The sequence below is a fragment of the Clostridium sp. genome (genome assembly GCF_026168755.1).
In the GTDB taxonomy this organism is placed as follows: Bacteria; Bacillota; Clostridia; order Clostridiales; family Clostridiaceae; genus Clostridium.
In genome coordinates, this window is record NZ_JAPFDR010000023.1 from 1 (window position 1) to 42,990 (window position 42,990).

Below are 42,990 nucleotides of genomic sequence, written 5' to 3' on the forward strand. Positions count from 1 at the left end.
ATCTGCTATCATAGATAGCAGAAACATAGCAATATAATTCAATTAGTTTAAGAATTGTTTCTTTTTTCATACTTTAATTCTAACTAATTTTTATTGCAATGTTTCTTTTTTTATTAAAATTTTAAATATTGATTCGCATTAAAATATATGAAAATAAAATATATATTTACAACAATAATGTTCGTGGTATAATACCAATAAGTGAATTTGTAAAAATCTCGTATAAAATCGGTAATTGGTCCGAAAGTTTCTACCTACTGACCGTAAAACAGTAGACTACGAGGAGTTGAAATTATATTTTTTTATGTATAAGTAGTGTCAACACCTCAATTTATATGAGGTGTTTATTTTTTTATAAAGGTTTTTGTGGAGGAGAGAAAAGATAATGGATATTTTAAAAGAACGTATATTACAAGAAGGTAGAGCATTAAGTGAAACTGTATTAAAGGTTGATTCATTTTTAAATCATGGTGTAGACGCAAGATTAATGTATGATATAGGAACTTATTTTAAGGAATATTATAAAAATCATGGAATTACTAAAATATTTACTATTGAAAGTTCAGGAATAGCACCTACAGTAATGACAGCAATGCAGATGGAGCTTCCTATGGTTACATTAAAAAAGCAAAGCTCTAAAATTCTAAGTGGAGATGTATATCAAACAACAGTACATTCATTTACAAAAGGTTCTGATTATGAATTGACATTATCAAAACAATATATTTCTCCAGAAGATAATATATTAGTAATAGATGATTTTTTAGCAAATGGTGAAGCAGCTTTAGGTGCTATAAGGTTAATTGAAGAAGCTGGAGCAAAGGTTGGAGGAGTAGGAATAGTAATAGAAAAATCATTTCAACCAGGACGAGCTATTTTAGATGAAAAAGGATATGATGTTTGCTCTTTAGCTAGGATTGGAAAGTTAGGAAAAGGAATTATAGAGTTTATTTAATTAAGAAATTATAAATAGTATTAAATTTTATATAGTGATAATAAAAACGCATCAAATTATAAAATGATGCGTTTTTTTATAAATATAATTTTAAAATATCTTAATAAAAGTTAAACGATTTCTATAAACGATTACAAAATGTGCTTTAAAAACACAAAAACAGGAGCATTAGCAGACTACCCCTGTCTCAAACCTATTTTTGCCTGGTAGGTTTATGAATTAATTGTACCATAAAAATACAAATAATTAAATAAAATATTCTTAATATTTTATAAAAGTATATTTTTATTAATTATTACAATAAAAATAATTTATTTTAAAAATATTATGGCTAATAATTGACAAATTGATTTTACTGGAATATAATAATTTCTATAAAAGAAAATATCTCTATTAAAGGGGAGTAGTAAAAAATATAGCATCAACAATCGCGGCTTTTGCCTGGTGTTATATACCAGTTTGGTTACGAGACTTTTAATATAATCCTTAAGTTATCTATACTTAAGTTGAGGATTATATTAAGGGTCTCTTTTTTATTTATTAATAAAAGTGACTAAAGTAATTATAAAAATTTTTTATTAGAAAGAGGAGGATTTTATGGAAAATTATTTTTGTAAAACTACAGAAGAGTCGTTAAAAGAATTTAATGTATCGAAAGAAGGATTAAGTAGTAGACAAGCAGAAGAAAATTTATCTTCTTATGGGTTTAATGAGTTAAATCAAAAAAAGAAGAAAAGTGTTGTACAAGTGTTCTTTAGTCAGTTCAAGGATTTGTTAATATTTATTTTAATTGCAGCTGGAATAATATCTATGCTAAGTGACAATGTAGAAAGCACTATTGTAATATTTGCTGTAATAATTTTAAATGCAATATTAGGAACAGTTCAACATTTTAAGGCAGAACAATCTTTGGATTCGTTAAAAGCATTATCAGCACCATCTGCAAAAGTAATAAGAGATGGAAAAAAGATAGAGGTACCATCAAAAGATGTTGTTCCAGGGGATATTTTAGTTTTAGAAGCAGGAGATTTAATTACTGCTGATGGTAGAGTAATAGAAAGTTATTCATTACAAGTAAATGAAAGCTCACTTACAGGAGAGTCATTAAGTGTAGATAAAGTTACTGATAAGATAGAAAGTCAGGAAGTAGCTTTAGGTGATCAAAAAAATATGGTCTTTTCTGGATCTCTAGTAACTTATGGTAGAGCATTAGTTGTTGTTACAAGTACAGGTATGAAAACAGAAATAGGTAAAATAGCTACTCTTATGGAGGAGACTCAAGAAAAGAAAACTCCACTTCAAGTTAGTTTAGATGACTTTAGTAAAAAGCTTGCTATTATAATATTAGTTATATGTGTAATTGTATTTGGATTATCTTTATATAGAAAAATGCCAGTTCTTGAGTCATTAATGTTTGCAGTTGCTTTAGCGGTTGCAGCTATTCCAGAAGCTTTAAGTTCTATAGTTACTATTGTTTTAGCATTAGGAACTCAAAAGATGGCTAAGGAAAATGCAATTATAAAAAAACTTAGAGCTGTTGAAGGATTAGGCTCAGTTTCTATAATATGTTCAGATAAAACAGGTACTTTAACCCAAAATAAAATGACAGTAAGAAAAGTATATGTTGATGGAAATTTAATTAATGGCTCTGAGATTTCATTAGATAATAAGGTTGAAGAATATTTAATTAAAAATTCTATTTTATGTAATGATTCAACTTCTAAGGATGGAAAAGAAATTGGAGATCCAACAGAAGTAGCATTAGTAAACTTAGGACATGAAATTTTAATAAATGAAATAGAGTTAAGAAGCAAATATGAGAGATTAGCAGAAATTCCATTTGACTCAGATAGAAAACTTATGAGTACACTTCATAAAATTGATAATAAGAATGTCATGTTTACTAAAGGTGCTTTGGACGTTATATTAGATAGAGTTAAATTTATAATGACTTCAGATGGAGTAAGAGAGTTAACAGAAAATGATAAAAATGAAATATTAAATGTAAATAGAAGGTTATCAGAGTCTGGTTTAAGAGTATTATCGTTTGCATATAAAGAGTTAGATGAGGTTAAAGAATTAAATTTAAATGATGAATATAATTATACTTTTATAGGATTAATTTCAATGATTGATCCACCAAGAGAAGAAAGTAAACAAGCTGTTGCAGATTGTATAATGGCAGGTATAAAGCCAATAATGATTACTGGAGACCATAAAATAACAGCATCAGCTATAGCTAAAGAAATAGGTATCTTAAGAGATGGAGATAGAGCAATCGAAGGATTAGAAATAGATAAAATGTCAGATGAGGAGTTAAAAGAAAATATTGAACATATATCTGTTTATGCAAGAGTATCTCCAGAGCATAAAATCAGAATTGTAAGAGCATGGCAAGAAAAGGGACAAATAGTTGCTATGACTGGTGATGGTGTAAATGATGCTCCGGCGTTAAAACAAGCAGACATAGGTATAGCTATGGGTATAACAGGTACTGAAGTATCTAAAGATGCGGCTTCAGTAATTTTAACAGATGATAATTTTGCTACTATAGTAAAATCTGTTTCTAATGGTAGAAGTATTTATAACAATATAAAAAATTCTATAAAGTTTTTATTATCAGGTAATACGTCAGGGATAATTGCAGTTTTATATTCTTCAATTATGGCATTACCAATGCCTTTTGCAGCTGTACATTTATTGTTTATAAATCTTTTAACAGATAGTTTACCAGCTATAGCAATAGGTATGGAACAATCAAATAGAGACTTATTAAAAGATAAACCAAGAGGTAAGGATGAATCTATTTTAAGTAAAGATTTCTTATTAGGATTAGGAGTAGAAGGTTTATTAATTGCTATATTTACAATAATTGCTTTTTATTTAGGAAATCCTATGCAAACACCTTTAACAGCATCAACTATGGCATTTGCAACACTTTGTTTAGCTAGATTATTCCATGGATTCAATTGCAGAGGTAAAGGATCAATATTTAAATTAGGGGTATTCTCTAATAAATATGTTTGGTATGCATTTGGAATAGGATTAGTATTATTGAATGCAGTATTATTTATTCCTGGACTTCAAGTGTTATTTGAGGTAGAGAACTTAATGGTGAGCCAATATATTACAATATATGTATTAGCATTTATACCAACATTAATAATTCAATTTACTAAGGTTATAGGAGAAATAATAAAAAATAAAAAATCAAAAAGTGAAGTTTTAAATACTAGATTAAAAAATATAGCATAGCTTAAAAAAAGTTATAATAGTTAAGTACTCAGATTAGGTTACTAATTTGGGTACTTTTATATTATATAAAAATAAAAGAATTATTTGGGAAAATAATGTTGACTATTTTAATAAGATAAGCATATAATAACAATATAACATATGAACAATTATTCATATATTAAATTATAAAAATAAATATTATTTTAAATACAAATACTATATATGATAGGAGCGAATATACTTATGAAAACTAAAGTTAATAATATTGAAAGTTGCAGTTGTAATGTTATACATGGAGAAGTAGTCAGCGAAGTAAAGGAAAAATTACCAGAAGATGAGACCTTGTATGATTTAGCAGAGTTATTTAAAGTTTTTGGAGATAGTACAAGAATAAAAATACTTTGTGCATTATTTGAATCGGAAATGTGTGTTTGTGATTTATCAGCTTTATTAAATGTTAGTCAATCAGCAATATCTCATCAATTAAGAGTCTTAAAGTCTTCTAGACTTGTTAAATTTAGAAGAGCAGGAAAAATAATTTATTATTCTTTAGATGATGAGCATATTAAGCATATATTTGATGAAGGTTTAAAACATATCACTGAGTAGATATGATTAAGGAATAAGGGGGACAATATTGTATGGAAATTAAGTTAGTTTTGAGTGGATTAAATTGTGCTAATTGTGCCAATAAAATAGAAGCGAAAGTTAATAAAATAAATGGAGTAGAAAATGCCTCATTAAATTTTTCAACAACAGTATTAACAGTAGAGATTAATGGAGATGAAGAAAAAAATAATATAGTAAATGAAATTAAATCAATAATTAAAAAGTTAGAACCTCATGTTAAGGTAATTGAAAAATCAGATAATAAAGATATAAAAGTTAATAAAGCAGGATGTAGTAGTAGGGGTTGTACTGATAGACATGACCATGAAAGTAATAATGAGGAACATCATGGTCATAGTCATACTCATGAATTCAAAGAAAATAATGGTTTTTTAGGGTATGTTAAAGATAACTTATTACTAATAATAGGAGCTATAGTTTATATTATTGCATTAGCTTATAAAAGCAATGAAAACTTATTATCATTTATTTTATTTGGGGTAAGTTATTTGATAATAGGTGGAGAGGTAATATTAAATGCTATTAAGAATATCATAAGGGGGGAAATTTTTGATGAAAACTTCTTAATGAGTATTGCTACAATAGGAGCATTCTTTATTGGAGAATACCCGGAAGCTGTTGCAGTTATGTTGTTTTATCAAATAGGGGAAGTATTCCAAGGATATGCTGTAAATAAATCAAGAAAATCAATATCTTCTCTTATGAATATAAGAGCTGATTACGCAAATGTTTTAAGGAGCGGAAAGGAAATCAAGGTATCACCAGAAGAAGTAGCAATAGATGAAACTATTATTGTTAAACCAGGGGAAAGAGTACCTTTAGATGGTACTGTTTTGGAGGGAAGAAGTTTTGTAGATACTTCTGCATTGACAGGAGAATCAGTACCTCGTGAAGTTACAAGTGGGAATGAAATATTATCAGGTTCAATAAATAATAATGGTGTTTTAAAAGTTAAAGTAGATAAGGAGTATGGAGAATCAACAGTTGCTAGAATATTAGAGTTAGTTGAAAATGCATCTAATAAGAAAGCTCCAACAGAAAAATTTATAACTAAATTTGCAAAAGTGTATACACCTATAGTAGTTGCAATTGCTGTATTAGTGGCTATAATACCACCTATTATAATTAAAGATGCTACTTTTTCAGAGTGGATTTATAAAGCACTTTCTATATTAGTTGTATCTTGTCCTTGTGCTTTAGTTGTTTCAATTCCATTAGGCTTTTTCTCAGGAATAGGAGCTGCTTCTAAAAAAGGTATTTTAGTTAAGGGTGGAAATTATTTAGAGGCACTTAAGGATAGTGAGATAGTAGTATTTGATAAGACTGGAACTTTAACAAAGGGTATATTTGAAGTGACAGAAGTAAATTCTATAAATATGAGTGAAGAAGAATTATTAGAGATTACTGCTATGGGAGAGTCACTTTCAAATCATCCAATTGCAGTATCAATAGCAAAAGCTTATGGAAAGAAAGTCAACAAAGATGAAATAAAAGATTATAAAGAAATTTCAGGTCATGGAATAGAGGTATCTATAAAAGGAAATAATGTTTTACTTGGTAATAGCAAATTAATGAAGAGTAACAATATAGATTATAATGATATAGACTCTATAGGTACAATAGTTCATGTTGCTATTAATGGTGAGTATAAAGGGAATATAGTTATTTCAGATGAAATAAAAGAAAATGTTAAAGAGTCATTATCTGAATTAAAAGAGGTTGGAATAAAGAGAACTATAATGCTTACAGGTGATAATAAAAGTGTAGCTGAAAAAGTAGCAAAGGATATAGGAATAGATGAAGTATATTCAGAGCTTTTACCTGGAGATAAGGTAAGTAAGGTAGAAGAAATATTAAATAAAAGAACCTCAAAAGGTAAGGTATTATTTGTTGGGGATGGAATAAATGATGCGCCAGTTTTAGCAAGAGCTGATATAGGGGTTGCAATGGGAGGAATAGGTTCAGATGCAGCCATAGAAGCAGCTGATGTTGTTTTAATGAAAGATAAAATTGAAGAAATATCAGAATCTATAAGGGTATCTAGAAAAACTAATATAATTTTATGGCAAAATATTATATTCTCATTAGGGATTAAATTTATAGTAATGTTATTAGTTATAGTAGGTTTAACGAATATGTGGGCTGCAGTTTTTGCAGATGTGGGAGTAACATTAATAGCAGTTTTAAATTCAATGAGAATAATTCGATAAATATTGACAAGGAATATCTAATTGACTTATAATAAAGTAAGTCGAGAACATTTTAGGCGTAAGGGCATAGCATACAAGATCACTTTGATTCTTGTATATAAGTCAGATAGTCCATAATATCTGACTTTGCTTCTATACGAGACTTATGTATAACTGATCTGCTAAGTTATACATAAGTCTCTATTTTTTAAATAAGTACGAAAGTTTACCAATCTTTTAAAAAGTTTTCATATGTAAAAATTAATAAAATTAAATAAAATAGTAAAAACTAATTTTGAAAATTATAATAAAAAAATTTACTTATATATTAAAATATAGAAAAAAAATAAAAACTATGTTATTATATTATCAAAGTTTGATTGGGATAGGAATATTATTGAAGTTTATTAAGGAGATTCATATACTATGGACAAAAAGAAAAATGTTTCTATGGCAGTAATTAAAAGATTACCAAAATACCATAGATATTTGAAAGAGTTAATGAGAAATGAAGTAGATAGAATTTCATCTAAAGAATTAGGTGAAAAAATTGGATTTACAGCATCTCAAATAAGACAAGATTTAAATAATTTTGGAGACTTTGGACAACAGGGGTACGGATATAATGTAAAAGAGCTATATAAACAAATAAGTTTAATTTTAGGATTAGATAAAGAATATACAGGAGTAATAATTGGGGCAGGTAATTTAGGTCAGGCAATTGCAAACTATAATAGATTTTCCGAATCTGGTTTATCTATTGAGTGTATTTTTGATGCTAATCCAAAGCTTATAGGAATGAGAATTAGAGATATTGAAATTAAAGATATAGATACATTAGCTCAATACTTACAAGAAAAGACTGTAGATATTGGAATTATATGCGTTCCAAGAATTAATGCACAAAAAGTTACTGATATGCTAGTTAGGGGTGGAGTGAAAGGGATTTGGAACTTTGCACCTGTAGATTTAGTTGTACCTGATGAAGTGAAGGTAGAAAATGTTCATTTATCAGAAAGTTTATTAACTTTAGTATATCTGATGAAAGAGAATTAAAATAGTTGTTGCTTAAGAGCAACAACTATTTTTTTTGTACAAGAAGCTATAAAGATCTTGAAATGGTAAGAAAAGTTGTATCAATTAAAATTAAAAAATTAACATTAGTAAGTATATGTAGTCATAGATGTTAATAATTATACAATGCAAAGTAGGAAGAATGTAGAAAACGTATTCGTAGAAATAGATTGAATAAATGTAATTTATATACTAATTAAGAAAATATTAATTGCAAATGATAAATTTAGATATTATAATTATAAGTGAGTTAAGATTATTCAGAATCTTCTAACCAAAGAAAAAGAAAAAAGAGAGTTTTTTTTAAGATTCTTTGTTAATTATCTAACAATAAAGGGGTATTTATGGTATAGATTGGGTATGATAGGAGGAGATTTTATGGAAATTAAAAATGTTATTTTAAAGGAAGAGTTAAAGAATATAACTCTTGAGAAGGATGGAAATTTAGCTGTTATAACAATAAACAGACCCAAAGCATTAAACGCTCTAAATTCAGATACTTTGAAGGATTTAGATTTAGCTATTACAAATATTGAGAAAGATAGTAATGTTTATTGTGTAATACTTACAGGATCAGGGGAAAAATCTTTTGTTGCTGGGGCAGATATATCTGAAATGAAGTATTTAGATTCTAAAGGTGGAGAGGAATTTGGTATTTTAGGTAATAGAGTATTTAGAAGATTAGAGAATTTAGACAAGCCTGTTATAGCTGCAATTTCAGGATTTGCTTTAGGTGGAGGTTGTGAACTTGCTATGGCATGTGATATAAGAATAGCTTCAGAAAAAGCAAAGTTTGCTCAACCAGAAGCTGGACTTGGAATTACACCAGGATTTGGAGGGACTCAAAGATTACCTAGAATAGTTGGTTTAGGAAAGGCTAAAGAATTAATTTATACTTGTGCAATGATTAATGCTGAAGAAGCTTTAAGAATTGGGTTAGTTAATAAAGTTGTTCCAGTAGAAAGTTTAATGGAAGAAGCTAAAAAAATGGCATCTACTATTTGTGCCAATGCGCCAATAGCAGTTAAGCTTTGTAAGGATGCCATTAATAGGGGTATGCAAGTAGATATAGATAAAGCTATTGAAATTGAAGCAGAAGATTTCGGTAAATGCTTTGATTCTGAAGATCAAGTGGAAGGAATGACTGCATTCTTAGAAAGAAGAGCAAAGAACTTCCAAAATAAGTAGTTATTTAATTAAATTTAAATATATAAGCAAGTGTATTGTACACATAAATGAGGGTATTGCAGGGAGGTAAAAAAGCAATGAATTTTGGATTAACTAGAGAACAAGAGTTAGTAAGACAAATGGTAAGAGAATTTGCAGTTAATGAAGTAAAACCAATAGCTGCTGAAATTGATGAAACAGAAAGATTTCCAATGGAAAATGTAAAGAAAATGGCTGAACTAGGAATGATGGGTATACCATTTCCTAAAGAGTTAGGTGGAGCTGGTGGAGATGTATTATCATATATCATCTCAGTAGAAGAATTATCAAAAGTTTGTGGAACAACAGGGGTTATTGTTTCAGCTCATACTTCGCTTTGTGCTTCATTAATATATGAAAACGGAACTCCAGCACAAAAAGAAAAATATTTAGTACCACTTGCTAAAGGCGAAAAGATCGGTGCTTTTGGTTTAACTGAACCGGGTGCAGGTACAGATGCTGCAGGACAACAAACTACAGCTGTATTAGATGGAGATAATTATATTTTAAATGGTTCTAAGATATTCATCACAAATGGTGGTGTTGCTGAGACTTTCATAGTATTTGCTATGACTGATAAGTCACAAGGAACTAGAGGAATATCAGCTTTCATAGTTGAAAAAGGCTTCCCTGGATTCTCAATTGGTAAAAAAGAAGATAAGTTAGGAATTAGAGCATCTTCTACAACTGAGCTTATATTTGAAAACTGTATAGTTCCAAAAGAAAACTTAATTGGTAAAGAAGGTAAGGGATTTGGTATAGCAATGAAAACTCTTGATGGAGGAAGAATTGGTATAGCTGCTCAAGCTTTAGGAATTGCAGAAGGAGCTTATGAGGAAACTATTAAATATATGAAAGAAAGAAAACAATTTGGTAGATCTTTATCAGCATTCCAAGGATTACAATGGATGATTGCTGAGATGGAAACAAAAATTGAAGCTGCTAAGTTATTAGTTTATAAAGCTGCATGGCTTAAACAAAATAAGCTTCCGTATTCAGTAGATGCTGCCAAAGCAAAATTATTTGCTGCTGAAGTTGCTATGGATGTAACAACTAAGGCTGTTCAACTTCATGGTGGATACGGATATACTAAGGAATATCCGGTTGAAAGAATGATGAGAGATGCTAAAATAACTGAAATCTATGAAGGAACTTCAGAAGTTCAAAAGATGGTTATTGCAGGCGCTGCATTAAGATAAGGGGAGGCTTTAATAATGAAAATAGTAGTTTGTTTAAAACAAGTACCAGATACAACTGTTGTAAAAATTGATCCAAAAACAGGAACTCTTATAAGAGATGGTGTTCCTTCAATAATAAATCCAGAAGATAAGCATGCTTTAGAAGCTGCATTACAATTAAAAGACAATTATGGGGCACACGTGACTGTAATTAGCATGGGACCTCCTCAAGCAAAGAATGCATTAAGAGAAGCTTTGTGTATGGGAGCAGATGAAGCTATTCTTTTAACTGATAGAGCATTTGGAGGAGCTGATACATTAGCAACTTCAAAAACAATTGCAGCAGCAATTAAAGAATTAGAATACGATATAATTTTTGCTGGAAGACAAGCTATAGATGGAGATACTGCACAAGTTGGACCAGAAATAGCAGAACACTTAAATGTTCCTCAAGTAACATATGTACAAGATGTTAAAATTGATGAGGATGGATTAATAGTTAATAGAGCATTAGAAGATGGATATGAATTAATAAGAGCTCAAACTCCAGTTCTTTTAACAGCAATTGAAGAATTAAATCATCCAAGATATATGAACGTTCAATATATATTTGATACAGTAGATAAAGAAGTAAAAATGATGACTGCAGCAGATATTGATGTACCAGTTGAAGAACTAGGATTAAAGGGTTCACCAACAAAGGTTAAAAAATCAATGACTAAAGAAGCTAAGGGCGCAGGAGAAATTGTTAAGGAATCAGCTCCAGAAGCAGTAGCATATGTTTTAGGAAAGTTAAAAGAAAAGCACTATATCTAAGATAATAGGAGGGTAATTGGAGATGAATATAGCAGAATATAATGGCGTTTGGGTATTCGCTGAACAAAGAAATGGTGAATTACAAAAGGTTTCTTTAGAAATATTAGGAGAAGGTAGAAGGTTAGCAGATGAATTAGGAGTTAATCTTACTGCTGTATTATTAGGAAATAATGTAGCTTGTTTAGCTGATATTTTAGGTGAACATGGTGCTGATGAAATACTAGTAGCTGAACATGAAGAATTAGAAAATTATACAACAGATGGATATACAAAAGTTCTTTGTGATTTAGCAAATGAAAGAAAGCCAGGAATATTATTTATTGGAGCTACTTTCATAGGTAGAGATTTAGGTCCAAGAGTTGCAGCTAGACTTTCAACAGGATTAACTGCAGATTGTACATCTTTAGAAGTAGATGTTACTAATGGAGATTTACTTGCAACAAGACCTGCATTTGGTGGTAACTTAATGGCAACAATTGCTTGTCCGAATCATAGACCACAAATGGCTACAGTAAGACCAGGAGTATTTTCAAAATTAACTGAAAAGAAAGAGAATTATAATATAGAAAAGGTTGAGGTTAATTTAGAAGCATCAGATATTAGAACTACAGTTTTAGAAATAGTTAAAGCTAACAAAGATATAGTTGATATCAGCGAAGCTAAAGTTATAGTTGCTGGTGGTAGAGGAGTTGGAAGTAAAGAAAACTTTGAACTTTTAAAAGAGTTAGCAACTGTTTTAGGAGGAGTTGTTGGTGCATCAAGAGGTGCAGTAGATAAAGGATGGGTAGAAAGAGATTATCAAGTTGGACAAACTGGTAAGACTGTAAGACCAACAATATATATTGCTTGTGGTATTTCAGGGGCAATTCAACATGTTGCTGGTATGCAAGAAGCAGATATGATAATAGCTATTAATAAAGATGAAACTGCTCCAATTATGAAGGTTGCTGATTACGCCATAGTTGGTGATTTAAATAAGGTTATACCAGAAATGGTAAACAAGTTAAAAGAATCTGTAGAAACTGAAGAACCGTTAGTTTGCAGAGTTTAATATAGTATGGGTAAAAGGTATAAAATTATATAAATAAAAATGGGATATTTGAGAATTAATAAGGTGAAAAATTAATAAGTACTTAATTTGAAGTAAAATATGTTTAAAATTTTAATTTCTAACTTCCAAATTTTAATTTCTATGTTAATAACTAATAATGAGTTACTTTTAATTTTTCACTTAATAAAGGAGAGAGATTATTATGGAAAAGATTTTTGTTTTAGGTGCGGGAACTATGGGTGCTGGAATAGTTCAAGCTTTTGCTCAAAAGGGTTATGAAGTTATCGTTAGAGATATAAAGGATGAGTTTGTTGAAAGAGGACTTGCTGGAATCAATAAGAGCTTATCTAAATTAGTTTCTAAGGGAAAGATGACAGAGGAAGCTAAGGAAGAGATATTATCTAGGATTTCAGGAACTACTGACATGAATTTAGCTGCAGACTGTGACTTAGTTGTTGAAGCTGCAATTGAAAATATGAAAATTAAAAAAGAAATATTTGCTGAGTTAGATAAGATTTGTAAGCCAGAAACTATTTTAGCTTCAAATACTTCTTCTTTATCAATAACAGAAGTTGCTTCAGCAACTAGTAGACCAGAAAAGGTTATAGGAATGCATTTCTTTAACCCAGCCCCAGTAATGAAGCTTGTTGAAATTATTAGGGGTATGGCTACATCACAAGAAACTTTTGATGCTGTTAAGGAATTATCTTTAGCAATTGGTAAGGAGCCAGTAGAAGTAGCAGAAGCACCAGGATTTGTAGTTAATAGAATACTTATCCCAATGATTAACGAAGCTTCATTTATTCTTCAAGAGGGAATTGCATCAGTTGAAGACATAGATACAGCTATGAAATTTGGTGCAAATCACCCAATGGGACCTTTAGCATTAGGAGATTTAATTGGATTAGATGTTTGTTTAGCTATCATGGATGTTTTATATAATGAAACAGGAGATACTAAATATAGAGCTAGTAGCACTTTAAGAAAATATGTTAGAGCTGGATGGTTAGGTAGAAAAACTGGAAGGGGATTCTACAATTATAATGCTTAATTGATTTTATAAAATATTTGCTTGTATATTTAAAAAGAATAAAAATGAGATTTGATTTAATAATAAAAGGTAATTGCTGATGGGTAGTTACCTTTTATTGTTTTATGATATAATTGTAATAAAATTTTATGATACAAATGTGTATCAGGGAGGAATTTATGTATGGAAGAAAATAATAAGAGAGTGTTTAATTTTTATGGAGAGATAGAAATTCCACAATCATTAATGGCTTTTGTGAGTAGAAATGAGCGAGCTTTATTTGCTGTAAAGACTGTTAGAGATGCGGCATTATTTACAAATAAAAAAGTATTAATATGTGATAAACAAGGTATTACTGGAAAAAAGACTGAGTATTATGCAATACCTTATAACAAGATAGTAACTTATGCAATAGAGACAGCAGGGCATTTTGATATTGATTCTGAAATTAAGTTATTTTTAACAGGAGGAATAGAAATAGAAATGCAATTCTTAAGAGGTAAAAATATGGATCAACTTCTTGGAAAGGTATTTAATGTTATAAATGAATATGTAACTTTATAAAAATTTTAATTTAAGATAGAAAGAGAGAATAGTTAAATGTTATTAGAAAACACAATGAAATATTACGATAAAAAGTATGATTTGAACTGTGCTGAATGTATTCTTGTAGCGGCTAATGAAGAGTATAACTTAAATATTTCTAAACAAACTTTAATGACTATGGCATCATTTGGTGGTGGAATGGCTATAGGAAGCACATGCGGTGCAGCAACAGGTGCAATAGCAACTTTAGGTATTATGTTTACTGATGATAGAGGGCATAATAGTCCTCATGTAAGAGAAATGACAGGTAAATTTTTAAGTGAATTTAATAGAAGAATGGAAACGTTAGATTGTATACCGCTAAAGGAAAAATATTATGATGCTGAGAGAAGATGTGAAAAGATGATGATTGTATCAGCTGAGGTTCTAGAGGAAATAATAAATGAATATAAGCAATTATACTCAATAAATAGATAAGTTTAGCAGTCTAAGTTTTATTATTGAAAAATCATATTACTTAATATAGTATAATAAATATAGACTATTTATTAATAATAATTTTCTATGGAATATAAAATTATAAACTTAGAAAAAATAAAAAAATAGTAATTATAATTTTATGGGTTATCATAAATAATGAGGTGTAAATATGAATTATACAAATATAATAGAGAAAGAGAATTCAGTAATATTAGATAATGTTAAAGATTTTAATATAAAACAAATATTAGAATGTGGTCAATGCTTTAGATGGGAAAGAATTAGTGATACAAATTACATAATTGTTGCATATAGAAGAGTTATAGAAGTTATTCAAGATGGAAGCAAAGTAATAATTCTTAATACTAATATGAAAGATTTTGATGAAATATGGAAGGATTACTTTGATTTAAATGTCAATTATGAAGAGGTAAAAGAAGAATTATCAAAAGATGAGCTTTTAAAGAAGAGTGTTGAATTTGGTTATGGTATAAGAATATTAAATCAAGATCCTTTTGAGATGTTAATAAGCTTTATAATATCTGCAAGAAATAGTATTCCTTCAATAATGAAAACTATTAAAAAGATATCTGAAAGATGGGGAGATAAAATTGAGTATAAAGGAAATGTATATTATGCTTTTCCAACTCCAGAGCAATTAAAGGAAGCAACTTTAGAAGAAATAAAGGAAACAGGAGCATCTTTTAGAAGTAAATACATAATAGATACTATATTAAAAGTTAATGATGCAATTGAAGCTAAAAATAATGGAACTTTAAATGAAGAATTACAACAATTTGATTTGGAGTATATAAAGTCATTACCAGTTGATGAATGTCATAAAGCTCTTCAAAACTTTATGGGTGTAGGAGCTAAAGTTGCTGATTGCATAATGTTATTTTCAATGAGCAAGCATTCAGCTTTTCCAGTTGATGTATGGATAAAGAGAGCAATGATTCATTTTTACTTAGCACCAGATGTATCATTAAATAAGATAAGAGTTTTTGGTAGAGATAAATTTGGAGAGCTTGCAGGCCTTGCACAACAATACTTATTTTATTATGCAAGAGAAAATAATATAAAAGTTGAGTAATTAAAATTATAAAAAATATTGGGAAACTAATTTTAGTTTAGGGGGAAATAGAATTTGATAGATAAAAAATAGGAATATATTTAATAATAAGTGGGAAATATAAGGGAAATGATTAGAATTTAATATATTGAGGGAGATTATTATGAATATAAAAAATAAATTAATATCTATTATATCAAGTATATTAGCTTTAAATTTACTTTTCACTGGATGTAGCAGTTCGTTAGATAAAGATGTGTCTAGCAAGGACATAGTAACTTATGAAGAAAGTTTAAATACTGAAGCAGGTAAAAATCCTGAGCAATTAGATGTAAAAAGTATAATGAGTGAGCTTACATCTGATGAATATTTATCTAGAGTTGTTGGAACTGATGAAAATACTAAATCAGCAGAATTTATAAAGAATTACTTTGAAGCTGCAGGTTTAGAGCCATTTAATGATGGGAGTTTTTATCATGAAGTTTATTTAAATAAAGAAATGAGATCTATATTTAATCCAAATGAAGAAAATAACAATAAGGTAAATAATATTATTGGAGTAATAAAGGGAAAGGATAGCTCTAAAGCAGTTGTAATTTCTGCTCATCTTGATCATGTTACTGTAAGAGAAAGAGTAGGAGAAACATCTAGTAGTGATGATTCAAAAATAAAAGTAACAAAAATTCAAGGAGCTATTGATAATGCTTCAGGAATAGCAGTATTACTTGAATCAGCTAAAAATTTAACTAAATATTATAAAAATGAGAAACCTGAATATGATATAATTTTCGCTGCTTTTAATGCAGAAGAATTAGGGTTAATAGGGAGTTCAAAATTTGTAGAAGAATTTAAGGGGAATTATGAAGATTGGTATAATATAAATATTGATTGTGTAGGCATGAAGGGTAATGAAGGTTTAGCAATTAAAAATACTAGCCCATTATGTGAAGAATTATATGATGATTTTATAGAGGTATTAGATGAGGATAAAGTTTATTATGAAATGGTTCCATATGCTAGAAATGAAGATGGTAGAATAGTAGGTAGTAGTGATCATATGTCATTTAGAAGAGGGAATGATGCATCTTTAGTAATTGGTCAAGATGGAATAGTCGGCATTGTTCATAGTGAATCAGATAATATGTCTATAGTGGATTTTGAATTGATAGAGAGTATTAAAGATGCTTTAGTTGATTTCATAATAAAGAATGATAATAAAATTTATTAAAATTTATTATTAAGGAGTCTTATGAATTTATTTTATAAGGCTCTTTTTATATTTAAAAATAAGGGAGATTTAGGCTTTTTATTTGATAATAAATAAGAATAATTTATCTAATTTTAAGGAAATATGTCTTATAATGCAAAACAATTTATATAAACAAAATTATCAGAATATTACAAAAAAATAACTTGAAAATGGAAAAATATTGTATAATTAGAATTGGGATACAGCGAACAATAAACAGGGGAGTGATGATATGTTTAAGTTTGAAACTCAGCTTAAAAAATTAAAGCATGAGGTATTAACAGAGGTAGCAAAGCTTGCTAAAAATGATGATATAACTTTAGAAAGTATTGAAAAAGTTCCTTATGAAGTTATTAAGGGAGATGTAGCACATTATAGGTGTTGCGTTTATAAAGAAAGAGCTATAGTTTTAGAAAGAGCTAAGCTTGCAGCTGGATATTTAGCAAATGGTGATAATGCAGAAGAATCATTAATAGATATTAAGCCAGATGAGCAAATTATTTATGTTATAGAGGCAGCTTGTGATAGATGTCCTATAAATAAATTTAATGTAACAGATTCATGTAGAAACTGTATTGCACATAGATGTAAAGAAGCATGTAATTTTGGTGCAATAACAATTGTTAATGGACGAGCATATATAAATCAAGAGCTATGTAAAGAATGTGGAGGGTGTAAAAAAGCATGTCCTTATGATGCCATATCAGAAGTTATGAGACCTTGTAAGAGAGCTTGTCCAACAGGAGCTTTAGATATAAATCAAGATGATAGAAGAGCTATGATTAAAGAAGAAATTTGTGTTAATTGTGGCTCATGTATGAGATCATGTCCATTTGGAGCTATTTCAGACAAGAGCTTAATAGTTCCGGTTGTAAAGAGATTAGCTAGACATAGAAAAATGTATGCAGTAGTTGCACCTGCTATAACAGGGCAATTTGGACCAACAATGAATTATGGAAAAATAAGAAATGCAATTAAAGCTATTGGATTTGAAGATATGATAGAGGCAGCATTAGGAGCAGATGCAGTTACAGTTCATGAAGCTAATGAATTTGTAGAAAGAATGGAAAGAGGAGATAAATATATGACAAACTCCTGTTGTCCAGGCTTCTTAAGTTTTATTGAGAAGGTTAATCCAACAGAAAAGGATAGAGTTTCAGGAACAGTTTCTCCAATGGTTGCAGCAGCTAGATATATTAAGAAAAATGATCCAGAAGCAAAGGTTGTATTTATAGGACCTTGTACAGCTAAAAAGGGAGAAGCAGTTAGGATAGGAATAGCTGATGCTGTTGATTATGTTTTAACATTTGAAGAGTTACTTGCTTTATTTGAAGCATTTGAGGTTAATCCATTTGAATGTGAAGAAGAGAATGTTAATGATGCATCTATATTCGGAAGAGGATTTGGTGCAGCAGGTGGTTTAACAGCTGCTATTAAGAATTATGTACAAGATTCTGGAGTAAATGTTGAGTTTAAACCAGTTCAAGTTTCAGGACTTGATTGTAAAAAGACTATGATGCTTGCTAAAATGGGAAAACTACCAGGAAACTTTATTGAAGGTATGATGTGTGAGGGTGGATGTATTAATGGTGCAGGAACAATAGTGCCTCCACTTAGAGCAAAAGCTGCATTTAATAAGATTAATAATGGAACAACAATTAAGGCTGTACTTAAAAATGAAGCACTTAATAAGTTTGATGATGTTGATTTAGAAAGATAATATATTCCTTTGATAAAAGGGGAAATTTGCAAAAAAATGACTAGCTATGAGTTTATGATTTTTAAAGTAAATTCATAGCTTTTATAATATAATAACAAGATATAAGTTTGCATAATAAAAATATTAGAAAAATAATGGAAATCAAAGTAAATTGAAAATAAATTAGAATAATTAGTAATATTTGACCTTAGTAAGGTAATAATATAGAAAGTAATTGTTGAAAGATTACAGTTAAAATTATATTATAAATATAAAGATGTTAGCACTCTAATGAAGTGAGTGCTAAACAAGAAAAATATAGGAGGGTTTATTTATGAATATAAAGCCATTAGGTGATAGAGTAGTAATACAAAAATTAGAAGCTGAAACAACTACAAAGAGCGGAATACTTTTAACAGGAACAGCAAAGGAGCAACCACAAGAAGCTAAGGTAGTAGCAATAGGACCAGGAGCAATGGTAGAAGGTAAGAGAGTTCCGATGGATGTAGAAGTTGGAAATAAGGTATTATATTCTAAATATGCAGGAACAGACGTAAAAGTTGACGGTGAAGAATATATAATATTAAAACAAGATGATATATTAGCAATAGTAGAATAGTTGGGAGGTATATTAATATGGCAAAAATGATTCAATTTGGTGAAGAAGCTAGAAGATCAATGCAAGTTGGTGTTGATAAGTTAGCAGATACAGTTAAGGTTACTTTAGGGCCTAAAGGTAGAAATGTAGTTTTAGATAAGAAGTTTGGTTCACCACTTATAACTAATGATGGTGTTTCAATTGCAAGAGAAATAGAGTTAGAAGATCCATATGAAAACATGGGAGCTCAATTAGTAAAGGAAGTTGCAACAAAGACTAATGATGTTGCAGGGGATGGTACTACTACAGCTACTCTTTTAGCTCAAGCTATTATAAGAGAGGGTTTAAAAAATGTAACAGCTGGTGCAAATCCAATGTTAATTAGAAATGGTATAAGAACAGCTGTTGATACAGCAGTTAAGGAAATATTAGAAATATCTAAACCAGTTAGTGGTAAGGAAGATATAGCTAGAGTTGCAGCTATTTCGGCAGCTGATAATGAAATCGGTAAGCTTATTTCAGATGCTATGGAGAAGGTAGGCAATGAAGGAGTTATTACTGTTGAAGAATCTAAATCAATGGGTACTGAATTAGATGTTGTTGAAGGTATGCAATTTGATAGAGGATATGTTTCAGCATATATGGTAACAGATACAGAAAAGATGGAAGCTTTATTAGATAATCCACTTATATTAATAACAGATAAGAAGATTACAAACATACAAGAAATACTACCTATATTAGAGCAAATTGTTCAAACAGGTAAGAAGTTATTAATAATTGCTGAGGATATTGAAGGAGAAGCAATGGCTACATTAGTAGTTAATAAATTAAGAGGAACATTTAATTGTGTTGCTGTTAAAGCTCCTGGATTTGGTGATAGAAGAAAAGAAATGCTTCAAGATATAGCTATTTTAACAGGTGGGCAAGTAATTTCTGAAGAGTTAGGAAGAGATTTAAAAGAAACTACTTTAGAAATGCTAGGGCAAGCTGAAAGTGTTAAGATAACTAAGGATAACACTACTATTGTAAATGGTAGAGGAGATAGCAATGCTATTAAGGAAAGAGTTAATCAAATAAGAAGTCAAATAGAAGAAACTACTTCTGAATTTGATAAAGAAAAATTACAAGAAAGATTAGCTAAACTTTCTGGTGGTGTTGCAGTAATAAAAGTTGGTGCGGCTACAGAAACAGAACTTAAAGAAAGAAAGCTTAGAATTGAAGATGCTTTAGCTGCTACTAAGGCTGCAGTTGAAGAAGGTATAGTACCAGGTGGTGGAACTGCTTATGTTAATGTAATTAACAAAGTTGCAGAATTAAAATCAGATGTTGCTGATACACAAGTTGGTATAAATATCATAGTTAGAGCATTAGAAGAACCAATGAGACAAATAGCTACTAATGCAGGAGTTGAAGGTTCTGTAATTATAGAAAAAATTAAAAACTCTGAAACTGGAATGGGATATGATGCATTACATGATGAGTATGTAAATATGCTTAAGGCTGGAATAGTAGATCCAACTAAGGTTACAAGAAGTGCACTTCAAAATGCTGCATCTGTAGCATCAACATTCTTAACAACAGAAGCAGCTGTTGTTGATATTCCGCAAAAAGAAGCTCCAATGCCAGGTGCACCAGGAATGGGTGGAATGGATGGAATGTACTAATTAAGTACAAAATAAATAATATTTATAAATATGTATGATTGGGAGGATTCAAATTTGAATCCTCCTTTTATTGTGTATAAAAATTTGTATATGTGTTAATTATATTAAAATATAGAAAATATTAATATAAAGGATCTGTATAACCGATATACTATCTAATCTAAGAGTAGGTTAATTTTCATTAATTAAGTAATATTTTATTAGGATAAGGGGGAGTAATTAAAATGGTTTTAATAATATTATTAGGATTGATAATAGGAAGTTTTCTAAATGTTTGTATATATAGGATTTCTAGAGAAGAATCAATATCTTTTCCACAATCACATTGTACAAGTTGTGGATATAATTTAAAGCCAAAGGATTTAATTCCAGTTTTTAGCTATATATTTTTAGGTGCTAGATGTAGAAGGTGTAAAGAAAAGATATCAATAAGATATCCATTAGTTGAAATTTTAAACGCATGTCTATATTTATTAATTTATTTGAAATATGGATTGACTTTAGATTTTTTTAAATTCTGCTTATTTGTATCACTTTTAATAGTGATAGGATTTATTGATTTTGAAACTAAATATGTGTATAATTCAACAGTTATATTTGGAATAGTTTCAGGGATAATATTTAATATATTAATGTGGATAGAAACTAAAGCAATACTATGGAATTACATAGTTGGAACGTTTATAGGGTTTGGAGTTATTTATCTTATAGTGATTTTAACTCATGGTATGGGTGAAGGTGATATTGATATTGCATTGATTTGTGGATTGTTTTTAGGTATTGAAGGTATTATTGTTACTTTATTTATATCTATAATTCTTGGTGGTATTATAGCAGGATTAATTTTAATTTTTAAGATTAAGGATAAAAAAGCGGAAATTGCATTTGGACCTTACTTAGCAATTGGGGGAGTAATTACATGTATTTATGGAAGTTTATTAATAGAAACGTATTTTAAATGTTTTTAGTATGAGTTTAAATTAAATAATAAAATAAAAATAGTATTATAAAATTGATGTATTGACAAGCTATATTGTATAAACTATAATAATAAAAAGCAAAAAAACACGAATAATAAAAAGGCTCATATAAACCCTGAATATGGCAGGGAGTTTCTACTGAAAACCTTAAATTTTCATCTATGAGTGAATTTAATATATTTTTTCTAAACACGAATAATGTGTAAGATAAAAGCATATTAACGTTCACTTATAGATAGAGGACTTAATATGCTTATTTTTATTTGGTGGGTTCCCAAAATGACTAAATAAGAATTGCATTTATCACATATATAGAAAGATAAATAATAATGATAGGAGAGATTAAGTATGGCAAGAATATTAAAAACAGCTTACACATTTGATGATGTATTATTAGTACCAAATAAATCAGAAGTTTTACCACATCAAGTTAGTTTAAAAACTCAATTAACAAAAACAATAACATTAAACATACCATTAATGAGTGCTAGTATGGATACAGTTACTGAATCAAAAATGGCTATAGCTATGGCTAGAGAAGGTGGAATCGGAATTATTCACAAAAATATGCCAATAGAAGACCAAGCAAAAGAAGTTGATAGAGTTAAAAGACAAGAAAATGGAGTAATTACAGATCCAATATTCTTAAATGAAAACCATACTGTAAGAGAAGCATTAGATTTAATGGCTCAATATAGAATATCAGGTGTTCCAGTAACAAGAGGAACTAAATTAGTTGGAATTATAACTAACAGAGATATAGTATTTGAAACAAATTATGATAAGATAGTTTCAGATGTTATGACTAAGAGTCCATTAGTAACAGCTCCAGAAGGAACTACTTTAGATGAGGCTTTAGAAATATTAAAGACTCATAAAATAGAAAAATTACCTTTAGTTGATAAAGAGAATAATTTAAAAGGACTTATAACAATAAAAGATATAGAAAAAGTTAGAGCATACCCAAATGCAGCAAAAGATTCAAGAGGAAGACTTCTTTGCGGAGCATCTGTTGGTATAACTAATGATATGATGGATAGGGTTGATGCTTTAGTTAAGGCTCAAGTTGATGTTATTACATTAGATACAGCTCATGGACATTCAAAAGGAGTTATTGAAGGAGTTAAGAAGATAAAAGCTAAATATCCTGAACTTCAAATAATTGCTGGTAATGTTGCAACTGCGGAAGCTACAAGAGATTTAGCAGAGGCTGGAGCTGACTGTATTAAAGTTGGTATTGGACCAGGATCTATTTGTACAACAAGAATAGTTGCAGGGGTAGGGGTTCCTCAATTAACTGCAGTTATGGATTGTGCTGAAGAAGGAAGAAAACATGGAGTTCCAGTAATTGCTGATGGAGGACTTAAGTATTCAGGAGATATAGTTAAGGCTTTAGCTGGTGGAGCTTGTGCTTGTATGATGGGATCAATGCTTGCAGGTTGTGAAGAAGCACCAGGAGAAATGGAAATATATCAAGGAAGAAGCTATAAAGTTTACAGAGGAATGGGTTCTTTAGGAGCTATGGAAAAAGGTTCATCTGATAGATACTTCCAAAATGGAACTAAAAAGTTTGTTCCAGAAGGTGTTGAAGGAAGAGTTGCTTATAAAGGTGTAGTAGCAGATACTTTATATCAATTAATTGGTGGAATTAGATCTGGTATGGGATACCTTGGAGCTCCAACTTTAGAAGATTTATATGAAAACGCAGGATTTGTTGTTCAAACAGCATCAGGAATAAGAGAAAGTCATCCACATGATATAAACATAACTAAGGAAGCTCCAAACTATAGCGTTAGAGAGTAATTATTTAGTTAGAGATTAATAGTAAATAGATGATAGTTGAGGGAATTCTTAAGGAAGTTTACCCCTTAACTATTATCTGTTATTTATAAATGGAGAAATATAATTCTATTTTTGTTGAAAAATGTATAATTTTACGAGATAATTAAAGAAAAAACATTAGGAGGATTCTAATGAATAAAGAATTAGTATTAGTACTTGACTTTGGTGGTCAATATAACCAGTTAATTGCAAGAAGAGTTAGAGAATGTAATGTATATTGTGAAGTTCATCCTTATAATTTAAGTGTTGAAAAGATAAAAGAAATGAATCCAAAGGGAATAATCTTCACTGGAGGACCGAACAGTGTATATGGTGAAAATTCTCCTTTATGTGATAAAGCAGTATTTGAATTAGGAATACCTGTACTTGGTATTTGCTATGGTTCACAACTTATGGCACATGTTCTTGGAGGAAGCGTTGCAACTGCTCCAGTAAGTGAATATGGTAAGACTGTAGTAAAAGTTGATAATGGATCAAAATTATTTGATGGTGTACATGAAACAACAATTTGTTGGATGAGTCATACAGATTACATAGAAAAATCTCCAGAAGGATTTAAAATAATAGGTAATACCCCAGTTTGTCCAGTAGCAGCTATGGAATGTGAAGAAAAGAATCTTTATGCAGTTCAATTCCATCCAGAGGTTATGCATACTGTAGAAGGAACTAAGATGTTATCAAACTTCGTTTATAACATTTGTAAATGTTCAGGAGACTGGAAGATGGATTCATTTGTTGAAAAGACAATTGAAGAAATAAGAGAAAAAGTAGGAAATGGTAGAGCGTTATGCGCATTATCAGGTGGAGTAGATTCATCTGTTGCTGCAGTACTTTTATCAAAAGCTATTGGTAAGCAATTAACTTGTGTATTTGTTGACCATGGTCTACTTAGAAAAAATGAAGGTGATGAAGTAGAAGCTATATTTGGGCCAGAAGGTCAATATGACTTAAACTTCATAAGAGTAAATGCTCAAGAAAGATTCTATGAAAAGTTAGCTGGAGTAGAAGATCCAGAAACTAAGAGAAAAATCATAGGTGAAGAATTTATAAGAGTATTTGAAGAAGAAGCTAAAAAAATTGGAGCAGTGGACTTCTTAGTTCAAGGTACAATTTATCCAGATATAATTGAAAGTGGATTAGGTGAATCTGCAGTTATTAAATCTCACCATAATGTTGGAGGGCTTCCTGACTACGTTGATTTTAAAGAAATAATAGAACCATTAAGATTATTATTTAAGGATGAAGTTAGAAAAGCAGGTTTAGAACTTGGAATTCCTGAAAAGTTAGTATACAGACAACCATTCCCAGGACCAGGACTTGGTATAAGAATAATTGGTGAGGTAACTGCTGAAAAAGTAAGAATAGTTCAAGATGCTGATGCAATTTACAGAGAAGAAATTGCTAATGCTGGATTAGATAAAACTATAGGACAATATTTTGCAGCCTTAACTAATATGAGATCAGTTGGAGTTATGGGTGATGAAAGAACTTATGATTATGCAATTGCTTTAAGGGCAGTAACTACAAGTGACTTTATGACAGCAGAATCAGCTGACCTTCCATGGGAAGTTCTTGGAAAAGTAACAACAAGAATAGTTAATGAAGTTAACGGGGTTAATAGAGTAATGTACGATTGTACAGGAAAACCACCAGCAACTATAGAATTCGAGTAAAATTTAAATTGCTACAAATGTGTATTTTTACACGTTTGTAGCAATTTTTTTGTTATGTAACTATAAAGATGCTATTATGCTTATATAGATAATGATTAATAAAAAGAAGAAAAGCTTTATTAATTAATTGGAAAAATATATATAAGATATTATAATAAAAGGTGAATGTTACTAGAAATAGTTATATATTTAAAGATATTGTATATAGTTATGAAGTTTGTTAAGGAGAATATTATGAATAATATTTTAAAAAAATTGAAGCTCTCATTAGTGATAGTAGGTATTGTAGTTGGAGTAGGAGTAGGATACTTAACTACTAATGGGGAAAGTAATATAGAAAATGATTATAATGATGAGAGTATAAATAATAGTAGTAGTGAAGTACTATTGTCAAGTTTAGATGAAAAAAGTTTAGAATATGAAGATATGGAAAGCGATTATAAGGAGTTAGAATATTTAGAGAGTATATTAAACAATCAGTACTTTGTTTTAATTAACAGGGATAATAGATTAGATAAAAGTTATGTTCCTATCAATTTGAAAAAATCTGAAGCAAAATTTTTAGAATATGTTCAGGATAATAATTTAGAAAGTGCTACATCAGCTGCGGCAAAAAAAATGTTTGATGCAGCAGCACAAGATGGTATTTCATTAATTGGGATCTCTGGATATAGAAGCTATAGCTTACAAAAGAAATTATATGAATCTAGAGTTAGGGAAAAGGGAGAAGAAAAAACACGTGCTTATACTGCAGAGCCAGGTGCTTCAGAGCATCAAAGTGGACTAGCTATAGATATTTTATGTAATGAGTATCAGACTTTAGATGAAGGTTTTGAAAATACAGATGCATTTAGATGGCTTACTGAAAATTGTTATAAGTATGGATTCATATTAAGGTATTTAAAGGGGAAGGAGGATATTACAGGATATAATTATGAACCGTGGCATTTTAGATATATTGGAAATGAAGAGGTAGCTGAAGATATAATGAATAGAGGATTAACTTTTGAGGAATATATAAATGAAGTGAAAAATAAAATTGATGAATTAAAAAAATAGAGCTAAAGTGAAAAAATATTAAAAATATGCTTTAAGTAACCATAGATGTAATATTATGGTATAATAATTACAAAACTAAGTGTAAATTGGGAGGGGTACATTTATGGGGAGAAGTGTTAAAGAAAGACTAAATGAAACTATTAAACGTGATAAACGAGAAATTAATGAAGAGGATAATAATATGGAATCAAAGGGAAATAAAGAAACAAATGTAGAGGATTTTATGAATAAAAAAATTAAAGAGATGATAGATGATGATGAGCAAAAGTCAAAAGAAGGCAATGAAAATGATGATTTTGAAGATGATTTCCAAGAAGAGTTTGAAGAAAAATCATCAAATGTAAAAAAAGTAATTGTAATTCTTTTAGTACTAATAATATCGCTTTCAACAATATTAGTATTATGGAGTAATGGCTATGAAATAGTTAATTTTGCATTTAATAAAGTTAGTGAAATTAATGAAGAAAAAAATTCAGAAAAGAAAAATGAAGTTGTAGAAAGTGAAGGTATTCCAGAAGCAACTATGGATTTAACTCAATGTTATCAGACCGTTCATCATATGGCTAATACTATAATAATAGCGGATGATGGGCAAATATGGGGTCAAAATGAGATTACTAGAGAAGCTGTTACTCAAATGGTTAATGAATCAAAAGGTAGAGATGACTATCTATCAGATGAATTAAAAAAATGGTTAGAATTAGACTTTTCAAATGGAGTTGAAGTTCATAATTATGTATGGGATAAACTTGATGGCAATATAGGAAAAGCTAAGGATTTAAATCAAGAAAAAATTCAACAAGTAATTAAATCTATGACGGAATAAATTATAGTTAAAATTGTTAGTATAAGAAAAATTGTGATATAATAAATATTGTTAAAAATCCCACATTATTTGGAGGTATGAAAATGAAAAATGGTTTAAGTTTAGATTTATCAAAAGTTCAACCATATGCATCTTTATTTGAATTAGATAAGATGGAAGGTATGGTTAAGTGGGCTCATGATACAATTCATGAAGGTACAGGAGCTGGTAACGACTTTTTAGGATGGGTTGACCTACCAGTTAATTATGACAAAGAAGAATTTGCAAGAATACAAGCTGCAGCTAAAAAAATTCAATCAAATTCAGATGTTTTAGTTGTTATAGGAATAGGTGGTTCATACCTTGGAGCAAGAGCTGCTATAGAAATGTTAACAAACAATTTCTATAATGTATTACCAAATAACAAGAGAAAGACTCCAAAGGTATTCTTCGTTGGAAATAATATAAGTTCAACATATATATCAGAGTTATTTGAAGCTATAGAAGGATTAGATGTATCTGTTAATGTTATATCTAAATCAGGTACTACAACTGAACCTGCAATAGCATTTAGATTATTCAAAGACTTCATGGAAAAGAAATATGGAGTTGAAGGAGCAAAAGAAAGAATATTTGCTACTACTGATAAAGAAAGAGGAGCATTAAAAGGTTTAGCAGATCAAATGGGTTATGAAACTTTTGTTGTTCCAGATAATGTTGGTGGAAGATTTTCTGTTTTAACAGCAGTTGGTTTATTACCAATCGCAGCAGCAGGAATAAATATTGAAGAAATGATGCAAGGAGCTGCTGATGCAAGAGAAATTTACGCTAATCCTTCATTAAAGGAAAATGCTTGTTATCAATATGCTGCTATGAGAAATGCTTTATATAATAAAGGTAAAGCAGTAGAAGTATTAGTTAACTATGAACCATCATTACACTATTTCAATGAATGGTGGAAACAATTATATGGAGAATCAGAAGGTAAGGATCAAAAGGGTATATTCCCAGCAGCAGTTGATTTCTCAACTGACTTACATTCAATGGGTCAATTCATTCAAGATGGTAATAGAATAATGTTTGAAACAGTTCTTAACGTAGAAAAGGCTGCTAAAGAAATAGTTATAGAAGCTTCTGAAAATGATGCAGATGGATTAAACTTCTTAGCAGGAAAGACTGTTGATTTCGTTAATAAGAAAGCATTCCAAGGAACTTTATTAGCTCATAATGACGGTGGAGTACCAAATATGGTATTAAATATTCCAGAGTTAAGCCCATACTACTTTGGACAATTAGTTTACTTCTTTGAAAAAGCTTGTGGAATAAGTGGATACTTATTAGGGGTAAATCCATTTGACCAACCAGGAGTTGAAGCTTACAAGAAAAATATGTTTGCTTTACTTGGTAAGCCAGGTTATGAAGAATTAAAAGCTGAATTAGAATCTAGATTAAAATAATTATTTTATAATATGAAGATTATAGTTGATGGAGATGCCTGTCCAGGTATCTCCATTATTACAAATATAGCAAAGAAGTATGAGCTAGAAGTTATAATTTATTGTGATATTAATCATTACATAACAGTAAATTATGGAGAAGTTAGAGTTGTTGATAGTGGATTTCAAAGTGTTGATATGAAGGTAGTAAATGAATGTAGTAATGGTGATATTATAGTTTCTCAAGATTATGGTGTTGCTGCTATTTGTTTAGGTAAGAAAGCTAATGTAATTAGTCCTAAGGGATATATTTACACAAATGAAAATATTGGAGCTATGTTAGAGCAAAGGCATTTATCTCAAAAGATAAGACGAGGTGGAGGAAAAACTCCTAATGCTAAAAAAAGAACTATAGAAGATGATAATAGATTACAAAATAATTTATTATATTTAATAAAAGATAAAAATATAGAATAAGCTGTAGAAATATATCTATAGTTTGTTCTTTTTTTTATATATATTAGACAAATTTCAGTTTTTATTTTAAAAAGGAAATAGTATAATTGAAATAGAAAAATATGTAAACTGTAGTGGTTTAATCATATACGAAATGGTGAGGTGGAGATAAATGAAAGAGGTTTTAATTGATTTTGACAATAAAAGCCCTGCTGACTTAAATAAAAATATAAATATTGCAGCATTTTTAACAGAAAACGATGATGTTGAATATAAGTTTATGGAAGGAATTGAGGGGATATGGAAGCCTATACAAGACTTTTCAAAAAGCAATATTTGTACGTGGAAACCTACTAAACCAGGTAAGTATATGATAATGGTTCAAGGAAAATCAACTAATTGTAAAAATGCATATGACTATCTTGGTAGATCAGAATATGAAATAGTAGAAAATTCAAAATTAATCAATAAAGTTGAAATAGATAAAAATAAAATAAATGTAGGGGAAAAATTACACATTAGTGTTAGTTCTAACGAAGAACTAGTGTTATACAGGTTTTGGATAAAGGGAAAAAAAGATTGGGAAATTTTAAGAGATTATACTACGGAAAATGAATTTGTTTTTACAGCTACAAATCCAGGTAAGATGGAAGTATTAATAGAATGTAAAAATGTACAATCTGAAAGAAATGTTGATGATTTTACAACTGTAAAGTTTGAAGTTAAGGATTTAGAAGAGATCGAAATAACAAACTTTCTATGTTTAACTCAAAATATGTTGGTTAATGAAGAGTTAATTTTTAAGGTTGAAGCTAATTATGAAAAAAATAGACCTTTATTATATAAATTTTTAAAGATAAATAAAGAAGGACGAGTTACTTGTATTCAAGATTTTTCTTCTAAGAGTATGGTTACTTTTAAGGAAAAATTGCCAGGTGAATATAAGTTATTATGTCATGTAAGAGATATGTTCTCAACAAATTCTTTTGATGATAGAGCTGTTATTGTTTATAATGTAGAGCCATATAATGAGGTTAAGATTAGATCATTTAAAAGTGATATTAAATCACCACAATCAGTTGGAACAGAAGTGAATTTATTAGCTTTAGTAGATGGAGGAAGAGAATTATTATATAGATATATTATAGAAGGTCCTGTTTCTGAAGATAGTGGATATATAAGAGGAAATGAGTTTATATGGGAGCCTAGAGATGAAGGTAAATATAAAATAACTCTTAAAGTTAAAGATATTTCATTTGGAGGAGATCATGAGGATATAACATCTATTCAATATGAAGTTTATAATAAAGGGGAAAAGCCTGTTAGAATAGTTGATGTTAAATGTGATAAAGGGAAAAGATGTATAGTAGGTGAATCTGTAAATATTAAAGTTAAAGCTGATGGTGGAATTAAACCTATATATAAGTTTACCATATATAAAAATGGGATTGAAAAAGAGAGTGCAGATTATGCGACAAACAATTGGATTAACTTTATACCAGAAGAAGTTGGGGAGTATGAAGTTGATATTAGATTAAAAGATGAATTTTCTTCAAAAGATTATGATGCATCAACATCTTTATTTATTGAAGTAAAAGATTATATAGCAGCAGATATTGATTATATTTTATTAAATAGCAAAGAAACCTATTTAGTAGGAGATATAATTAATATTGAGGCAATTATTAAAAACACAAAAAGCGTTTTAACTAAATTTGTAACAAAAATAAACGGATATGAAGTAGAAAACACTGAATTTATAGATGAAAAAGCAATAAAGATAAAACCTAAATGTCCAGGAAAATATACTTTTGTAATATACGCAAAGAATATAAAGTCTACTGAAGAATATGATAGCAAAAAGGAAGTTTCTATTTATGTTCATGAGGTTGTACCTGTAAATTCAACAAAATTACAGCTGTCATCTAATGATTTAAAGATAGGAAAAGAAGTTACTTTTGAAGCAATATCAAAAGGTGGAAAAGAAGTATGTTACGAATTTTATATTATGATAAATGGTGAATGGGTTTTATCACAAGGATATAGTAGGAAAAATTATTATACATTTATTCCGTTTAAGAGTGGTAAGTATAGAGTACTAGTTTTAGATAAAAGTTTTCACAAAGATGTTCCATATGAAGATTATGATACTATCGAGTTTGAAGTTATATAGTTCCAAAAAATGTATGCACCTCCGGGGAACATCCAGTATATGGATGTATTCTAGAGGTTGTACTTTTAAATTCTTGCAATTGGGGGATATTAATAATAGAATAAGCTATATAATAGTTTTACGAGGTGTTTTATGGAAAGACTAGATAAGGTACTATCTAATTTAGGTTATGGTACAAGAAAAGAACTTAAGAAAATTTGCAGGAGTGGATTAGTTGAGGTTAATGGGGAAGTAGCTAAGGATAGTGGAATGCAAGTAGATCCTGAAAATGATAAAATTGTAATTAATGGAGAAGAAATTTTCTATAGAAAGTTTATTTATTTAATGATGAATAAGCCTGATGGAGTAGTATCTGCTACTTATGATAATAGAGATGAAACGGTGATTGACTTGTTAGAGGTTGAGCATCAAGTATTTGAACCATTCCCAGTAGGAAGATTAGACAAGGATACAGTAGGATTGTTATTATTAACAAATGATGGTGAACTGAATCATAGATTAATATCTCCAAAGTGGAAGGTTGATAAGGTTTATTATGCTAAGATAAATAAGAAAGTTACTGATGAAGATATAAGTAAATTTAAGGCTGGAATAACATTAGATGATGGATATCTTTGTAAGGAAGCAAAACTAGAAGTATTAAGTGCTACTGATGACGGATCAGAAGTTATGATTACAATTCAAGAAGGTAAATTCCATCAAGTTAAGAGGATGTTTGAGGCTGTAGGTAAAAAGGTTACGTACTTAAAGAGAACTGAGTTTGGTACATTGCCATTGGATGAAGATTTAGAAGAAGGCGAATATAGAGAACTTACTGATGAAGAATTGGCTATATTAAAGAGTTTTTAACGAAAGAAAACGAAAAATGATAGTAAAACATTCATATGTATAAAATTTAGCAAGATATTTTTCAAAAATACCTTGCAATATAAAATTTTCTTTACTATAATATTAATGCAAGGATAAATAAAAGGAATTAAATAGCCCCCTTTTTATTTATTGCTTATTGCTGAAGCGCAACCTAGCCCCAAGGGTTGCGTTTTTTTGCGTCCAAAAATAAAATTGGTAAATGATTTCATTTTGAGATTTTATTTATTTTATTAAAAATATTAATTAAATAAGATTTATTATATCATCCTTTATATAATAGGTTTTTTAAATTTAATTAATTATGGTAATAATATATACTAACTATGTTATAATAATTTTTATATAGATTGTATGTTCGATTAAAAAAGATAATTTAGTCGTGAAAATGAAGGGAGGATGTTCTTTTGGATTTAAAATCTTTACTTAATAAAGAACAATATGAAGGTGCGATAACTGTAGAGGGACCCGTACTTATTTTAGCAGGGGCAGGTTCAGGTAAAACTAGAGTTTTAACACATAGAATGGCTCATATGATAGAAGATTTAAATATTTTTCCTTATAAAATATTAGCAATAACATTTACTAATAAAGCTGCTAAAGAAATGCAAGAAAGGGTGCAGGCACTTATAGGGGATAAGGCTAATGATATGTGGATATCTACATTTCACTCAACTTGTGTAAGAATACTAAGAAGAGAAATTGAAAAGCTTGGATATAAGAAGAACTTTACTATATATGATGGAACTGATCAAAAGACACTTATAAAAGAGTGTATAAAAACTCTTAATATAAATGACAAGGAAATAACTGAACAAGAAATAATGGGTAAGATAAGCAAGGCAAAAGATAATATGCAAAGTGCAGATGCTTACTATAGAGAACACGAATCTAACTTCAGAGAAAAGAAAATTGCTGAAGTTTATAGAATGTATCAAAAAAGATTAAAAGAAAATAATGCTTTAGATTTTGATGATTTAATTTGTAAGACAGTAGAATTATTTAAAAAGAATTCAGAAACATTAGAATTTTATCAAAGAAAATTCCAATATATTATGGTAGATGAGTATCAAGATACTAATGGGGCTCAATATGAACTTGTAACTCTACTTGCAGCAAAGCATAGAAATATTTGCGTGGTAGGGGATGATGATCAATGTATTTATGAGTGGCGTGGTGCAGATATAAAAAATATACTTGGATTTGAAAAGGACTATCCAGAGGCTAAGGTTATAAAATTAGAGCAAAACTATCGTTCAAAAGGAAATATATTAGATGCAGCTAATGTAGTTATAGTTAATAATTCTACAAGAAAAAGTAAGGTTCTGAGAACTGAACAAGATGCAGGTAGTAAGGTAAAAATATACAGAGCATATTCTGATGGAGATGAAGGTACATTTGTAGCTAATCAAATAGAAAAAATAAAGAAAGAGCAAAATAAGCAATATAAAGATTTTGCTATACTTTACAGAACTAATGCTCAATCACGTATATTTGAAGAAAGTTTAAGAAGATCAGCAATAGCTTATAAAATTGTTGGTGGAACTAAGTTCTATGATAGAAAAGAAATTAAAGATATGTTAAGTTATTTAAAAGTTCTAGTTAATCCTTCTGATAGTATAGCTTTAAGAAGAATAATAAATGTTCCTAAGAGAGGAATTGGAGATGCAACTATACAAAAGGTTTTAGATTTTGCTGAAAGTTATGAGTTACCTTTATGGGATGCATTATCAGAAGTTAGAACTATTCCAACATTAACAGCTAGAAATTGTGTTGGAATCGAGAAATTTATGGAGCTTATGGAAAATCTAATGGTGATTTCTGAAACTGTACCAGTATCACATTTAATTGAGACAATTTTAGAAGATACAGGGTATATTAAAGAACTTGAAGCTTCAAAACAAATTGAAGATAAGAGTAGAATAGAAAACTTAAAGGAACTTGTATCTGATGCAGTGGATTTTGAGAAAAATTATGAAAAAGAAAAGGCAACAGGCTCAAGTGAATTTGATATAAATAAGACACAATTAGAAGCTTACTTAGAGAAAGTTTCTCTTGTTCAAGATACAGATAAACTTGAAGATGAAGAAGATGAAAATGGTAGCGTTATTTTAATGACCATTCATAGTGCAAAAGGATTAGAGTTCCCAGTAGTGTTTATGGTAGGTATGGAAAATGGAATATTCCCAGGTCAAGCATCATTTAATAGTGATGCTGAGATGGAAGAGTCTAGAAGACTTTGTTATGTTGGTATAACTAGAGCAAAGGAAACCTTATTTATGACTTCTGCTGAAGTTAGAAGAGTATTTGGTAGAACGGTAGCATATCCACAATCAGATTTTATTTCTGAAATTAAGCCAGAACTTAGAGAATACGTTACAATTACTGGTGATAGCAAAGATGTAACGACAGCCTCAGGTGCTGGAACAGTAAATGGTAGATTTAAACCATCTTATAGCAATCCTCATAGTTTAAGAAGCAATTATGGAACTTTTGAGAATAGGAACTTTGGTGGAGGAAATAACTCAACTTTAATATCAAATAAAACTTCATCAACATCTACAATGACTGATTCAGAAGCTACTATTGGAAGAAAAGTTAAACATGATAAATTTGGTGAGGGAACAATAATTACAGTAGCAGATGTAAATGGAGATAAAAAATTAACAATAGCATTTAATCAACAAGGAGTAAAAATGCTAATGTTATCAATGGCAAAACTAGAGATTTTATAAGAGGTATAAGTGACAAGGGGTAGGCGTAAGATGAAACTCTTAGCTTACCACTTTTAATTTATCGATGAAGAAAGGAAGAGTTGAATGGATAAGAAGATTCGTGTAGAGGAATTAGTTGAACTTTTAAATAAATATGCCTATGAATACTATTCTTTAGATAATCCATCGGTATCTGATAAAGAATATGATAGCAAGTATGATGAATTAAAAGCTTTAGAAGAGGAGACAGGATATGTATTGCCTTATTCACCAACGCAAAGAGTTGGGGATGTAGTTCTTCAAGGATTTAATAAATATACTCATAAAGCAAGACTTTGGAGTTTAGATAAGGCCCAAAGCTTTGATGAAATAAAAGAATGGCATAATAGGAATGTTAAATTTGTAAATGAAATGAATTCTAGAGGTGAAAACTTACCTAATCTTAGATATGTTATAACAAAGAAGTTTGATGGATTAACTATTAACTTAACATATGATGAAAGTGGAGTTCTTCAAACTGCTGCAACAAGAGGAAATGGTGAAACAGGAGAAGAAGTAACTGCTCAAGTTAAGACTATAAAGGAAATTCCTTTAAAGACTTCAACTGGTGATTTATTTGAAGTTCATGGTGAAGCAATAATGACTGTTGAAGCATTTGATAAATATAACTCTACATCAGAAACACCACTTAAAAACTTAAGAAATGGTGCTGCTGGGGCTTTAAGAAATTTAAATGTTAAGGAAACAGCTAGAAGAGGACTTTCAGCATTTTTCTATGATATAGGATATAAAGAAGAACAAAACTTTAAAACTTATGAAGAAATGCTTAACTTCATAAAAGAAAGAGGTCTTCCAATGGATGACTATATAAGATATGCAACTACTTTAGAAGAGGTAGAAAAATATATAACTGAAATCAAAGATATGAGATTTGATTTAAATTATGATATTGATGGAGTTGTTGTTGCCATAGATGATATAAGAACTAGAGAGCTTTTAGGATATACAGTTAAATTCCCTAAATGGGCAATTGCATTTAAGTTTGAAGCTCAAGAGGCTACAACTAAACTTTTAGATGTTGAATGGAATGTTGGTAGAAGTGGTAGAGTTGGTCCTACAGCAATACTTGAGCCAGTTGAGCTTGCTGGAGTTACAGTTAAGAGAGCAACCCTTAATAATATGGATGATATTAAAAGAAAAGGTGTAATGATAGGTGCAGATGTATTTATTAGAAGATCTAATGATGTTATTCCAGAAATAATGGGAGTTGTTGAATCAAGTTTAGAAAATGCTAAGGAAATTAAGGTTCCAGAAACTTGTCCAGCTTGTGGAAGTCATTTAGTTTTAGATGGAGCTCACTATTTCTGTGAAAATACATTATCATGTAAACCTCAAATGGTAAAAAGTATTGTTCATTTTGCTTGTAGAGATGCTATGAATATTGAGGGATTTTCGGAAAAGACAGCGGAGCAATTATTTGAAAAACTTGATATAAGATCAATTGCAGATTTATATAAGTTAGATTATGAAAAATTATTAACTTTAGATAAATTTGGACCAAAGAAAGCTCAAAATCTATTAGATGCAGTAGAAAGAAGTAAAACGCCTGAATTATATAGATTTATATATGCATTAGGTATTCCTAATGTTGGTGTTAAAACTGCTAAAGATTTAGTTAATAAATTTAAATCAATAGAAGGGTTAAAGAGTGCTACATTTGATGAACTAGTATCTGTTCAAGATGTTGGTGATATAGTAGCTAAATGTGTTTTAGAGTTCTTTCAAGAGGAAAAAGTATTAGCGACTATAGATGAGCTTTTAAACCTTGGAGTGAATCCTTCATTTGAAGAGCAAGTTATAGTAGAAAGTTCGTTTAATGGTAAAACTGTAGTTGTTACAGGAACTTTACAAAACTATTCTAGAGGTGATATAAAAGCTAAATTAGAAGCTTTAGGTGCGAAAGTTTCAGGAAGTGTAAGTAAGAAAACAGATTATGTTATAGCTGGAGAAGAAGCAGGCTCTAAATTAACAAAAGCACAAGATTTAGGAATTACTGTGTTATCAGAAGAGGAATTTGAAAAAATGATTTAATAAATTAAAAAGCGGTTACAAATAAGAGCTATTTGTAACTGCTTTTTTAATTTATATTATCATCAAATTTTATAATATTATCGTCTTCATTAGCTGTTAAATCTTCCATTAAAAAATTTGTATCTAAAGGAGTTTCATCTTTAGTTGCTACTTTTTCAAGTGATGAAATACTTTTATGTATTTTTTCAAGTAAAAAAGTTTGGATTCGTTGATTCTTAGCCATTTTAAGAAAAGCTATGAAAGACCATATTCCAATAAACATAAAGCAAATCATAAAAATAATAGCTACTGATTGGAAAATTATTTGAACTACTTGTAGTGCAGTTGTCATATATTAGTACCTCCATAATTTTATAAAAGGGAACTCATCTTTTTTATTGGATGAGCAAAGTTTTATTTACAAAATATAAAATTTTGAATCTTACTTAAAAGATTATATCATAAATTGGAAATAATGCTATAAAAATATTAACTTATAATTTAAAAGATTAATTCTCATTAATTATGTCTATAATTATAAAGAAAGTATATAGAAAGGAGAAATAAGTTTGAAAAAAATAATATTAACTATTTCTATTTCAATTATAACTATAATTATTTTATTAAGCTTTATAGATACAACACCACAACAAGTTTCAAATAATACAGCTGATATTGTGTATTCAATAAATAGCATACCAACAAATTTAAAATCTATAGGTGATTTAGATAAAAGGCAACAAGATATAGTTTGTGCTACTAGTAAAGGATTAGTAGAGATTGATTCAGAGGGGAATATACAACCGGCATTAGCAGAAAGTTATGAAATAAATGATGATGGATTAGAATATGTTTTTAAAATAAGAAATGACGCATATTGGAGTAATGGTGATAAGATAACACCAGAAGACATTGTTTCATTTTTTAGAGAAGTAATTACAGAGGATAATGAAATATCAGCATTATTAAATGTTTATGGAGTAAAAGATTATTTAGAAAGTGATAAAAGTTTCAGTGAAGCTGTTGCAATTACTTCTGATGAAAACAGTATAAAAATAAGATTAAATTCTAAAGATGATGGATTTATAGAAGAGCTAACAAAGCCACAGTATAGGTTAAGAAAAGACGTTTTGTTTTGGGAGGATATAGCTTTAAATTATAAGGATATACCTTATTCGGGAGATTATTGTATTGATAGCATAAGTGAAACAGAGGTTATACTAAAAAGAAGTGATAAAGCTAGTGTAGAATTAGCTCAAACAATACATTTAGTTAAGGATGAAAGTGAGGATTTAGCATTAGCAGCTTTTGAGATAGGAAGTAGAGATATTGTAATTAATCCTCCTAAAAGCCAATTAGAAAGGTTGAAAACAGAGGGAAAGCTAATAGAATCTCCATCAAATGAAGCATTATATTTAGCCTTTAATGTAAATAATTCTAACTTCTCTAATGAAGTTAAAAATGAAATTTATAGGTTAGTGAATGAAGCTATAGAAGAATATCAAAATCAAAACAATATATTAGTTGAGTTAGCAGAATGTAGTTATTTTAGAGAGGACAAAGAGGATATAACTAAACTTCAAAGTAGAAATGTTATGGTTAATACTGAAAAAGAAATAACTATGCCATCCAAGATTGTATTAGTAGCCCAAGAAAGTCTTGAAAATAAAGATATAACTAGTTATATAACTAATTGGTTTAAAAACAATACTGAGACTTCAATTGTAGTTAATTTATTATCTGAGGATGATATGAATCTAATTAGTGAAAAAAATTATTATGATATTGCCTTAGTTAATGTTTATGCAAAATTAGATGATGATGAACAACTTTTAAATACTATTTCTAGTTTTATTCCAAAAGATCAAAGAGAAATGATAAATAATTCAAACTCAAAAGCTGAGAAGGAAGAATTATTTTCACAAATAGAAGAAGATTTATTTAATAATTATAGAATATTACCGCTATTATTTTATAATAATACAATAGCTGTAGATAGTAATGTTGATAGCAACATATTAGATGGAAATGGAAATATAGATTTTAAAAGTATAAAACAATAAAAAGAATGATTAAGGAATACTATTTTTATTCCTTAATCATTCTTTTTTGAATTACAATAATAATTAAATTTTAGTTGTTTGTTCATTATTTTCATCAGATTTATTTAAGGTGGTTGGTTGTATTTCTATAGGATTTTCATCAACTATCATATCAACGGGAACAGTATGAATTACCTCTGTTGAAGTATTAACTTGAGTTTCTATAATTTTTGCAGTTCCAGTATTTGCATCAGGAGATACTACATCAGTGTTAATAGATTCTTCTTGTGATTTTCTAACTTCAGTGGTTGAAAGGGTATTATCTTCTAGTAATCCTAATTCATCCATATATTCATCCTTAAAAAGATGAATAAGTAAAAAGAAGTTTAAGAAATTTCTATAGCTGTCGAATGTATTTTTACTAATAGAAAATGAATCTTTACGTTTATTGTAAGTTATATATTTATTGAATATTGGAGCAATCCCAGTACTATCAGGGGTTGGTATATTAGGCATTCTAAAATAACTTTCATCAACCATATCATTAGAATTTAAAGTAAAACCACGATATCTTTCATAATCATCTAAAGTTGGAGCTTCTGGCCAACTTGTTATTAGACCAGAGTTAATAATAAATTTCTTATATACAGTAGATATCATAGTTCGATATTCATTAGAATTGTTAATTATATTTTGGTAAATAATAAAAGCAAGAATATAAAATGTAATATCAAAGCATGAATATTTAATTTCTTTTTTTGAAGAAAGTTTATAAAAAGCTCCCTTATCCTCATCATATAATGTATATAGCCTATTTATAATTTCTGTTGTTTTCTCTGAGAATGTCAGTATTTTTGTATGTTTATAAGATAAAGTTAGAACTATAGAACATAAGGAAGCTGTATCTAATGAATCAATATAATAATCTTTTTCATCAAATTTACACATAGCATAATCAGTAAGATCTATAATTAAATCTTTCAACTCATCATTATTATAATTATAGCTATAAAGAACATTTAGTGATAATAAAACCTTGCAGACTTCATCTAATGAACAATCATAGATTTGATCTTTAAAATCACAGAACATCTTTAAAATTTGTTCTGAAAATTCCTTATATAAATCAGAAGATTCATCATTAGGATTTTTTATAGAGTATAAGTAATATGCAATCATCATGAATGCCTGATCAGAAAACTTGAATTTTTTATCTTTATCAACTAGGTTGAAATTTTTAGAATTATTTTCTAATATGTTTTTCTTATCTACAAATACACCTTCTCTATTTCTTAAATGTGTTGAGTAAAAGTCAAGTTGGTCTTTTGCCAAGTTTTTGTATATTTCATTGATTGAATAAATACTTTTGTCTATATTTTCAAAGCCTCTATAGTAATCTAATAATTCTAATAAGCATAATGACATTAATGCATTAGTACTTGGGTTGATTTCTTTTTTAAAAGTTTCTTCATCAAATCCGTTTGAGTTTTTACTATGAATAAATGTTGGAGAAGCCTTTCTATACACACATAATAGTGGAGAAAAGTTACTATTTGTGGTAATATCAATTGGGGAAGATAATTTATTATACTTTTTTATTTGAGAGACTAAACCGCATCTAGAGTTTAGTACAATAGTTTTTACTGCTTCTTTAGATAAATAAAAAAGTTGTCCGTTAATTTCCTTTTCAGAAAGGCTATTCATTCTAAAAAATGGCCCAATATATCTCAAATTTTTCACCTCTTAATTAATTCTTATATTAATATTATGAGTAGAGTGAGAATTTGTTGCATTATTTTTTTAAAAAGGAGAAATTTATATATATAAGCAATTATTAAAATGGAGGAGTTATAAATGAGAAGTGACGGAAGAAAGAATGACCAGGTTAGACATGCAAAGATAACTAGAAATTATATAAAACATGCAGAGGGATCAGTTTTAATTGAAGTTGGTGATACTAAGGTAATTTGTACTGCATCAATAGAAGAGAAGGTTCCTCCCTTTTTAAAAGGTACAGGAGAAGGATGGATAACAGCAGAATATAATATGCTTCCTCGTTCTACTGCAACAAGAAAGCCTAGGGATATAGCAAGATTAAAAGTTGATGGTAGAACTATGGAAATACAAAGATTGATAGGTAGAGCATTAAGATCTGTTGTAGATTTAAAGGCATTAGGAGAAAAGACTATTTGGATAGATTGTGATGTAATTCAAGCCGATGGTGGAACAAGAACTACTTCTATTTGTGGTGCATTTGTTGCTTTAGTTGATGCTATGAATAAGCTTCATAGACATAAGCCGTTTAAGGTATATCCTATTAGAAAGTTTTTATGTGCAACAAGTGTAGGTATCGTTGGAGATGAAAAATTACTAGATTTATGTTATGAAGAAGATTCAACTGCAAGGGTTGATATGAATGTTATTGGAACAGATGAAGGTGAATTTGTAGAAATTCAAGGTACAGGAGAAGAAGCACCATTTAATAGAAAAGAATTAAATGAGCTATTGGATTTAGCTGAAAAGGGTATAAAACAAATGATTCAATTACAAAAGGAATGTTTAAAAATGGATTCTTTATGGATTGGAACGGGAGAGTAGTATGAAAAGAATAATTTTAGCTAGTAATAATTTAAAGAAAATAAAAGAAATAAAAGAAATACTTAAGGGATTTCCTTTTGAAGTCTATTCATTAAAGGATATGGATATTGATATAGAAGTTGAAGAAGATGGTTTGACTTTCGAAGAAAATGCAAAAAAGAAAGCAGTGGAAATACATCAATATTTAGTAAATAAGGGTGAAAGTAATTTTATAGTTTTATCAGATGATTCTGGGTTAGAAGTAGATTGTTTAAATGGGGAACCAGGAGTATATTCAGCTAGATATGCTGGTGAACATGGTAATGATTATAAAAATAATCTTAAACTATTACAAGAAATGAAAGATTTTAAGGGTGATGAGAGAAGTGCTAGATTCGTTTGTGTAATAGCAGTAGTATTTGAAGATGGTAGTGTTAAAACTGTAAGAGGTGAAGTTGAAGGTACTATTATAGAGGAGCTAAAAACAGAAGGTGGATTTGGATACGATCCATTATTCTTCTATAAAGGATTCAATAAAACATTTGGAGAAGCAACACCAGAAGAAAAGAATGCAATATCTCATAGAGGAAATGCTCTTAAAAAACTTAAAGATATACTAATTTAATATTGTTCGGCATGTGGAAGCGAAAAAATGAAATATTTATTTTACGGGAACTGTGAAATTTTCGCCTAGAATTTATATAATTGATTACGTAAAGTTGGCTAAAGTTTTTAAACTCGCGGTTAGCTCAAACAGTAAAAACTTCTTAACGCCAACTTTATTCCATCAATTATTAAATTCTTAACGAAAATTACACAATTCATGGAGATAATATCATTAATTTTCGTTATCACCGCATTCGAGCTCTAATGAACAATTTAGATAATTTATAGTGAAGGGATGATTATAGTGCTTATTGCAGTGATAAGTGATTCTCATGGTAATAGAAGTAGTATAAGTAAGATAAAGAAGAAAATAAGTGATGCAGAAGTGCTTATTTTTTTAGGGGATGGGGAAAATGATTTAAATGAAATTACAGAAGAATTTCATGGAGAAGTATACGCTGTTAGGGGGAATTGCGATTTTAATGGTAAATATCCAGAAGAAAGAATAATAGAAATTAAAGGTAAGAAAATATTTATGTGTCATGGACATAAATATGGTGTTAAATATGGATATAATTCTATTTATTATAAAGGAAAAGAGAGTGGTGCAGATATAGTGTTATTTGGGCATTCTCATTTACCTATTATTGAGGAGTATGATGGATTAATATTGATGAATCCAGGAAGTATTTCACATGGAATGGGTAAGATTGATAAGACTTTAGGATATATTGAATTAGATGATGATAAAAAACCAATAATATATATAAAAGAGGTATAAAATAAAAATATAAAAAAATAAAAAAAGGTATTGACGGATTAAAAATCATCATGTAGAATAATCATTGTCGCTGCGAGATGTAGCAATATGATTACCGGGGTGTGGCGCAGATGGGAGCGCGCGTGGTTTGGGACCATGAGGTCGCAGGTTCGATCCCTGTCACCCCGACCAACTTAGTTAAATTAGACTTGACTTTTATAAGTAAATCTGATTAACTAAATAAGTAACATGC

Annotated in this window: 34 protein-coding genes, 1 tRNA gene and 2 riboswitches; of the genes, 33 read left to right on the forward strand and 2 right to left on the reverse strand. The window is 29.2% G+C overall.

Features of this window, described 5'->3' with window-relative positions; genetic code table 11:
• The first annotated feature begins 198 nt into the window (after positions 1-198).
• Positions 199-299, forward strand: a riboswitch (purine riboswitch).
• A gap of 86 nt (positions 300-385) precedes the next feature.
• The 28 genes from Q0Y03_RS09520 (at position 386) to ligA (ending at position 36,773) form a co-directional block, all read left to right on the forward strand.
• Positions 386-955, forward strand: a complete 570-nt coding sequence (locus Q0Y03_RS09520; protein WP_297713591.1) for a xanthine phosphoribosyltransferase — start codon at positions 386-388, stop codon at positions 953-955.
• A 597-nt stretch (positions 956-1,552) separates the two neighbouring features.
• A complete protein-coding gene (locus tag Q0Y03_RS09525; RefSeq protein ID WP_297713592.1) occupies positions 1,553-4,210 on the forward strand; it encodes a cation-translocating P-type ATPase in 2,658 nt (885 codons plus the stop codon).
• 225 nt (positions 4,211-4,435) lie between these two features.
• Complete coding sequence (locus Q0Y03_RS09530; protein ID WP_297713594.1) at positions 4,436-4,801, forward strand: metalloregulator ArsR/SmtB family transcription factor; 366 nt, start codon at positions 4,436-4,438, stop codon at positions 4,799-4,801.
• Positions 4,802-4,833: 32 nt separating this feature from the next.
• Positions 4,834-7,032 (forward strand): heavy metal translocating P-type ATPase, encoded by a 2,199-nt coding sequence (locus tag Q0Y03_RS09535; protein WP_297713595.1) that lies wholly within the window; start codon positions 4,834-4,836, stop codon positions 7,030-7,032.
• A 405-nt stretch (positions 7,033-7,437) separates the two neighbouring features.
• Positions 7,438-8,067: a redox-sensing transcriptional repressor Rex gene (locus Q0Y03_RS09540; RefSeq protein WP_297713596.1), complete on the forward strand. Its 630-nt coding sequence runs from the start codon at positions 7,438-7,440 to the stop codon at positions 8,065-8,067.
• A gap of 396 nt (positions 8,068-8,463) precedes the next feature.
• Positions 8,464-9,273, forward strand: coding sequence for a short-chain-enoyl-CoA hydratase (locus tag Q0Y03_RS09545; RefSeq protein ID WP_297713597.1), 810 nt, complete (start codon positions 8,464-8,466; stop codon positions 9,271-9,273).
• Between the two features lie 77 nt (positions 9,274-9,350).
• Positions 9,351-10,490, forward strand: a complete 1,140-nt coding sequence (locus Q0Y03_RS09550) for an acyl-CoA dehydrogenase (protein ID WP_297713598.1) — start codon at positions 9,351-9,353, stop codon at positions 10,488-10,490.
• Positions 10,491-10,505: 15 nt separating this feature from the next.
• Positions 10,506-11,285 carry an electron transfer flavoprotein subunit beta/FixA family protein gene (locus Q0Y03_RS09555; RefSeq protein WP_297713599.1) on the forward strand — a complete coding sequence of 260 codons (780 nt, stop codon included), beginning with the start codon at positions 10,506-10,508 and terminating at the stop codon, positions 11,283-11,285.
• A 22-nt stretch (positions 11,286-11,307) separates the two neighbouring features.
• Complete coding sequence (locus tag Q0Y03_RS09560; protein WP_297713600.1) at positions 11,308-12,336, forward strand: electron transfer flavoprotein subunit alpha/FixB family protein; 1,029 nt, start codon at positions 11,308-11,310, stop codon at positions 12,334-12,336.
• A gap of 202 nt (positions 12,337-12,538) precedes the next feature.
• Positions 12,539-13,387 carry a 3-hydroxybutyryl-CoA dehydrogenase gene (locus tag Q0Y03_RS09565; RefSeq protein WP_297713601.1) on the forward strand — a complete coding sequence of 283 codons (849 nt, stop codon included), beginning with the start codon at positions 12,539-12,541 and terminating at the stop codon, positions 13,385-13,387.
• A gap of 162 nt (positions 13,388-13,549) precedes the next feature.
• Complete coding sequence (locus Q0Y03_RS09570) at positions 13,550-13,930, forward strand: PH domain-containing protein (protein WP_297713602.1); 381 nt, start codon at positions 13,550-13,552, stop codon at positions 13,928-13,930.
• A 36-nt stretch (positions 13,931-13,966) separates the two neighbouring features.
• On the forward strand, positions 13,967-14,389 hold the full coding sequence (locus Q0Y03_RS09575; protein WP_297713603.1) for a C-GCAxxG-C-C family (seleno)protein: 423 nt from the start codon (positions 13,967-13,969) through the stop codon (positions 14,387-14,389).
• Between the two features lie 172 nt (positions 14,390-14,561).
• Complete coding sequence (locus Q0Y03_RS09580) at positions 14,562-15,485, forward strand: DNA glycosylase (protein WP_297713604.1); 924 nt, start codon at positions 14,562-14,564, stop codon at positions 15,483-15,485.
• A 142-nt stretch (positions 15,486-15,627) separates the two neighbouring features.
• Positions 15,628-16,692 carry a M28 family peptidase gene (locus tag Q0Y03_RS09585; RefSeq protein WP_297713605.1) on the forward strand — a complete coding sequence of 355 codons (1,065 nt, stop codon included), beginning with the start codon at positions 15,628-15,630 and terminating at the stop codon, positions 16,690-16,692.
• Positions 16,693-16,945: 253 nt separating this feature from the next.
• Positions 16,946-18,433 (forward strand): 4Fe-4S dicluster domain-containing protein, encoded by a 1,488-nt coding sequence (locus Q0Y03_RS09590; RefSeq protein ID WP_297713606.1) that lies wholly within the window; start codon positions 16,946-16,948, stop codon positions 18,431-18,433.
• Between the two features lie 313 nt (positions 18,434-18,746).
• Complete coding sequence (groES, locus tag Q0Y03_RS09595; protein ID WP_133016411.1) at positions 18,747-19,031, forward strand: co-chaperone GroES; 285 nt, start codon at positions 18,747-18,749, stop codon at positions 19,029-19,031.
• A gap of 17 nt (positions 19,032-19,048) precedes the next feature.
• Positions 19,049-20,677: a chaperonin GroEL gene (groL, locus tag Q0Y03_RS09600; protein WP_297713607.1), complete on the forward strand. Its 1,629-nt coding sequence runs from the start codon at positions 19,049-19,051 to the stop codon at positions 20,675-20,677.
• Positions 20,678-20,895: 218 nt separating this feature from the next.
• Positions 20,896-21,645, forward strand: coding sequence for an A24 family peptidase (locus Q0Y03_RS09605; protein ID WP_297713622.1), 750 nt, complete (start codon positions 20,896-20,898; stop codon positions 21,643-21,645).
• 96 nt (positions 21,646-21,741) lie between these two features.
• Positions 21,742-21,839: riboswitch (purine riboswitch) on the forward strand.
• Between the two features lie 166 nt (positions 21,840-22,005).
• Positions 22,006-23,460 (forward strand): IMP dehydrogenase, encoded by a 1,455-nt coding sequence (gene guaB / locus Q0Y03_RS09610; protein ID WP_297713608.1) that lies wholly within the window; start codon positions 22,006-22,008, stop codon positions 23,458-23,460.
• 170 nt (positions 23,461-23,630) lie between these two features.
• Complete coding sequence (gene guaA, locus Q0Y03_RS09615; RefSeq protein WP_297713609.1) at positions 23,631-25,172, forward strand: glutamine-hydrolyzing GMP synthase; 1,542 nt, start codon at positions 23,631-23,633, stop codon at positions 25,170-25,172.
• Positions 25,173-25,406: 234 nt separating this feature from the next.
• A complete protein-coding gene (locus tag Q0Y03_RS09620; protein ID WP_297713610.1) occupies positions 25,407-26,231 on the forward strand; it encodes a M15 family metallopeptidase in 825 nt (274 codons plus the stop codon).
• A gap of 103 nt (positions 26,232-26,334) precedes the next feature.
• The gene (locus tag Q0Y03_RS09625) at positions 26,335-27,057 is read left to right on the forward strand and encodes a DUF6241 domain-containing protein (protein ID WP_297713611.1); all 723 of its coding nucleotides are present in this window, start codon (positions 26,335-26,337) and stop codon (positions 27,055-27,057) included.
• An 83-nt stretch (positions 27,058-27,140) separates the two neighbouring features.
• Entirely contained in the window at positions 27,141-28,493 is a 1,353-nt protein-coding gene (locus Q0Y03_RS09630) for a glucose-6-phosphate isomerase (protein ID WP_297713612.1), read from the forward strand.
• A 12-nt stretch (positions 28,494-28,505) separates the two neighbouring features.
• The gene (locus Q0Y03_RS09635) at positions 28,506-28,949 is read left to right on the forward strand and encodes a YaiI/YqxD family protein (RefSeq protein ID WP_294139025.1); all 444 of its coding nucleotides are present in this window, start codon (positions 28,506-28,508) and stop codon (positions 28,947-28,949) included.
• A gap of 151 nt (positions 28,950-29,100) precedes the next feature.
• Positions 29,101-31,101, forward strand: a complete 2,001-nt coding sequence (locus tag Q0Y03_RS09640; protein ID WP_297713613.1) for a triple tyrosine motif-containing protein — start codon at positions 29,101-29,103, stop codon at positions 31,099-31,101.
• A 132-nt stretch (positions 31,102-31,233) separates the two neighbouring features.
• On the forward strand, positions 31,234-31,950 hold the full coding sequence (locus Q0Y03_RS09645) for a pseudouridine synthase (RefSeq protein WP_297713614.1): 717 nt from the start codon (positions 31,234-31,236) through the stop codon (positions 31,948-31,950).
• Between the two features lie 425 nt (positions 31,951-32,375).
• Entirely contained in the window at positions 32,376-34,703 is a 2,328-nt protein-coding gene (pcrA, locus tag Q0Y03_RS09650) for a DNA helicase PcrA (RefSeq protein ID WP_297713615.1), read from the forward strand.
• Positions 34,704-34,787: 84 nt separating this feature from the next.
• Positions 34,788-36,773 (forward strand): NAD-dependent DNA ligase LigA, encoded by a 1,986-nt coding sequence (gene ligA, locus Q0Y03_RS09655; protein ID WP_297713616.1) that lies wholly within the window; start codon positions 34,788-34,790, stop codon positions 36,771-36,773.
• A 46-nt stretch (positions 36,774-36,819) separates the two neighbouring features.
• Here the strand turns inward: ligA and Q0Y03_RS09660 are convergent, their stop codons facing one another.
• Entirely contained in the window at positions 36,820-37,104 is a 285-nt protein-coding gene (locus tag Q0Y03_RS09660; protein ID WP_297713617.1) for a hypothetical protein, read from the reverse strand.
• Positions 37,105-37,321: 217 nt separating this feature from the next.
• Here Q0Y03_RS09660 and Q0Y03_RS09665 point away from each other — a divergent pair, with 217 nt between their 5' ends.
• The gene (locus tag Q0Y03_RS09665; RefSeq protein ID WP_297713618.1) at positions 37,322-38,815 is read left to right on the forward strand and encodes an ABC transporter substrate-binding protein; all 1,494 of its coding nucleotides are present in this window, start codon (positions 37,322-37,324) and stop codon (positions 38,813-38,815) included.
• Positions 38,816-38,878: 63 nt separating this feature from the next.
• Here Q0Y03_RS09665 and Q0Y03_RS09670 read toward each other — a convergent pair whose 3' ends face one another.
• Positions 38,879-40,525 (reverse strand): hypothetical protein, encoded by a 1,647-nt coding sequence (locus Q0Y03_RS09670; protein WP_297713619.1) that lies wholly within the window; start codon positions 40,523-40,525, stop codon positions 38,879-38,881.
• 123 nt (positions 40,526-40,648) lie between these two features.
• Between Q0Y03_RS09670 and rph the strand changes: the two genes are divergently transcribed.
• The 4 genes from rph to Q0Y03_RS09690 all read left to right on the forward strand — a co-directional run bounded on the left by rph (position 40,649) and on the right by Q0Y03_RS09690 (position 42,929).
• Positions 40,649-41,392: a ribonuclease PH gene (gene rph / locus Q0Y03_RS09675; protein WP_291675924.1), complete on the forward strand. Its 744-nt coding sequence runs from the start codon at positions 40,649-40,651 to the stop codon at positions 41,390-41,392.
• Between the two features lies 1 nt (position 41,393).
• The gene (locus Q0Y03_RS09680) at positions 41,394-41,996 is read left to right on the forward strand and encodes an XTP/dITP diphosphatase (protein ID WP_297713620.1); all 603 of its coding nucleotides are present in this window, start codon (positions 41,394-41,396) and stop codon (positions 41,994-41,996) included.
• 276 nt (positions 41,997-42,272) lie between these two features.
• Complete coding sequence (locus Q0Y03_RS09685; protein WP_363318734.1) at positions 42,273-42,758, forward strand: metallophosphoesterase; 486 nt, start codon at positions 42,273-42,275, stop codon at positions 42,756-42,758.
• 95 nt (positions 42,759-42,853) lie between these two features.
• Positions 42,854-42,929 (forward strand) — tRNA-Pro (locus Q0Y03_RS09690).
• Positions 42,930-42,990: the final 61 nt, after the last annotated feature.

What these genes read in the sequence shown, in the direction of transcription:
- Q0Y03_RS09585 (WP_297713605.1), top strand. Translation starts at nt 15,628, where the DNA reads ATGAATATAAAAAATAAATTAATATCTATTATATCAAGTATATTAGCT.
- Q0Y03_RS09525 (WP_297713592.1), top strand. Translation starts at nt 1,553, where the DNA reads ATGGAAAATTATTTTTGTAAAACTACAGAAGAGTCGTTAAAAGAATTT.
- Q0Y03_RS09630 (WP_297713612.1), top strand. Translation starts at nt 27,141, where the DNA reads ATGAAAAATGGTTTAAGTTTAGATTTATCAAAAGTTCAACCATATGCA.
- Q0Y03_RS09635 (WP_294139025.1), top strand. Translation starts at nt 28,506, where the DNA reads ATGAAGATTATAGTTGATGGAGATGCCTGTCCAGGTATCTCCATTATT.
- Q0Y03_RS09535 (WP_297713595.1), top strand. Translation starts at nt 4,834, where the DNA reads ATGGAAATTAAGTTAGTTTTGAGTGGATTAAATTGTGCTAATTGTGCC.
- Q0Y03_RS09625 (WP_297713611.1), top strand. Translation starts at nt 26,335, where the DNA reads ATGGGGAGAAGTGTTAAAGAAAGACTAAATGAAACTATTAAACGTGAT.
- Q0Y03_RS09540 (WP_297713596.1), top strand. Translation starts at nt 7,438, where the DNA reads ATGGACAAAAAGAAAAATGTTTCTATGGCAGTAATTAAAAGATTACCA.
- Q0Y03_RS09565 (WP_297713601.1), top strand. Translation starts at nt 12,539, where the DNA reads ATGGAAAAGATTTTTGTTTTAGGTGCGGGAACTATGGGTGCTGGAATA.
- Q0Y03_RS09645 (WP_297713614.1), top strand. Translation starts at nt 31,234, where the DNA reads ATGGAAAGACTAGATAAGGTACTATCTAATTTAGGTTATGGTACAAGA.
- ligA (WP_297713616.1), top strand. Translation starts at nt 34,788, where the DNA reads ATGGATAAGAAGATTCGTGTAGAGGAATTAGTTGAACTTTTAAATAAA.
- Q0Y03_RS09580 (WP_297713604.1), top strand. Translation starts at nt 14,562, where the DNA reads ATGAATTATACAAATATAATAGAGAAAGAGAATTCAGTAATATTAGAT.
- groL (WP_297713607.1), top strand. Translation starts at nt 19,049, where the DNA reads ATGGCAAAAATGATTCAATTTGGTGAAGAAGCTAGAAGATCAATGCAA.
- Q0Y03_RS09555 (WP_297713599.1), top strand. Translation starts at nt 10,506, where the DNA reads ATGAAAATAGTAGTTTGTTTAAAACAAGTACCAGATACAACTGTTGTA.
- Q0Y03_RS09575 (WP_297713603.1), top strand. Translation starts at nt 13,967, where the DNA reads ATGTTATTAGAAAACACAATGAAATATTACGATAAAAAGTATGATTTG.
- Q0Y03_RS09590 (WP_297713606.1), top strand. Translation starts at nt 16,946, where the DNA reads ATGTTTAAGTTTGAAACTCAGCTTAAAAAATTAAAGCATGAGGTATTA.
- Q0Y03_RS09660 (WP_297713617.1), bottom strand. Translation starts at nt 37,104, where the DNA reads ATGACAACTGCACTACAAGTAGTTCAAATAATTTTCCAATCAGTAGCT.
- groES (WP_133016411.1), top strand. Translation starts at nt 18,747, where the DNA reads ATGAATATAAAGCCATTAGGTGATAGAGTAGTAATACAAAAATTAGAA.
- Q0Y03_RS09680 (WP_297713620.1), top strand. Translation starts at nt 41,394, where the DNA reads ATGAAAAGAATAATTTTAGCTAGTAATAATTTAAAGAAAATAAAAGAA.
- Q0Y03_RS09570 (WP_297713602.1), top strand. Translation starts at nt 13,550, where the DNA reads ATGGAAGAAAATAATAAGAGAGTGTTTAATTTTTATGGAGAGATAGAA.
- Q0Y03_RS09530 (WP_297713594.1), top strand. Translation starts at nt 4,436, where the DNA reads ATGAAAACTAAAGTTAATAATATTGAAAGTTGCAGTTGTAATGTTATA.
- Q0Y03_RS09520 (WP_297713591.1), top strand. Translation starts at nt 386, where the DNA reads ATGGATATTTTAAAAGAACGTATATTACAAGAAGGTAGAGCATTAAGT.
- Q0Y03_RS09640 (WP_297713613.1), top strand. Translation starts at nt 29,101, where the DNA reads ATGAAAGAGGTTTTAATTGATTTTGACAATAAAAGCCCTGCTGACTTA.
- Q0Y03_RS09560 (WP_297713600.1), top strand. Translation starts at nt 11,308, where the DNA reads ATGAATATAGCAGAATATAATGGCGTTTGGGTATTCGCTGAACAAAGA.
- Q0Y03_RS09545 (WP_297713597.1), top strand. Translation starts at nt 8,464, where the DNA reads ATGGAAATTAAAAATGTTATTTTAAAGGAAGAGTTAAAGAATATAACT.
- guaB (WP_297713608.1), top strand. Translation starts at nt 22,006, where the DNA reads ATGGCAAGAATATTAAAAACAGCTTACACATTTGATGATGTATTATTA.
- Q0Y03_RS09550 (WP_297713598.1), top strand. Translation starts at nt 9,351, where the DNA reads ATGAATTTTGGATTAACTAGAGAACAAGAGTTAGTAAGACAAATGGTA.
- rph (WP_291675924.1), top strand. Translation starts at nt 40,649, where the DNA reads ATGAGAAGTGACGGAAGAAAGAATGACCAGGTTAGACATGCAAAGATA.
- guaA (WP_297713609.1), top strand. Translation starts at nt 23,631, where the DNA reads ATGAATAAAGAATTAGTATTAGTACTTGACTTTGGTGGTCAATATAAC.
- Q0Y03_RS09685 (WP_363318734.1), top strand. Translation starts at nt 42,273, where the DNA reads ATGATTATAGTGCTTATTGCAGTGATAAGTGATTCTCATGGTAATAGA.
- Q0Y03_RS09620 (WP_297713610.1), top strand. Translation starts at nt 25,407, where the DNA reads ATGAATAATATTTTAAAAAAATTGAAGCTCTCATTAGTGATAGTAGGT.